At 72.2% G+C, this 57,671-nt stretch carries 52 protein-coding genes and 1 pseudogene (2 of these 53 cut by a window edge); 28 read left to right on the top strand and 25 right to left on the bottom strand.

All coding sequences use genetic code 11. The features are described 5' to 3' along the window. From HD593_RS63390 to HD593_RS15540, 5 genes are all read left to right on the top strand, one after another. Positions 1-351 carry the end of a serine/threonine-protein kinase gene (locus HD593_RS63390; protein WP_312903486.1) on the top strand. The gene continues 2,100 nt to the left of window position 1, outside the view, so only the last 351 of its 2,451 coding nucleotides appear in the window; the start codon falls outside the window, past its left edge; it ends in the stop codon at positions 349-351. 154 nt (positions 352-505) lie between these two features. Beyond that, the gene (locus tag HD593_RS15555) at positions 506-2,041 is read left to right on the top strand and encodes an acyl-CoA carboxylase subunit beta (RefSeq protein ID WP_185111875.1); all 1,536 of its coding nucleotides are present in this window, start codon (positions 506-508) and stop codon (positions 2,039-2,041) included. Beyond that, the gene (locus HD593_RS15550; protein WP_185102842.1) at positions 2,038-3,966 is read left to right on the top strand and encodes an ATP-binding protein; all 1,929 of its coding nucleotides are present in this window, start codon (positions 2,038-2,040) and stop codon (positions 3,964-3,966) included. Before HD593_RS15555 ends, HD593_RS15550 begins: the two co-directional genes overlap by 4 nt. After that, entirely contained in the window at positions 3,963-4,730 is a 768-nt protein-coding gene (locus HD593_RS15545; protein WP_185102841.1) for an enoyl-CoA hydratase-related protein, read from the top strand. Before HD593_RS15550 ends, HD593_RS15545 begins: the two co-directional genes overlap by 4 nt. Positions 4,731-4,732: 2 nt before the next feature. Continuing rightward, positions 4,733-6,586, top strand: coding sequence for an acyclic terpene utilization AtuA family protein (locus tag HD593_RS15540; protein WP_185102840.1), 1,854 nt, complete (start codon positions 4,733-4,735; stop codon positions 6,584-6,586). Here the strand turns inward: HD593_RS15540 and HD593_RS15535 are convergent. Next, on the bottom strand, positions 6,540-7,418 hold the full coding sequence (locus tag HD593_RS15535) for an ROK family protein (protein ID WP_185102839.1): 879 nt from the start codon (positions 7,416-7,418) through the stop codon (positions 6,540-6,542). The two genes, HD593_RS15540 and HD593_RS15535, sit on opposite strands and share 47 nt — an antisense overlap. Before the next feature lie 67 nt (positions 7,419-7,485). Here HD593_RS15535 and HD593_RS15530 point away from each other — a divergent pair, with 67 nt between their 5' ends. The 5 genes from HD593_RS15530 to HD593_RS15510 all read left to right on the top strand — a co-directional run bounded on the left by HD593_RS15530 (position 7,486) and on the right by HD593_RS15510 (position 10,979). After that, positions 7,486-8,292, top strand: coding sequence for a GNAT family N-acetyltransferase (locus HD593_RS15530; RefSeq protein ID WP_185102838.1), 807 nt, complete (start codon positions 7,486-7,488; stop codon positions 8,290-8,292). A 62-nt stretch (positions 8,293-8,354) separates the two neighbouring features. After that, the gene (locus HD593_RS15525; protein WP_185102837.1) at positions 8,355-9,368 is read left to right on the top strand and encodes a phosphotransferase family protein; all 1,014 of its coding nucleotides are present in this window, start codon (positions 8,355-8,357) and stop codon (positions 9,366-9,368) included. Positions 9,369-9,461: 93 nt separating this feature from the next. Next, entirely contained in the window at positions 9,462-9,734 is a 273-nt protein-coding gene (locus HD593_RS64325) for a hypothetical protein (protein WP_312903485.1), read from the top strand. Between the two features lie 57 nt (positions 9,735-9,791). Then, positions 9,792-10,643, top strand: coding sequence for a helix-turn-helix domain-containing protein (locus tag HD593_RS15515; RefSeq protein WP_185102835.1), 852 nt, complete (start codon positions 9,792-9,794; stop codon positions 10,641-10,643). 69 nt (positions 10,644-10,712) lie between these two features. Further along, positions 10,713-10,979, top strand: a complete 267-nt coding sequence (locus HD593_RS15510; RefSeq protein WP_185102834.1) for a hypothetical protein — start codon at positions 10,713-10,715, stop codon at positions 10,977-10,979. Here the strand turns inward: HD593_RS15510 and HD593_RS15505 are convergent. From HD593_RS15505 to HD593_RS15470, 8 genes and pseudogenes are all read right to left on the bottom strand, one after another. Next, positions 10,976-11,941, bottom strand: coding sequence for an ABC transporter substrate-binding protein (locus HD593_RS15505; protein ID WP_185102833.1), 966 nt, complete (start codon positions 11,939-11,941; stop codon positions 10,976-10,978). The genes HD593_RS15510 and HD593_RS15505 overlap by 4 nt on opposite strands. 12 nt (positions 11,942-11,953) lie before the next feature. Beyond that, positions 11,954-12,916, bottom strand: coding sequence for an ABC transporter permease (locus HD593_RS15500; RefSeq protein WP_185102832.1), 963 nt, complete (start codon positions 12,914-12,916; stop codon positions 11,954-11,956). Continuing rightward, positions 12,913-13,680, bottom strand: a complete 768-nt coding sequence (locus tag HD593_RS15495; protein ID WP_185102831.1) for an ATP-binding cassette domain-containing protein — start codon at positions 13,678-13,680, stop codon at positions 12,913-12,915. Before HD593_RS15495 ends, HD593_RS15500 begins: the two co-directional genes overlap by 4 nt. Before the next feature lie 76 nt (positions 13,681-13,756). Beyond that, complete coding sequence (locus tag HD593_RS15490) at positions 13,757-14,788, bottom strand: mannosyltransferase YkcB-related protein (protein WP_185112766.1); 1,032 nt, start codon at positions 14,786-14,788, stop codon at positions 13,757-13,759. A gap of 115 nt (positions 14,789-14,903) precedes the next feature. Beyond that, positions 14,904-15,299 (bottom strand): annotated as a pseudogene (locus tag HD593_RS15485) (glycosyltransferase); the annotation flags it as partial. A gap of 25 nt (positions 15,300-15,324) precedes the next feature. Continuing rightward, positions 15,325-16,725: a HAMP domain-containing sensor histidine kinase gene (locus HD593_RS15480; RefSeq protein ID WP_312903484.1), complete on the bottom strand. Its 1,401-nt coding sequence runs from the start codon at positions 16,723-16,725 to the stop codon at positions 15,325-15,327. Then, positions 16,722-17,420, bottom strand: coding sequence for a response regulator transcription factor (locus HD593_RS15475; RefSeq protein ID WP_185102830.1), 699 nt, complete (start codon positions 17,418-17,420; stop codon positions 16,722-16,724). Before HD593_RS15475 ends, HD593_RS15480 begins: the two co-directional genes overlap by 4 nt. Before the next feature lie 65 nt (positions 17,421-17,485). Next, positions 17,486-18,682 (bottom strand): cytochrome P450, encoded by a 1,197-nt coding sequence (locus HD593_RS15470; protein ID WP_185102829.1) that lies wholly within the window; start codon positions 18,680-18,682, stop codon positions 17,486-17,488. Positions 18,683-18,769: 87 nt separating this feature from the next. On the opposite strand from HD593_RS15470, the gene HD593_RS15465 reads away from it, so the two are divergent. After that, on the top strand, positions 18,770-19,324 hold the full coding sequence (locus HD593_RS15465) for a TetR/AcrR family transcriptional regulator (protein WP_185102828.1): 555 nt from the start codon (positions 18,770-18,772) through the stop codon (positions 19,322-19,324). A 13-nt stretch (positions 19,325-19,337) separates the two neighbouring features. Here the strand turns inward: HD593_RS15465 and HD593_RS15460 are convergent, their stop codons facing one another. Together HD593_RS15460 and HD593_RS15455 are read right to left on the bottom strand one after the other, a co-directional pair. Beyond that, positions 19,338-20,843 carry a phytoene desaturase family protein gene (locus tag HD593_RS15460; protein WP_185102827.1) on the bottom strand — a complete coding sequence of 502 codons (1,506 nt, stop codon included), beginning with the start codon at positions 20,841-20,843 and terminating at the stop codon, positions 19,338-19,340. Positions 20,844-20,974: 131 nt separating this feature from the next. Further along, a complete protein-coding gene (locus HD593_RS15455; protein WP_185102826.1) occupies positions 20,975-21,865 on the bottom strand; it encodes a LysR family transcriptional regulator in 891 nt (296 codons plus the stop codon). Between the two features lie 304 nt (positions 21,866-22,169). Between HD593_RS15455 and HD593_RS15450 the strand changes: the two genes are divergently transcribed. The 5 genes from HD593_RS15450 to HD593_RS63375 all read left to right on the top strand — a co-directional run bounded on the left by HD593_RS15450 (position 22,170) and on the right by HD593_RS63375 (position 27,993). Then, positions 22,170-23,246: a YeiH family protein gene (locus HD593_RS15450; protein WP_221524776.1), complete on the top strand. Its 1,077-nt coding sequence runs from the start codon at positions 22,170-22,172 to the stop codon at positions 23,244-23,246. 121 nt (positions 23,247-23,367) lie between these two features. Next, positions 23,368-24,294 (top strand): pseudouridine-5'-phosphate glycosidase, encoded by a 927-nt coding sequence (locus HD593_RS15445; protein ID WP_185102824.1) that lies wholly within the window; start codon positions 23,368-23,370, stop codon positions 24,292-24,294. Then, complete coding sequence (locus HD593_RS15440; RefSeq protein WP_185102823.1) at positions 24,291-25,220, top strand: carbohydrate kinase family protein; 930 nt, start codon at positions 24,291-24,293, stop codon at positions 25,218-25,220. The genes HD593_RS15445 and HD593_RS15440 overlap by 4 nt, the downstream gene beginning before the upstream one ends. Before the next feature lie 83 nt (positions 25,221-25,303). Then, complete coding sequence (locus HD593_RS63380; RefSeq protein ID WP_185102822.1) at positions 25,304-27,754, top strand: hypothetical protein; 2,451 nt, start codon at positions 25,304-25,306, stop codon at positions 27,752-27,754. A gap of 107 nt (positions 27,755-27,861) precedes the next feature. Beyond that, on the top strand, positions 27,862-27,993 hold the full coding sequence (locus HD593_RS63375; RefSeq protein ID WP_281402460.1) for a hypothetical protein: 132 nt from the start codon (positions 27,862-27,864) through the stop codon (positions 27,991-27,993). Between the two features lie 170 nt (positions 27,994-28,163). Here the strand turns inward: HD593_RS63375 and HD593_RS15425 are convergent, their stop codons facing one another. From HD593_RS15425 to HD593_RS15400, 6 genes are all read right to left on the bottom strand, one after another. Continuing rightward, a complete protein-coding gene (locus HD593_RS15425) occupies positions 28,164-31,280 on the bottom strand; it encodes a helix-turn-helix transcriptional regulator (RefSeq protein WP_312903483.1) in 3,117 nt (1,038 codons plus the stop codon). Between the two features lie 70 nt (positions 31,281-31,350). Next, a complete protein-coding gene (locus HD593_RS15420) occupies positions 31,351-31,785 on the bottom strand; it encodes a GNAT family N-acetyltransferase (RefSeq protein WP_185102821.1) in 435 nt (144 codons plus the stop codon). Positions 31,786-31,831: 46 nt separating this feature from the next. After that, positions 31,832-32,968, bottom strand: coding sequence for an acyl-CoA dehydrogenase family protein (locus HD593_RS15415; protein ID WP_185102820.1), 1,137 nt, complete (start codon positions 32,966-32,968; stop codon positions 31,832-31,834). A gap of 3 nt (positions 32,969-32,971) precedes the next feature. Continuing rightward, positions 32,972-33,877, bottom strand: a complete 906-nt coding sequence (locus HD593_RS15410; protein WP_185102819.1) for a hydroxymethylglutaryl-CoA lyase — start codon at positions 33,875-33,877, stop codon at positions 32,972-32,974. Then, positions 33,877-35,883, bottom strand: coding sequence for an acetyl/propionyl/methylcrotonyl-CoA carboxylase subunit alpha (locus HD593_RS15405; protein WP_185102818.1), 2,007 nt, complete (start codon positions 35,881-35,883; stop codon positions 33,877-33,879). The genes HD593_RS15410 and HD593_RS15405 overlap by 1 nt, the downstream gene beginning before the upstream one ends. A gap of 3 nt (positions 35,884-35,886) precedes the next feature. Continuing rightward, a complete protein-coding gene (locus tag HD593_RS15400) occupies positions 35,887-37,440 on the bottom strand; it encodes a carboxyl transferase domain-containing protein (RefSeq protein ID WP_379478865.1) in 1,554 nt (517 codons plus the stop codon). A gap of 66 nt (positions 37,441-37,506) precedes the next feature. Here HD593_RS15400 and HD593_RS15395 point away from each other — a divergent pair, with 66 nt between their 5' ends. The 5 genes from HD593_RS15395 (at position 37,507) to HD593_RS15375 (ending at position 41,252) form a co-directional block, all read left to right on the top strand. Then, positions 37,507-38,100, top strand: coding sequence for an SACE_7040 family transcriptional regulator (locus HD593_RS15395; RefSeq protein WP_185102816.1), 594 nt, complete (start codon positions 37,507-37,509; stop codon positions 38,098-38,100). A gap of 82 nt (positions 38,101-38,182) precedes the next feature. Continuing rightward, positions 38,183-38,755, top strand: coding sequence for a PadR family transcriptional regulator (locus HD593_RS15390; RefSeq protein ID WP_185102815.1), 573 nt, complete (start codon positions 38,183-38,185; stop codon positions 38,753-38,755). After that, a complete protein-coding gene (locus tag HD593_RS15385) occupies positions 38,756-39,733 on the top strand; it encodes an ATP-binding cassette domain-containing protein (protein WP_185102814.1) in 978 nt (325 codons plus the stop codon). It begins immediately after the preceding gene. A gap of 2 nt (positions 39,734-39,735) precedes the next feature. Continuing rightward, on the top strand, positions 39,736-40,590 hold the full coding sequence (locus HD593_RS15380) for an ABC transporter permease (protein WP_185102813.1): 855 nt from the start codon (positions 39,736-39,738) through the stop codon (positions 40,588-40,590). Positions 40,591-40,775: 185 nt separating this feature from the next. After that, positions 40,776-41,252: a hypothetical protein gene (locus tag HD593_RS15375; protein WP_185102812.1), complete on the top strand. Its 477-nt coding sequence runs from the start codon at positions 40,776-40,778 to the stop codon at positions 41,250-41,252. Positions 41,253-41,316: 64 nt separating this feature from the next. On the opposite strand, the gene HD593_RS15370 is transcribed toward HD593_RS15375, so the two are convergent. Next, positions 41,317-42,651 (bottom strand): hypothetical protein, encoded by a 1,335-nt coding sequence (locus HD593_RS15370; protein WP_185102811.1) that lies wholly within the window; start codon positions 42,649-42,651, stop codon positions 41,317-41,319. Between the two features lie 198 nt (positions 42,652-42,849). Here HD593_RS15370 and HD593_RS15365 point away from each other — a divergent pair, with 198 nt between their 5' ends. Further along, positions 42,850-45,069: a thiamine pyrophosphate-dependent enzyme gene (locus tag HD593_RS15365; protein WP_185102810.1), complete on the top strand. Its 2,220-nt coding sequence runs from the start codon at positions 42,850-42,852 to the stop codon at positions 45,067-45,069. Here the strand turns inward: HD593_RS15365 and HD593_RS15360 are convergent. Next, the gene (locus tag HD593_RS15360) at positions 45,058-46,689 is read right to left on the bottom strand and encodes a serine/threonine-protein kinase (RefSeq protein ID WP_185102809.1); all 1,632 of its coding nucleotides are present in this window, start codon (positions 46,687-46,689) and stop codon (positions 45,058-45,060) included. The two genes, HD593_RS15365 and HD593_RS15360, sit on opposite strands and share 12 nt — an antisense overlap. A 46-nt stretch (positions 46,690-46,735) precedes the next feature. Next, on the bottom strand, positions 46,736-47,434 hold the full coding sequence (locus HD593_RS15355) for a M50 family metallopeptidase (RefSeq protein WP_185102808.1): 699 nt from the start codon (positions 47,432-47,434) through the stop codon (positions 46,736-46,738). Between the two features lie 160 nt (positions 47,435-47,594). On the opposite strand from HD593_RS15355, the gene HD593_RS15350 reads away from it, so the two are divergent. From HD593_RS15350 to HD593_RS15325, 6 genes are all read left to right on the top strand, one after another. Then, entirely contained in the window at positions 47,595-48,476 is an 882-nt protein-coding gene (locus HD593_RS15350) for an amidohydrolase family protein (RefSeq protein ID WP_379478859.1), read from the top strand. Position 48,477: 1 nt separating this feature from the next. Beyond that, entirely contained in the window at positions 48,478-48,957 is a 480-nt protein-coding gene (locus HD593_RS15345) for a nuclear transport factor 2 family protein (RefSeq protein WP_185102807.1), read from the top strand. An 18-nt stretch (positions 48,958-48,975) separates the two neighbouring features. Continuing rightward, entirely contained in the window at positions 48,976-50,094 is a 1,119-nt protein-coding gene (gene corA / locus HD593_RS15340) for a magnesium/cobalt transporter CorA (RefSeq protein WP_185102806.1), read from the top strand. 154 nt (positions 50,095-50,248) lie between these two features. Beyond that, entirely contained in the window at positions 50,249-50,488 is a 240-nt protein-coding gene (locus HD593_RS15335) for a hypothetical protein (protein WP_185102805.1), read from the top strand. Continuing rightward, the gene (locus tag HD593_RS15330) at positions 50,485-52,551 is read left to right on the top strand and encodes a hypothetical protein (protein ID WP_185102804.1); all 2,067 of its coding nucleotides are present in this window, start codon (positions 50,485-50,487) and stop codon (positions 52,549-52,551) included. Before HD593_RS15335 ends, HD593_RS15330 begins: the two co-directional genes overlap by 4 nt. 83 nt (positions 52,552-52,634) lie before the next feature. Continuing rightward, positions 52,635-53,105 (top strand): hypothetical protein, encoded by a 471-nt coding sequence (locus tag HD593_RS15325; RefSeq protein ID WP_185102803.1) that lies wholly within the window; start codon positions 52,635-52,637, stop codon positions 53,103-53,105. A 10-nt stretch (positions 53,106-53,115) separates the two neighbouring features. Here the strand turns inward: HD593_RS15325 and HD593_RS15320 are convergent, their stop codons facing one another. The 5 genes from HD593_RS15320 to HD593_RS15300 all read right to left on the bottom strand — a co-directional run. Beyond that, on the bottom strand, positions 53,116-53,868 hold the full coding sequence (locus HD593_RS15320) for an IclR family transcriptional regulator (protein ID WP_221524774.1): 753 nt from the start codon (positions 53,866-53,868) through the stop codon (positions 53,116-53,118). Positions 53,869-53,959: 91 nt separating this feature from the next. Beyond that, entirely contained in the window at positions 53,960-55,444 is a 1,485-nt protein-coding gene (locus tag HD593_RS15315) for a heparinase II/III domain-containing protein (protein WP_312903481.1), read from the bottom strand. 57 nt (positions 55,445-55,501) lie between these two features. After that, positions 55,502-56,263, bottom strand: coding sequence for a CU044_5270 family protein (locus HD593_RS15310; protein WP_185102802.1), 762 nt, complete (start codon positions 56,261-56,263; stop codon positions 55,502-55,504). Beyond that, on the bottom strand, positions 56,256-56,867 hold the full coding sequence (locus HD593_RS15305) for an RNA polymerase sigma factor (RefSeq protein WP_185102801.1): 612 nt from the start codon (positions 56,865-56,867) through the stop codon (positions 56,256-56,258). Before HD593_RS15305 ends, HD593_RS15310 begins: the two co-directional genes overlap by 8 nt. A gap of 58 nt (positions 56,868-56,925) precedes the next feature. Continuing rightward, positions 56,926-57,671, bottom strand: the 3' portion of a protein-coding gene (locus tag HD593_RS15300) for a winged helix DNA-binding domain-containing protein (RefSeq protein WP_185102800.1). Its footprint extends 235 nt past the window's final position; the window shows 746 of its 981 coding nt (coding positions 236-981); the start codon falls outside the window, past its right edge — the gene reads right to left on this strand; the stop codon is at positions 56,926-56,928.

Raw genomic sequence — 57,671 nt, 5'->3', positions numbered from 1 at the left:
GACAAGCCGGGCACGTCGCTGAAGCCCAACCCGTACAAGGTGACGGCGGTGTGCGGCACGGGCTACAAGGTCGTCGACTCGCGCGCGCTGGGCTCCAACGCCACGGTCTACCTGCTGTACCACAGCGGCGCGGGCAAGAACTGCGTGGTCACGATGTCGCGCCTGGTGCACCCTGGCAAGATGCCGATGAGCGCGATCCTCCAGGTCAAGGGCGGTTCCAGCGGCAACAACACGGGCAAGTTCACCGCGTACGCCGGCCCGGTGCGCCTGCCCGCCGCCAAGAAGTGCGTGATCTGGGGCGGCTCGTGGAGCTCCTACAGCTGGAAGTCCGGCTGGAGCCACTGCAGCTAGCCAAAGACGACGAGCAGAGAGCCGCCACCCGCCCCAGGGGTGGCGGCTCGTTCCATGCCTGGGCTAGCGTGCTTGGCATGATCGTCGGGAGGACGTCGTGATCAGGAGCAGGCTCGACACCGGGAGCGACGACTACCGCGCCAGGCGCGAGGCGATGCTGGCCAAGCTGGCCGAGCTGGACGCCGAGCAGGCCAAGGCGGCGGCCGGCGGCGGCGAGAAGTACCTGGCGCGGCACCGCGCCCGCGGCAAGCTGCCGGCCAGGGAGCGGGTGGAGCTGCTCGTCGATCCCGACTCCCCCTTCCTGGAGCTGTCGCCGCTGGCGGCCTGGGGCAGCGACTTCCCCGTCGGGGCGAGCGTGGTGACGGGGATCGGGGTGATCGAGGGCGTCGAGTGCGTGATCACCGCGAACGATCCCACGGTCCGCGGCGGCGCCTCGAACCCGTGGACGCTCAAGAAGACCCTGCGCTCGGCGGAGATCGCGCTGCGCAACCGGCTCCCGTACGTGAACCTGGTCGAGAGCGGCGGCGCGGACCTGCCGACGCAGAAGGAGATCTTCATTCCTGGCGGGCAGATCTTCCGCGATCTGACCAGGCTGTCGGCGGCGGGGGTGCCGACGGTGGCGCTGGTGTTCGGCAACTCGACGGCGGGCGGCGCGTACGTGCCCGGGATGAGCGACCACGTCGTGATGGTGCGGGAGCGGGCCAAGGTGTTCCTGGGCGGGCCGCCGCTGGTCAAGATGGCGACCGGGGAGGAGTCCGACGACGAGTCGCTGGGCGGGGCCGAGATGCACGCCAGGGTCAGCGGGCTGGCCGACTACCTGGCCCAGGACGAGTACGACGCGCTGCGGATCGGGCGGCGCGTCGTCGCCTCGCTGGGCTGGCGGAAGCTGGGCCGCGCGCCCGATCCGGACGTGGTGGAGCCGGCGTATCCGGCCGAGGAGCTGCTCGGGATCGTGCCGGAGGACCTGAAGGTGCCGTTCGACCCGCGGGAGGTGATCGCGCGGGTGGTGGACGGCAGCGTGTTCGACGAGTTCAAGCCGCTGTACGGGGCCTCGCTGGTGACCGGGTGGGCCCGGATCCACGGGTACCCGGTGGGGGTGCTGGCCAACGCGCGCGGGGTGCTGTTCAGCGAGGAGTCGCAGAAGGCGACGCAGTTCATCCAGCTCGCGAACCAGTCGCGCACGCCGCTGCTGTTCCTGCAGAACACGACCGGTTACATGGTCGGCAGGGACTACGAGCAGGGCGGCATCATCAAGCACGGCGCCATGATGATCAACGCGGTGTCCAACTCCACCGTGCCGCACCTGACGGTCGTCATGGGCGCCTCGTACGGTGCGGGCAACTACGGGATGTGCGGGCGCGCGTACGAACCCCGCTTCCTGTTCAGCTGGCCGAGCGCCAAGTCGGCGGTGATGGGCCCGGCCCAGCTCGCGGGCGTGCTGTCCATCGTGGGGCGGGCGTCGGCGCTGGCGAAGGGGCAGGTGTACGACGAGGAGGCCGACGCGGCGATGCGGGCGATGGTGGAGGCGCAGATCGAGGCCGAGTCGCTGGCCTTCTTCCTGTCGGGGCGGCTGTACGACGACGGGGTGATCGATCCGCGCGACACCCGTACCGTGCTGGGCCTGTGCCTGTCGGCGATCAACAGCGCGCCGGTGCCCGGGGCGGCGGGGTTCGGGGTGTTTCGGCCGTGATCACCCGTCTGCTCGTCGCGAACCGGGGCGAGATCGCCCGCCGCGTCTTCCGTACCTGCCGGGCGCTCGGCATCTCGACGGTGGCGGTGTTCTCCGACGCCGACGCGGACGCGCCGCACGTGGCCGAGGCCGACCTGGCGGTACGCCTGCCGGGCACGCGCCCGGCCGACACGTACCTGGACGCGGGGCGGCTGCTGGCGGCCTGCCGGGCCTCGGGTGCGGACGCGGTGCATCCGGGTTACGGGTTCCTGTCGGAGAGCGCGGAGTTCGCGCGGGAGGTGCTGGCGGCCGGGCTGGTCTGGGTCGGCCCGCCGCCCGAGGCGATCGCGGCCATGGGGGTCAAGATCGGGGCGAAGCGGCTGATGGCGGAGGCCGGGGTGCCGGTGCTGCCGTCGCTCGACCTGGCCGCGCCGGAGGAGTTCCCGCTGCTGGTGAAGGCGTCCGCGGGTGGTGGCGGGCGCGGGATGCGGGTGGTGCGCGGGCCGGGTGAGCTGGCGGAGGCGGTGGAGTCGGCGCGGCGGGAGGCCGCCGCGGCGTTCGGCGACGGCACCGTGTTCGCCGAGCCTCTGCTGGAGCGGGCCAGGCACGTGGAGGTCCAGGTGCTGGCCGACCGGCACGGCACCGTGTGGGCGCTGGGCGAGCGCGAGTGCAGCGTGCAGCGGCGGCACCAGAAGGTGATCGAGGAGTGCCCCTCGCCGGGGATCTCCGAGGCGACGCGGTCGCTGCTGTACGAGGCCGCGGTCCGGGCCGCGCGCACGATCGGGTACGTCGGGGCCGGGACGGTGGAGTTCCTGGTCAAGGGGGACCGGGTGGCGTTCCTGGAGATGAACACCCGGCTCCAGGTCGAGCATCCGGTGACCGAGCTGGTGCACGGGGTGGACCTCGTACGGCTGCAGCTCGACGTGGCGGAGGGGGCCGCGCTGCCCGCCGCGCCGCCGCCGCCCGCCGGATGGGCGGTCGAGGCGCGGTTGTACGCCGAGGACGGCGAGCACGTGCCGCAGGCCGGGGTGTTGCGGCGGTTCGAGATCCCGGGCGACGTGCGGGTGGACGCCGGGGTGGAGTCGGGGTCGGTCGTGTCGCCGCACTACGACGCGCTGCTGGCCAAGGTGGTGGCGCATGGGGCGACGCGGGCGGAGGCGGTGCGCAAGCTGGTGTCGGCGCTGCGCCGGGCCCGGCTGCACGGCCTGACCACCAATCGCGATTTACTCGTAAATATCCTGACAAATCGGGAGTTTGTGGCCGGTGACACGCACACCGGCTTCCTCGACCCGGACGGCCCTGTCCGCGCCTCGACTGCGGCCACGGGAACGCCCGCCGAGGCGGGATCGGCGGCCGAGCCGGCGGCCGGGCACGCGGGGTCGGCGGCCGGGCAGGCGGGGCTGGCGGCCGCGCTGGCCGTGGCGGCGCTCAACCGCAGCCGCGCCCGCGTGCTCCCCGGCCTCCCCGCCGGCTGGCGGAACGTACGCTCCCAGCCCCGAACCCTCCGCTTCGAGGAGACCGGCGAGGTGACCTACGACCCGCTCCCCGAGGGCGTCACCGTCGCCGCCGCGGAGCCGTACCGGGTGGTCCTGGAGCACGACGGACTGCGCCGCACGTACGAGATCGCCCACTACCCCGGCAGCGTGTGCGTCGACCACGCGGACGGCCACGCCGAGCTGACCCCGGTCCCCCGGCTCCCCGAGCCGGCCGAGCACGTCGTGCCCGGATCACTCCTGGCCCCCATGCCGGGTAACGTGCTGCGGGTCGAGGTGGAGCCCGGCGATCGGGTGGTGAAGGGCCAGGCGGTCCTGGTCCTGGAGGCGATGAAGATGGAGCACCGGATCACCGCCCCGGCGGACGGCGTGGTGGCCGCCGTACAGGTGGAGAAGGGCCGGCAGGTCGACGCGGGAGCGGTGCTGGTGATCATCCAGGAGGGGGACTCATGACGGAGCTGGTGCACAAGGAGCTGGCGGGGGGCGTCGCGACGATCACGCTGGACTCGCCGCCCAACCGCAACGCGCTGTCCAGCCGCCTGCTCGCCGAGCTGGCCGACCGCCTGCGCTGGGCGCAGGCCGAGCCGCAGGTCAGGGTGATCGTGCTGACCGCCACGGGGCACGTGTTCTGCTCGGGAGCCGACCTCAAGGAGCAGCGCGCCTCCGGGGCGCCGGTCACGGCCTCGTTCCCCGAGGTCATGGAGCTGATCTGGGAGAGCGGGAAGCCGGTGATCTGCCGGCTCAACGGCACTGCGCGGGCGGGCGGCCTGGGGCTGGTGGCGGCGTGCGACTTCGCGATCGCGCCGCTGACGGCGTCGTTCGCGTTCACCGAGGTACGCCTCGGCGTGGCGCCCGCCATGATCGCCGTGCCGGTGCTGCGCAGGCTGAGCGCCCGCGCGGCGGCCGAGTACTTCCTGACCGGCGAGGTCTTCGACGCGGCGCGGGCGGTGGAGATCGGCCTGCTGTCGGCGGCCGTCCCGCCCGAGGGCCTGGACGCGACCGTGGCCCGCTACGCCGAGATGTTGCTGAAGGGCGGCCCGGAAGCGCTGGCGATCACCAAGCGGCTCGTCAGGGAGGTGCCGGCGATGTCGTTCAAGGGTGGCCTGCAGCGGATGACCGAGCTGTCGTCCGAGCGGTTCACCTCGGCGGAGGGCCAGGAGGGCATCGCGGCGTTCATGGCCAAGCGCCCGCCCGCGTGGGTGCCCCAGGAGGGCTGATCATGGTGCTGCGCGTCGCGAACTGCAGCGGCTTCTACGGCGACCGGCTCTCCGCCGCCAAGGAGATGGTCGAGGGCGGCCCGATCGACGTGCTCACCGGCGACTGGCTGGCCGAGCTGACCATGCTCATCCTGGCCGGCAACCGGCTCAAGGGCCGCCCCGGGTACGCGCCGACGTTCCTGCGCCAGCTGGAGGACGTCCTGGGGCCCTGCCTCGACCGGGGTATCAAGATCGTGACGAACGCGGGCGGGCTCGACCCGGCCGGCTGCGCGGACGCCGTCCACGACCTCGCCGCCCGCCTCGGGCTGTCCCCGTCCGTCGCGTACGTCACCGGCGACGGCCTCACCGGCCACCCGTTCCCGCTCGTCAACGCCGACACCGGCGAGCACCTCACCGCGACCCCGCTGACCGCCAACGCCTACCTCGGCGGCCGCCCCATCGCCGCCGCCCTGTCGGCGGGCGCGGACGTGGTGGTCACCGGCCGCGTCACGGACGCCGCCCTGGTGACGGGCCCCGGCATCTGGCGGTACGGGTGGGGGCCCGACGACCTCGACCCGCTGGCGGGCTCGGTGGTGGCCGGGCACATCATCGAGTGCGGCTGCCAGGCCACGGGCGGCAACTACGCGTTCTTCCAGGACGTACCGGACCTGGCCCACTGCGGCTTCCCCCTCGCCGAGCTGCGCGCGGACGGCTCGTCCGTCATCACCAAGCACCCGGGCACCGGCGGCCTGGTCTCGATCGGCACCGTCACGGCGCAGCTCGTCTACGAGCTGGGCGGCCCCCGCTACCTCGGGCCGGACGTGGTGGCCCGCTTCGACACGATCACCCTGTCGGACGACGGCCCCGACCGCGTCCTGGTCTCCGGCGTCCGCGGCGAACCGCCACCGGACACGCTGAAGGTCGCCGTCAACTACCTGGGCGGTTACCGCAACACGATGACGCTGGTGCTGACGGGCCTGGATCTGCCGGCCAAGGCGCGGGTGGCCGAGGAGGCGCTCTGGGCCCGCATCCCGCGCGAGACGTTCGACGAGGTGGACGTCACGCTCACGGACGCCGGCCTGCTGCGCGTCACGGTCATGTCCACGGACGAGCGCAAGGCGGGCCGCGCCTTCTCCTCCGCCGTCGTGGAGACGGGCCTGGCCAGCTACCCGGGCTTCTACGGCCTCACCCCACCGGGCAACGCCTCCCCGTACGGGGTGTACTGGCCGGTCCTGATCCCGGCCGCACAGGTACACCCGAGGGTGTTCGTGAACGGCCAGCAACTCCCCGCAGACGCAGGGGCCGGCGCCGCAGGCGCGCGGGCGGACACGGCAGGCGCTGGGACGGGCGCTGCAGGCGCGGAGGCGGCTCCCGCAGGCGCGGCGGGCGCCGGAGCGGCAGGCGTGCAGCCGGCGGGCCCCGCCGCAGCGCCCGCGCCCCTCGCAGCGCCGGGTCGGCGGGAGGACGTGCGGCGGAGCCCGGCGCCCGTGGTCGGCGCCGGGCCGGCCCCGGACGCGAGCACCACCATCCCCCTGGGCCGCATCGCGGGCGCCCGTTCGGGAGACAAGGGCGGGAACGCCAACCTGGGTGTCTGGACCGACACCCAGGCCCGCTACGACTGGCTGGCCGCCCACCTGACCCCCGACACCCTCAAGCAGCTTCTCCCCGCCCTCGCCCCCTACCGCGTGGACCGCCACGACCTGCCCAACCTCAAGGCGCTCAACTTCGTCATCCACGGCCTCCTGGGCAGGGGCGTGGCCGCCAGCCCTCGAATGGACCCCCAGGCCAAGGCCCTGGGCGAGGAGCTGCGAGCACGCCCGGTGGACGTCCCTACGCCCCTGGCACCGCCCGCCACCCCAGCAGCCCCGCCCCCATGAGCCCCGCCCCGGCCCCGAGCGACGACGCCCGCACCTCCGGCGCCTCCCGGAACCCCAGCCGCCCGCTCAGCCGCGCACGCAGCGGGCCGAGCAGGGTCTCCCCCGCCCGCGAGACCCCGCCGCCGATCACGATGGCCGCGGGATCGAGCACCAGCGTGTACGTGGCCAGCGCCAGCGCGAGCGCCTCCACGGCCTCGCCCCACACCTCCACGGCCCGCGTGTCCCCCGCCAGAACCGCCTGTACGACCTCCTCGGCCCCCGGAAGCCCGCACCGGGCCGCCACGGCGCCCCCGGACGCGTAGGCCGCCAGGCACCCCTGCTGGCCGCACCCGCAGGCCGCCCCGCCGGGCCGCACGGGGATGTGCCCGATCTGCCCGGCCCACCCGCCCGCGCCACCGTACAGCGCTCCTGACAGCACCACGGCTCCCGCGATGCCGGTGCCGATGGGCAGGTACAGCACGTCCCGCCCGCCTTCCCCGTACGCGAGCTCCGCCTCCCCCGCCGACCGCACGTCGTGCCCGAGCGCCACCGGCACGTCCACGTCCGGGGCGAACGCGTGCGCGGGCACGTCGCGCCAGCCGAACGCGGCCGAGAAGACGGCGTGGGTGGGCGTGACGAGCCCGGGCACGGCGAGCCCGACCGCGAGCGGCCGCACGCCGTCACGGGGGCGGGCGAGGTCGGCGACGAAGGCCGAGATGGCGGCGATGACCTGGGCGGGGCCACCGGAGCGGGGCGTGGGGCGGCGCTCGAAGCGGTGGATCGTCCCGTCCCTGGTGACGAGCCCGCCCTTCATGGTGGTGCCACCGACGTCGATCGCCGCCACGTGCGTCATCCAGCCCTCCGGAGGGTGCCCATTAATCGCTTTGAGCCATCCATCCTGCATGCAGAAGAATGCCGCCATGGATGTTCGCCGCCTCACCCAGGACGACCTCGACGACTGCACCCTGCTGGCCAAGGACCGGGGGTGGCTGCCCGAGCGGCACAAGTGGGGCCTGCTGTTCGAGGTCGGCGAGGTGTACGGGATCGACGCCCCCGACGGCGACGGCCTGGCCGCCACGAATGTCCTGACCCGCTACGGCGACGACCACGCGGTGATCAGCATGGTGCTGACGGCCGCCAGGTTCGAGCGGCGGGGGCTGGGCGGCAGGCTCATGGAGCACGCGCTGGAGCAGGCGGGCGGGCGCACGGTCTCGCTGTACGCCACCGAGATGGGCCGTCCCCTGTACGAGCGGCTCGGCTTCCGCGTCGCCGGCCGGGCCGCCAAGCACACGGGCGTCTTCCGCGGCGAGCCGTCGGGCCGTACCCGCCCGGCCACGCAGGCGGATCTCGACGGCATCCTGCGGCTCGACGCGGAGCTGTTCGGCACGGACCGGTCGGCGTTGTTGCGGCGGATGTCCGGGTTCGGCGAGCAGGTGCTGGTCGCCGAGGGCGGTTTCGGCCACTGCTGGCGCAACGACGACAACACGGTGATCGGCCCGGTCGTGGCCAGGGACGAGGAGACGGCCAGGGCGCTGATCGGCGATCTGGCGCTGCACGCGGGCGGCGAGGTGCGGATGGACTTCGACCTGTCCAGGCAGGCGCTCATCGCGTGGGCGGGCGAGCACGGCATCGGCAGCCCGTGGCAGGTCTCGATGATGGTGCGCGGCGGGGAGCTGCCGGGTGACCGGTCGTGCCAGTACCTGCCGTTCATGCAGGCACTGGGTTGACCGTGCGTGCGGCGCTCTCATAGGGTCGAGCACCAGAATATCGTTCTGTAGAGGGGCGGTACATGACCTCCACCCACATCGACGTCGGCGCGATCGACTTCGACGAGCTCGGCGCGTGGATGGACGCCGAGGGGCTGCCGGGCGGCCCGATCACGGACCCGGCACCGGTCCTGGGCGGCACGCAGAACGTCATGGTGCGCTTCGAGCGCGGCGGCCAGCCGTACGTGCTGCGCCGCCCTCCCCTGCACACCCGGCGCAAGAGCAACGAGGTGCTGCGCCGCGAGGCGCGGGTGCTGGCGGCGCTGCGCGACACGCCGGTGCCCGCACCCCGGCTGGTGGCCGCGCAGACGGCGCGGGAGCCGGTGTTCTACCTGATGGAGCCGGTGGACGGGTTCAACCCCTCGACGGGGCTGCCTGAGCCGCACGCGTCCGACCCGGCGATCAGGCACCGGATGGGGCTGGAGGCCGCCGCCGCGCTGGCCGAGCTGGGGCGCGTCGATCCGGCGGTGCTGCCGGGGTTCGGACGGCCCGAGGGCTTCCTGGAGCGGCAGGTGCCGCGCTGGCTCAAGGAGCTCGACTCCTACGGCGAGCTCGACGGCTACCCCGGGCCGGACATCCCCGGCCTGCGCGAGACGGCCGACTGGCTCACCCGCCATCTGCCCCGCACGTTCACGCCGGGCGTCATGCACGGCGACTACCACTTCGCGAACCTCATGTTCGCCCCCGACAGCCCCCGCGTGGCCGCGATCGTCGACTGGGAGATGTGCACGGTCGGCGATCCGCTGGTGGATCTCGGCTGGCTGCTGGCCATGTGGCCGTCGGGCAACGATCACGTGCCGGGGCTGCCGCCGCCGCGCGAGCTGGTCGCGTACTACGCGGCGCTGTCGGAGCGCGACATGTCGGCCATCGACTGGTACGCGGTGATGGCCTGCTTCAAGCTCGGCATCGTGCTCGAAGGCACCCATGCCAGGGCGTTCGCCGGAAAGGCGCCCAAGGACATCGGCGATCTGCTGCACGCGACGACGCTGGCGCTGTTCGAACGGGCCGAGGAGTTCATGAACGGCGCCCTCGGCTAATCACGATTTCCGGAAAAGACGATCACAAGGCGAACCCCCCGGCGTACAATTGCGCGCAATTGCTCAGTTAATCGGGGAAGGATCGTCATGCGAATGCGGTTTCTCGGCTCCACCTCGGAGGCAGGCGCCTGCCCCACCCTGTACGAGACCGACCGCGGCACCATCGTCGTGCAGGGTCTCCGGGTCACCGACGCGGAGGCGCTCGCGGACCTGCGCGACGTCCTCGACGGCGAGGCCGCCGTGGAGGTTCCCCGCGAGCTCATCACCGAGATCGCCCGCCGCGTCCTGCCGGACGCCGGACAAACCCGTGACCGACAGGCAAACGCTTTCCCGACCAGTGGAGGAACACCGTCGGCAACCAGTTGATCACAATTGCGACGGGCCCTGGCATGATCGGCACCGGCGGGGCTAGCCTCTTGCGCCGTGACGTCCTTTCAGCAGGCGCGCATCGACCTCGGCAGCCAGTTGCGTCAGCTGCGCGAGGCGGCCCATCTGTCGGGCAAGGAGCTGGCCGGACGGCTGCGCTGGCAGCCGTCCAAGGTCTCCAGGCTGGAGAACGCCCGGCAGACGGCGACCGAGGATGACGTGGTCGTGTGGGCGCAGGCCGTCAACGCCTCGCCCGACACGACGGACGAGCTGATCAGGCAGTCCATCGCGCTGCTGGAGCGGCACGACGACTGGAAGCAGCGCCACCGCAGCGGCCTGGCCGCGATCCAGGAGGACGTCCGCGACCTGGAGGCGCGCACGAAGGTCTTCCGCGTCTTCGAGCCGGGCATCATCGTGGGCCTGCTGCAGACCTCCGAGTACGCCAGGCACGTCTTCCGCAAGGTCAAGCGGCTCTACAGCGCGGCCGACCAGATCGACGCGGCGGTGCGGGTGCGCATGCAGCGCCAGGAGATCCTCTACGACCGGACGCGCACGTTCAGGTTCGTGGTCACCGAGGCCGCGCTGCGCACGATGCTGGCGCCGCCCGAGGTGATGCGCGGCCAGCTCGACCGCCTGCTCGCCGTCAGCACGCTGCCGAACGTGGAGTTCGGCGTCATCCCGTTCGGCACCGAGCTGCCGGCCAACCCGGTCAACGGCTTCTGGATCTACAACGAGGCCATGGTCGCGGTCGCCACGATGACCAAGGACCTGATCCTGCGCGATCCCGATGACATCGCCTTCTATGTGCGGGCGTTCGACGATTACGCGAAGGCGGCGGAGTTCGGGGAACCGGGGCGGGAGGTCATCATCGCGATTCTTCACGATTACCGGAAACAAACTCCACATTAACCGCAGCAATTGCTTGCCTCCCACCACAAGATCGTGCAATTCTGGCGCGAGACGTTGCGGAGGTGACGCATGATGCTTGATACCGCGCTCTGCCTCGAGCGGTTCGCCTGGCACGCGGGCCGTCATGCCGACCTGGCCGTGCAGAGCCTGGCGCTGTCCAGCGACCCGGCGTACGTATCGGTCCGCAACCGCTTCTCGGCCACCCTCGCCGAGACCGTGACCTGCTCCGACGAGGGCGCCTTCATCACCTCGTGGGGTTACCGCCTGGGCACCACGGAGGACGTCGAGTCCGCCGCCGCCCGCCTCGCCTTCCTCCTGGCGGCCCTGCCCGCCTAGCAACCGGCCTTGTAGAGCACCTTCTGCACCTCGGGCCGGTCCACGTTCGCGGCCGTGACGATGGTGGCGTCCGTGGGGATCGACGGGGTGACCTGCTGGCCCCTGACCGCCGCGACGGCCTGCTCCACGCCCTTCGCCCCGATGTCCCCGGGCAATTGCGCGATCAGCGCCTGCACGACGCCCGCCCTGAGCTGCTCGACCTGGGCGGGGCCGGCGTCGAAGCCGACCATCTTGACCTTGCCGAGCTTGCCGGCCTGCTGGAGTGCGGTGCCGGCGCCGGTGGCCGAGTTCAGGTTCGTGGCGAACACCCCGGCCAGGTCGGCGTCCTTGGCCAGCGCGGCGTTCATGATGCGGGAGGCCTCGCCGACGTCGTTGTGCGAGTACTGCACGCCGAGGGAGGTCAGGCCCGGGTGGTTCGCCCCGAGCTCCTCCTCGAAGCCCTTGATCCGCGCGTCCACGGTGCTGACGCCCGGGTCGGTGGAGATCACCAGCACCTTGCCCTTGCCTCCGACCTGCTCCGACAGCGCCTTGGCCGCCGCCGCGCCGCCCTTGAGGTTGTCGGTGCTGATCCTGGACAGGCCGATGCTCTGGTCCTCGACCACCGTGTCCACCAGGATGATCTTGATGTTCTGCTGCTTGGCCTGGGTCAGCGGCGCGATCATGGCCTTGACGTCGGTCGGGGCGATCAGCATGGCGTCCGGCCCGCCCGCGACGACGGAGTTGACGATCGGCGTCTGCAGCGTCGGGTCGAACTTCTGCGGCCCCTGCACGTCCAGCGCCACGCCCAGCTCCTGGGCCTTGGCCCGCGCCCCGCACGCCATGGTCTCGTAGAACTCCTCCCCCGCCAGGCCCTGCACGAGCGTCACCCTGATCCGGTCGTCACCACCGCCCGCACCACCGCCCGCGCCTCCGCAGGCGGTGAGCAGCAACATCGCTCCGAGAGCGGCCATGGCCTTGCGCATGGTGGTGCCTCCTTACTGGTCGCGGGCCCGGCGCCTCCACTGGTCCACGTAGACGGCGGCGACGAGCACGGCGCCCACCACCACCTGCTGCCAGAACGGCCGTACGCCGAGGATCTGGAAGCCGTTCTGCAGCACGACGGGGATGAACACGCCGATGACCGTGCCCGCCACCGTCCCCGCCCCGCCGAACAGGGAGGTGCCGCCGATCACCACGGCCGCGATGGCCTGGAGGTTGTCGGTGGAGTGCGCGGAGACGCCGGTGATGCCGTACTTGGCCAGCGACAGGTGCCCCGCCAGGCCGGCGAGGAGGCCGGCCAGGCCGTACACCTTGATCAGGTGCCTGCGCACGGCCACGCCGCCGCGCCGGGCGGCCTCGGCGTTGGAGCCGATCGCGTACGTGTGCCGGCCGAAGCGGGTGAAGGCCAGCGCGAGGGCCAGGACCGCGGTGATGGCGGCGCAGATCCACACGATCAGCGGCACGCCGAGCCAGCGCGCCAGCCCGAGCCCCAGGTTGAGGCCGGCGGGCGCGCGCAGGTCGACGCCTCCGGTGAGCAGGAGCGCGCCGCCGAGGGACATGCCCAGCGTGCCCAGCGTCACGATCAGCGCCGGGATCCGGCCCAGCGCGACCAGCACGCCGTTCAGCAGGCCCCAGGCCAGGCCGGTGGCGAGCGCGCCCGCCGCGCCGAGCAGCGGCGAGCCGGTGCCCTCGATGACCCTGGCCGCCACCACGGCCGAGAACACCAGCACGCCGCCGACCGACAGGTCGATCCCCGCCGTGATGATCACGAACGTCATGCCGGTGGCCAGCAGGAGGAGGATGGCGGCGTCGCTGACCAGGTTCAGCAGGTTGAACGAGGTGGGGAAGGAGCGCGGGGCCAGCACGGAGAACGCGACCAGCAGCCCGGCCAGCACCAGCCCGATCCACACGACCTGGAGCCCGCCCAGCCGCGCCGGCCTGGTCCCTGGGCCGCTCATTCCTGGGCCTCCCGCTGTTCGAGCACGCCCGTCATGGCGCCGACCAGCTCCTCCATCGACACCCGTGCCGTGTCGAACCTGGCCACCCGCCGCCCCAGCCGCAACACCTCGACCCGGTCGGAGACCGCCATGACGTCCTGCATGTTGTGGCTGATGAGCACGACGGACACGCCGGAGTCCCGTACGGTCCTGATGAGGTCGAGCACCCGCCGCGTCTGCAGCACGCCCAGCGCCGCCGTCGGCTCATCCATGAACACCGCCCGCCGCGCCCACGTGACGGCCCTGGCCACCGCGACGCCCTGCCGCTGCCCGCCGGACAGGGCCGACACGGGCGCGCTCTGGGACGCCAGCCGCACGCCGAGCCGCTCGCAGGCCCGCTGGGTCTCCCGCCGCATGGCCGCGTTGTCCAGCACGCCGAGCAGGCCGAGCAGGCCGGGCCTGAGGCGTTCCCTGCCGAGGAAGAAGTTGGCGGCGGGGGTGAGGTCGGCGCAGAGCGCGAGGTCCTGGTAGACGGTCTCGATCCCGGCGCCCCTGGCCTCCTCCACGGACCCGAACGCGACCGGCTCGCCGTCGGCCTCGATCGTCCCGCCGTCCGGGCGCTCGACGCCCGAGAGGATCTTGGCCAGCGTGGACTTGCCCGCCCCGTTGTCGCCGATCAGCGCGACCACCTCGCCGGCCCCCAAGCTGAAGTCCGCGCCGCGCAGCGCCTCGACCTGGCCGTAGCTCTTCACGATCCCGCGGGCGGCGATCAGCGGTGCGGCCATAAGACCATCAAGAAGCGGCCTGACATCGTTGTCAAGACCCAGTGGGGCGCCGCCGCAGGAGCGCCGCCCTCGCCTGTCACTTGCAGTCGTAGAGCCCGTCCTGGCCGTCCACGGCCGTGCAGTTCTGCTGGACCCAGCTCGTCACCTCCGCGTTGCCCCGGCCGGGACGGCCGCCGCTGCCCGGCAGGACGTACCTGAGCTGTCCCGAGGAGACCAGCGAACGGAGACGGTCCACGGTCATGGCGGGGTCGCTGCCGGTGAAGCCGCCCATGGCGATCACCGGCTTGCCGGTGGAGAGGATCAGGCCGGACGCCTGCTGGGCGCTGCTCACCGCGGCCAGCCACATGGCGCCGCCCTGGTTGGCCACCAGGTACCCGGCCAGCTCGTCGCTGACGCCGCCGCCTGGGCCGCCGCGTCCCATGAATCCGGTCCGGCCACTGCCGCGCTCGCCGGTCGCCGCCGTCCGCCCCTCCTGCGGGTTCCCGCCCGGCTGGGCCGCGCCGCCCGGGAACCGGCCACCGTCCGGCATGCGTCCCGGCGTGCCTCCGGGCCCGCCGAAGCCCATCCGTCCGGACGAGGGCCCGGCGGTCGGGTTCGTCCCGTTGATCTGGGACCGCAGCGGCGTCACCGCGTACGCGGCGGGCCCGGCCAGCCCGGCCACCAGCGCGGCCACCAGCGCGGCCACCAGCGCGACGGCCGCGACCCGCACCTGCACCCTGCCCAGGACTCTGGCCAGCACGAGCACCACCACGGCCACCAGGGTCGCCCCGAGCACAACCCAGGCCAGCCACGGCAGCCAGTCAGGCGTGCGCCGCAGCACCACGAACGACCAGCCCCCGGTCAGCGCCACCGCCAGCGGCAGCACCCAGGCCCACGCCCGCGACCGCCGGTACGCCCGCCACATCACCACACCCCCCATCCCGGTCAGCGCGGCCACCGCCGGAGCCATGGCCGTCGTGTAGTACGGGTGGAAGGTGCCGCTGGAGAAGCTGAACACCACGGAGTGCACGACCAGCCACCCGCCCCACACCAGCCAGGCCGCCGCCGTAGGCCCGCCGCCGGCGAACCGCCGCCGCACCCGCGGCAGGACCGCGAACCCCAGCGCCACCACGCAGAACGGCAGCAGCCACGAGATCTGCCCCGCCAGGATGTCGTTGAACAGCCGCCCGGCCCCGGCCTCCCCGCCGAAGCCACCACCCCCGCCGCCACGCCCCTGGCCGAAGACGCGGCCGAGGCCGTTGTAGGGCCACGTCGCTGTGGCCGGACAGCAGCGGCGCCACCAGCGGCAGGAACGCGTCGAGGTCGGTGGACAGGTCCACGTCCATGTAGCTCACCACGTCGGCCTCGCTCTGCGACCACACCCTGCGCAGCGCCCGCCCGCGGCCCTTCTCGTCCAGGTGCACGGCGCGTACGTCCGGCAGCTCCCGGGCCAGCTCGGTGGCGATTTGCCAGGTGTTGTCCGTGCTGGCGTTGTCGGCGATCGTGATGCGGAAGCCGTAGGGGAAGTTCCTGGCGAGGTAGGCCTGCAGCCGGGTGATGCCGGCCCGCAACGCCCGCTGCTCGTTGTGGACCGGGACGACCACCTCGACCAGGCGGGTCCGCACTGCTGTTGTCTTCATGCAGCAAAGGACACGTTTTGGGTCTTTAAGCCGACTTATCCGATTCTGAGTTGCGGATGAGAGTTCCCGGCAGGGTCATGGTGGCGATGGCTCCGCCGTCCGGGGCGTTCTCCAGGCTCACGCTGCCGCCGGCCTCCGTGACGGCCTGCGCCACGATCGCCAGCCCCAGCCCGGAGCCGGGCAGGCCACGGGCCGACGGGGAGCGCCAGAACCGCTCGAAGACGTGCGGCAGCTCCTCCTCGGGCAGGCCGGGGCCGTGGTCGCGCACGGTCAGGCGGCCGTCGCGCAGCCTCACCTCGACCTGGGCGCCGGGCGGGCTGAACTTGGCGGCGTTGTCGATGAGGTTCAGCACGGCCCGTTCGAGTGACGTGGCGCTGCCCACGACGTACCAGGGGCTGAGGTCGGTGACGACCTCGGCGCCGCGCAGCCTGGCGCGCTCCACGGCGGCCGTGACCACCTCGTGGAGGCCCAGCTCGACGTGCGGCTCGTGGTCGGTGTCGCCCCTGGCGAGCTGGAGCAGGTCGGCCACCAGCGTGGACAGCTCGGCGAACTGCGCCTTCACGTTGACCAGCAGGCGCTCCTTGGCGCCCGGGTCGAGGCTGCGGCCGGTCTGCTCGCTGCGCAGCAGCAGGTCGATGTTGGTGCGCAGGGTGGTGAGCGGGGTGCGCAGCTCGTGGCCGGCGTCGGCGACGAGCTGTTTCTGGCGCTCCCTGGAGCCGGCCAGGGCGGCGGTCATGGCGTTGAACGAGGAGGACAGGCGGGCGATCTCGTCGTCGCCGTGGACGGGGATGCGGGTGTCGAGGTCCTCGGTCTGCGCGATGTGCTCGACCGCCCTGGTCAGCTCGCCGACCGGCCGCAGGGCGGAGCGGGAGATCGCGAGCCCGGCCAGGGCCGCGCCGAGCACCCCGAGCACGGAGATGCCGGCGAGACTGACCCCGGCGAGCCGCAACGTGCGCTGGATGTAGCCGACGGGCCTGGACTCCATGACCGCCACGCCGGGCTTGAAGTTGACCGTCACCACGCGGACGGGCTTGCCGTCGCGCGTCGTGCCGTAACGGTAGACGGGCTCGCACGGCTCGAAGGCCGCCGAGTCCCGCTCGTAGTCCGGCACGATGGGCGACTGGCCGATCGAGCAGGTGGTGCCGTTGGCGAACAGTAACGTCGCCGAGCCGTCGGCGAACGGGCCCCGCGTGCCGTCCGGCGTGCAGTTGTGCTCCAGGAACCCCCTGTCACCGCCCCTCACGGACTCCAGGATGCTCTGGTCGAAGTTGCCGATGAGCCGGGTTTGCAGGACGTAGTAGGACAGGCCCGCGCACATCGCGATGGCCAGCGCCACGGCCACCGTGACCAGCAGCGTCAGCCGCGTGCGCAGGCTGCCGCGCCTGGACAGCGCGACCAGCCGCGCCCGCAGCTCACCGCCGTTCACTGCGTCGCCCTGAGCACGTAACCCACCCCGCGCACGGTGTGGATCACGCGCGGCTCGCCCCCGGCCTCGGTCTTGCGCCGCAGGTACATCACGTACACGTCGAGCGAGTTGGACGTCGGCTCGAAGTCGAAGCCCCACACCTCGCTGAGGATCTGATCCCTGGTCAGCACCTGGCGCGGGTGCGCCAGGAACAGCTCCATCAGCAGGTACTCGGTCCTGGTCAGGTCGAGCCGGCGCTCGCCGCGCGTGACCTCCCTGGTCGCCGGGTCCATGTGCAGGTCGCCGTACGAGAGCGTGTCGCCCTCGGGGGTGCCCGAGCTGAGCGCGCCGCGCCGCAGCAGGGCCCGCACCCTGGCCAGCAGCTCGTCCAGCTCGAACGGCTTGACGAGGTAGTCGTCGGCGCCCGCGTCGAGCCCGGAGACCCGGTCGCCGACCGCGTCGCGGGCCGTGAGCATGAGCACCGGCACGTGGTTGCCCGACCCGCGCAGCCTGCGGCACGCGGTCAGCCCGTCGAGCCGGGGCATCATGACGTCGAGCAGCACCGCGTCGTACGGCTCCGCCGCCAGGGCGTCGAGCGCCTGCTGCCCGTCGTTGGCGGTGACGACCTTGTAGCCCTCGAACTCCAGGCTCGACTGCAGAGCCTCGCGCAACGCGGGCTCGTCGTCCACTACCAGCAACCGTGCGGGCTCACTCATGCTTACAAACGCTAGGGGCTCATCATGAAAACGTGATGAACGGCCTCACGGAGAATTTATGAGGATCACCACGCGACGGGCATCGACGTGAGCCCGAAGATGGGTCCATCGTACTTGGCGGACAGCTCCTCGTCGGCCACCGTGACCCGCAGGCCGGGCAGGCGCTCGAACAGCGTGCGCAGCGCGATCTCCAGCTCGGCGCGCGCCAGGTTCTGGCCCAGGCACTGGTGCACGCCGTACCCGAAGGCCACGTGGTGGCGGGCGCCGCGCTCGACGTCGAACTCGTCCGGCCGCTCGAACGCCCGCGCGTCCCGGTTGGCGGAGGCGCCGAGCACGAAGATGCCCTCGCCCTTCCTGACGAGCTGCCCGCCGATCTCCTGGTCCTCGACGGCGACCCGGTCGAAGGCCACCCAGTCCACGATCGAGTGGAAGCGCAGCAGCTCGTCGACCGCCATCGGCCAGCGATCAGGGTTCTCGCGCAGCGCGGCGAGCTGGTCCGGGTGGCGCAGGAGGGTGAGCGTGGCCAGCGGGATCATGTTGGCGGTGGTCTCGTGGCCGGCGACGAGCAGCAGGAACATCACCCCCACCAGCTCGTCGTGCGTGAGCTGCCCGCCGGTGATCAGCCGCCCGAGCAGGTCGTCCCTCGGAGCCTTCTCGGCGCCGGTGACGAGCCCGTCGAGGTAGTCCCTGATCGCGAACGCCGGCGTGTGGAAGTCCCCGTCGGAGCTGAGCATCTCGCGGGTGCGCGCCTGGAAGAACTCCCGGTCGGCGTACGGGACGCCGAGGAGCTGGCAGATCACCAGCGAGGGCAGGGCGAGCCCGAACGACTCGACCAGCTCGGCCTCGGAGCCCCGCGCGACCAGGTCGTCGATGAGCCCGTCGACCAGCGCCTGGATGCCCGGCCGCAGGTCCCTGATCCGCCTGACGGTGAACTCGGGGATGAGCAGCCGCCTGAACCTGGTGTGCTCGGGCGGGTCCAGGTCGATGAAGTGGCCGGCCAGGAACCTCTCCATGGCCGCCGCCTCCTCGGGCGACGGCGGCGGCGAGGGGCGGAGCGCGGCGTTGGGGTGGCCGGGCGTGGCCGGGCTGGTGCTGATGCCGCCGCCGCCGAGCACCTGCTTGGCCTCGGCGTGCCGGGTGACGAGCCAGACGTCGCCGCCGGGGAGCGAGGTCCGTACGAGCGGGGCCTCCTCGCGCATCCGCTCGTACTCGGGCGGCGGCGCGAACGGGCAGGTACGCGGAACTGGGAAGGAATGCGCCATAGTGTTGCCCCCAAAGAAGCCGATCGCATTGCTTACTTACGTGAAAGTAAGCAATGAGGCGATGGGCCGTCAAGTGATGGGAGCGGGATGGCGGGCCGGCGGACGGACACACGTGAGCGGATCCAGCAGGTGGCGCTGGAGTTGTTCGCCGAGCGCGGATACGACAAGACCTCGCTGCAGGAGGTGGCCGAGCGGCTGGAGATCACCAGACCGGCGCTCTACTACCACTTCCGCACGAAGGAGGACATCCTCGCCAGCGTGGTGGACCGGCTGTGCGACTCGATCGACGAGCTGATGGCCTGGGCCGCGGAGCAGCCGAGGACGGCCGAGTCCCGGCGGGAGATCCTGCGGCGCATGGCGGGGCTGATGGAGGACCAGTGGCGGCCGATGTTCAGGTTCGCGCAGGTGAACCAGGGCGTCATGCAGCACAACGTGGCCGGGGAGCGCATGCGGAGCCGGATCGTCGGCATGTTGTCGGTGCTCGCCGTACCGGGGGCTGACGCGGTCAAGCAGTTCGAGGCCAGGCTGGCGGTGTTCGCGGTGATCCTCGGGAGCGCACCGTTCCTGTTCGACATGGACCTGGACGAGGCCGAGCGGGCGGACGTCGCCCTGGAGGTGGCCGCCAAGCTCGTCGCCGACTGAGCCCCGGGCCGGGCTAGCCGCGCAGGAGTGCCATGGCGGCGTTGTGGCCACCGATCCCGCTGACGCCGCCGCCCCTGCGGGCGCCCGCGCCGCACATCAGGATGCGCTCGTGCTCGGTCTCCACGCCCCACCCGCCGTCCTCGGCGTACGGCCAGCTCAGGTCGGTGTGGAAGATGTGGCCGCCGGGCAGCCCGGCGTCCCGTTCGAGGTCCACGGGTGTCTTGACCTCGACGCACGGGGTGCCGTCGGGGGCGGTGAGCAGGCAGTCCTCGATGGGCTCGGCGAGGACCGCGTTCATGGAGGCGAAGGTGGCGTCCAGGGCCAGCTTCCTCGCCTTGTCCGGATTTTTCCTGAAGAGGCGGGCGGGCAGGTGCAGGCCGAACAGCGTCATCGTCTCGGCCCTGCCCCGCAGCCCGGGCCCGAGGATGGAGGCGTCGGTCAGCGAGTGGCAGTAGACCTCGGCGGGCGGCAGCTCGGGGATCTCACCGCGCGCCGCCTGCTCGTACGCCGCCGCGAGCTGATCACGTCCCTCGTTGATGTGGAACGTCCCGCTGAAGGCCGCCCGCGGATCCACCGCGGCGTCCTTGAGCCGGGGCAGCCGCGTGAGCACCATGTTGACCTTGAGCTGCGCCCCCTCGGGCACCGTCTCCGGCCGGCCCATCACCCGGTCGAGCACGGCCGGAGGCAGGTTCACCAGCACGTGCCCGCCGCTCACGGTGTGCTCGCCGTCGTCCGTCACGAACGTCACCTCGCCCGACGGCGAGATGCCGACGATCTCCGCCCCCGTCCTGATCTCGGCGCCCGCCCGCCTGGCCGCCGCCTCCAGCGCCCCGGACACCGCGCCCATCCCGCCGACCGGGACGTTCCAGTCGCCGGTGCCGTCGCCGATCACGTGGTAGAGGAAGCACCGGTTGGCCAGCAGGTCGGTGGCCGGGTCGGCGAACGTGCCGATCAGCGCGTCGGTCAGCACGACGCCGCGCACGGTGTCGTCGCGGAACCGCTCGTCCACCGTCTCCCCGATCGGCCGCGCGAACAGGTCACGCCACGCCTCCTGCCCCACCAGGCGCTCGATCTCGGCCTGGGGGCGCAGCGGCTGGAGCAGCGTCGGGGCGAGGGCCCGGGCCACCTCCGCGGTCATGCCGTAGAAGCGCCGCCACGCCTCGTGGTCGGCCTCTCCGCCCGTGACGCTCCTGAACGAGGCCGCCGTACGCAGGTCGTCCTCGTTGTCGACGAGCAGGCCCGTGTCGCCCTTGGGGGTGTAGGAGGCGTACCGGCGGCGGCGCAGCTCCAGGTCGAGCCCCAGGTCGCGGACGATCTGGGTGGGCAGCAGGCTCACCAGGTAGGAGTACCGGGACAGCCGCACGTCCACGCCGGGGAACGCCCGCGCGGAGACGGCCAGGCCGCCCACGTGCGCGTACCGCTCCAGCACCAGCACCCGCCGCCCGGCACCGGCGAGGTACGCCGCCGCGACCAGCCCGTTGTGCCCGCCGCCTGCCACGACCACGTCATACGAACCCACCTTCGCACCCTACGACCCGCCCCGCCCCACCCGTCAACGCCCCACCCCATCGACAGCCGGTCAGCGCGCGATGGTGGCAGGAGCCGTTCGGGGGTGGGCAGCGCTGGGCAGGAGCGGCGCGGCTGCGCAGGTCAAGGGCGGGTCGCGATGGACAGGAGAGTGGCGGCGGGGCCGGTCAGGGGGCGGCCGCGGCGCCACACCGCGCGCAGGCTGCGGACCAGGTTGACGCCCGTGAGCGGCACCTCCACCAGCCGCCCCGTCGCCACGTCGGACTCCACCGCGTACCCGCTCAGCACCGCCGGCGCCACCCCCGCCTGCGCCGCTCCCTTCACCGCCGAGTTCGACCCCAGCTCCAGCCGCGGGCTGGCCCGATGCATCGCGGCGAACGCCACGTCGAGCGTCTCCCGCGTACCGGAGCCGGTCTCCCGCACGACGAGCGGCGTGGCGGCCAGCTCCGGCCCCCTGAGCACGGTGCGGCGGCGCGCCCACGGATGCGCGGGCGCCACCACGACCACGAGCCGATCGGTCCCCACGACCCGCACGTCCAGCCCGTCCGGCACGCTCGGCCCTTCGACGAACCCCAGCTCCACCTCCCCGGCCAGCACCCTGGCCGCGACGTCGGCCGAATTGACGACGTCCAGCCCCACCTGGACCTCGGGCTCCCGGTGCTGCAGCTCGCCGAGCCAGCGCGGCACCAGGTACTCGGCCACCGTCATGCTCGACGCCACCCGCAGGTGAGCGGCCTCGCTGAGACGTACGGCCTGGACGGCGCGCATCAGCTCCTGGGCGGCGGCGAGCACCTGCGTGGCCCAGCCGGCCACCATCTTGCCCTCGGCGGTGAGCACGGAGCCGCGCGGGGTGCGTTCGAGCAGGGGGAGGCCGAGGCGGCGTTCGAGCAGGGCGATCCGCTTGCTGGCGGACGGCTGCGCGATCCCGGCCGCCCTGGCCGCCCGCCCGAGGCTGCCCAGCTCGCCTACGTCGACGAGGAGCTTGAGCGAGTCGAGATCCGGCAGCGCACTCATAGCCTCAGGCTATGACCTCCCAGGCAAGGCATGGCTACCGGGCGTTCCTCCCGCTCCGAAGACTGGGATCATGCTCACCAGCCCGCACGACCCCGCCGCCCGCGACCACCCCCAGCGGCCCCGGCCACGCACGGTATGGAACCACCAGCCACACCCTGGCCGGCCCACCCTGCAATCACACCCCGAAGGCCTTTCGACTCCCCGCTCCTGGTGGGCACACATCGCGGGGCCCCGCTCCAGAGGGGCACACCTGGCCGGACCTGGCCGTCGATGGAGCGGCCTCGATGAGGCAGGCGGGTGGTGGGTGCGGCGGGCACGGGCGCGGGTCGGGCTGCTCTGGCCGGGGGTGGCCGCGGCGAGCGTGGCGGTGGTGTTGGCGGCGCTCCTCAACCGGCTCGTCCCGGCCCTCTCCCCCGCCGTCGTGGCCGTCGCGGCGGGAGCGGCCGTGGCGAGCGTGGTGGGTGTCGGCGAGCGGCTGCGGCCGGGGCTCGCGTTCGTGTCCAGGCGGGTGCTGCGGGTGGCGATCGCCCTGCTGGGCCTGCAGATCGCCGTGCCTCAGGTGCTGGCGCTCGGCTGGCAGAGCCTGGCCGTCGTGGCGGTGGCGACCGGGGTGACGTTCGCCGTGACGCCGGCGATCGGGCGCAGGCTGGGCCTGAGCCGCGGCACGTCGCTGCTCATCGCCACGGGCGTGTCCATCTGCGGCGCCGCCGCCATCGCCGCGATGCGCGAGAGCACGGACCTGCCCGACGAGGACGAGGCCGCCGCGAGCGCGCTCGGCGTCGTGGTGCTGTACGGGACCGCGGCCATCGCCCTGATCCCCCTGCTGGCGGGCCTCATGGACCTGTCGCCGGCCCAGCTCGGCGTGTGGACGGGCGCGGCCGTGCACGAGGTGGCGCAGGTGGCCGCGATCGGCGCCACCGCGGGCGTGCTGGCCACGGCCGTGACGGTCAAGCTCGGCCGCGTCATCCTCCTCGCCCCGATCGTGGCACTGACCGCCTACCGGCAACGTCGGCTCCCCGCCGCGGTGCGGACACCGGACGCGAGAGGGACAGCGGACGCGGAGCCGACGCCGGACGCCGGGACGCCACCGGACGCACGACCGACGGCGGACGCGGGGCGGCGGAGGCCACCGGTGGTGCCGTTGTTCGTGGTGGCGTTCCTGGCGATGGTGGCCGTCCGGAGCACCGGGCTGGTGCCCGCGGCGGTGACCCGCGCGCTCCCCGGCGTGACGAACGTGCTCATGGCCGCCGCCCTGTTCGGCCTCGGCACCGGCATCGACGTACGCCGGCTCCTGCGGGGCGGCCGGGCGGCGCGGCTCGGCGGCATCGCCACGGCGATCATCGCGGTCACGTCCCTGGCGGGGGTCGCGCTTCTCGTGTGATCCTCAGGAGTGGACGGCCAGGCCAGGGGCCCCGTATCCTGCTCCGTTTGGAACAAATGCCGCAAAATCGGCCGTTCCAGGAACGCAGGTCCAGCACCACTCAAGGAGCACGAAACTCACCATGCACAGCACCGCCGACTCCCTCCTGCAGCCGTCCGACGAGGTCGCCGAGGCCCTGGCGGCGGGCGCGCCGGTCGTGGCGCTGGAGTCCACGATCATCTCCCACGGGCTGCCGCAGCCGCGCAACCTGGAGGTGGCGCGTGAGCTGGAGGGAGTCGTACGGGCGGCGGGCGCCGTGCCGGCCACCATCGCCGTCCTGGACGGCGCGCCCCGCATCGGCCTGGACGAGGCGGAGCTGGAGCGCATCGCGTCCGAGCCCGGGCTGCGCAAGCTGGGCCAGCGCGACCTGCCCCTGGCCGCGGCGCTGAAGGCCAGCGGCGCGACCACGGTGTCGGCCACGTCGTTCCTGGCCGCGCGCGCCGGGATCCGGGTGTTCGCCACCGGCGGCCTCGGCGGCGTGCACCGCGACTGGACCGAGGACCAGGACGAGTCCGCCGACCTGGACACGCTCGCCCGCACGCGGATCACCGTCGTCTGCGCGGGCGTGAAATCGATCCTGGACGTGCCGGCGACGCTGCAGCGGCTGGAGACGCGGGGCGTGAGCGTGGTGGGGTTCGGCACGGACACGTTCCCCGGCTTCTATCTGCACTCCTCCGGCCAGCCGATCGACTGGCGGATCGAGTCGCCCGACGAGGCCGCGGCGATCATGCGCGGCCAGGACGCCCTGGGCGGCCCCGAGACCGCGCTGATCGTGGCGAACCCGGTCCCCGAGGACCAGCAGCTCGACCCGGAGCTGCACGACCGCGTGCTGGCCGAGGCGCTGGCCGCCGCCGAGCGCGAGGGCGTCAAGGGGCAGGCGATCACCCCGTTCCTGCTCGGTTACCTGGTGAACGGCACCGCCGGCGCCTCCCTGGAGGCCAACCTGGCCGCCGTGCGCGGCAACACCGCCCTGGCGGCCCGGATCGCCGTCTCCTGGGCCCGATCGTGACCGACAGCGGCCTCCTGATCATCGGGGACGTCGTCACCGACGTGGTGGCGTTGCACGGCTCCCCTGTGAGGTCCGGCACCGACACGGCCGCCGACATCATGCTGCGCCCCGGCGGCTCCGGCGCGAACACCGCCGCCTGGGCCGCCTGCCTGGGCGCCGAGGTGCACCTGCTGGCCAGGCTCGGCTACGACAGCAGCGAATGGCACACCACCGAGCTGGTCAAGACGGGCGTGCACCCGCACATGGTCGTGGACCCCGACCGCCCCACGGCCGTCGTGATCGCGATGGTGGACCGCAGCGGTGAACGTTCGATGCTCACCAACCGCGGCGCCGGCGGCCTGATCTCGGCGGCCGACTGGGACCCGGCCCTGCTCGGCGGCGTGGCGCGGCTGCACCTGTCGGGTTACGTCCTGTTCGCGGAGGCCGGGCTGGGCCTGGCCAGGCGGGCCATGGCGGACGCCGCGGCGGCGGGCGTCGCGATCAGCATCGACCCGGCCTCCACGGGCCCGCTGCAGGAGTTCGGCCTCGAACGTTTCATCCGCGAGACCGCGCCCGCCGGCCTGATCATCCCGAACCTCGACGAGGCCCTGCTCCTCAGTGAGGCCCGGACGGCGGAGCAGGCGGCCGTACACTTGAGTGAGAGATATGGCACAGCCGTGGTGAAGCTGGGTGCGCGGGGCGCGCTGGCCGCCGTGGACGGCGAGGTGGTGGCCACCGCTGAGGGGGTGTCCGCCGAGGTCGTCGACTCCACGGGGGCGGGTGACGCGTTCGCCGCCGGGTACCTCGCCGCGAAACTGCTCGGCGCCGGCGAACAGGCCGCCTTGCAGGCGGGTTGCCGTGCTGGTGCCGAATGTGTGGCCCAGGTGGGCGGCCGTCCACGGTACGGTTTGGATCTGAACCGTCTTTACCCTATTCACACTGATTGATAGCTTGCCGCGTAGGCTGCACCATTAGCCACATGCGTTACGGGCAGCACCACGCGGCTCACTGGGGAGGATAAGGTCCGCCGATGGAAGTCGAGTCATCGATCTGCCTGAGCGACCTAGTCCCTGCGCTGCGTTGGAGCCGCCCGCAGCAGGTGGCCGAGGCGCTGGGTGATCCGCGCCTGCCCGCGGGGTGGTGGTCCTCTCTCGCGCTGTCCAAGGCGCTCGGCACGGCGGGGCTCGACTGGATCTGCGACCGGCTGGCCCGGCTGGCCTCCTCCCGATGGGACCACCTGCCGCTGGCCGACCTGCTGCCCGCGCTGACGGTTCACCACATCGATCCCGCGCTGCCCGGCTGGCCCGAGGCCACCCGTACGGCGATCACCGGCCTCGGCGGCTGGCAGCGGCTGCGCCGCCTGTCGCCCAGCGACCTGACGACCCCGTCGGCCACGCCCGAGGCCGTGATCGGGTCGGTCTTCCGCGAGATCCTCGGCCGGATCCCGGCCCAGCGCGAGGCTCCCGTCGCCGCCGCCCAGGCCGGGCATCCGGAGGTCACGCGGCCGCTCCAGCGCGGCCAGTCGCCCGCCTCCTCCCCCGGTACGGGCTCGTTCCCCGCGCAGCCCTCGTCGGCGGGCGGGGCGCGCCAGACCGGCTCCTTCCCGCAGCCCGCAGCCGCCGACAGCGGCCCGGGGGCACGCCAGACGGGCTCCTTCCCGGCGGTGCCCGGTGAACGGCAGACCGGCTCGTTCCCCGCCGTACCGGGTGAGCGCCAGACGGGGTCCTTTCCCGGCGAGCGTCAGACCGGCTCGTTCCCGGCCGTGCCCGGTGAACGGCAGACCGGCTCGTTCCCCGCCGTACCAGGTGAGCGCCAGACGGGCTCGTTCCCCGGCGAGCGTCAGACCGGCTCGTTCCCGGCCGTGCCCGGCGAGCGCCAGACCGGCTCCTTTCCGGCCGTTCCTGCCGCCGACGGCGGACCGGAGGCGCGCCAGACAGGCTCCTTCCCCGCCGTACCCGGCGAGCGCCAGAGCGGCCCGTTCCCCGCGGCCGACGGCACGCCGGGGTCGCGTGAGACGGGCTCGTTCCCCGCGCAGCCCCAGGGCGGGCCGCGCCAGGGATTCGCCGGCGAGGGCGGCGGACTGCCGCAACGCCCGGCACCCGGCCAGCAGGAACGCCTCCCGCAGCGCCCCACGGGCCCGCAGCCCGGGCGCCAGGACCCGAACGCCCTCCCGTCCCGTCCCGGCACCCCCGGTTCCGCCCCGGGCGCACCCGGCTCCCCCGGCTCTGCCTCAGGCCTCCCCGGCGTCCCCGGCTCCGGAGCCCCCGGCTCGAACGCCGCCCCTGGCGCCCCCGGCTCCCGTCCCGGCGGATCCGCGCTGCCCGGCGCGCCCGGATCCACCCCGCCCGGCTCGATCCCGCCCCTCCCCAGCGGCACCGACCCCGCCGCCAAGGGCTACTCCACCCCCGTCCCCTCGGACACCGACCACGCGATGGTCCGGGTCGTGGACAACCTCTTCCGCAGCCTGGACAAGCTGGAGCTGGCCGTAGCCGTGCACCGGCTGTTCGCCGAGGACCCGGTCAGCCTGCGTACGCTCGCCCACAAGATGCTGGTCGAGCGGGAGGCGCTCTCCCAGGCCCAGCGCACCGCCGAGGAACGTGTCCTGCAGTGGCTGCGTTCCTCCGAGTCCGCGCCGGTCACCGGCCACATGTTCCGCCTGACCGAGTGGCTGGGCGCGGCGGCCACCGAGGACCAGCTCATCGGCGCGGACCCGGCCCACCCGGTGATGGTCCCGTCGCTGCGCACGCCGCTGTGGCGGGTGCTGGTGACGCTGATGCCGGACCGCCGCCTCCAGGACGGCTGGCTCGTCGTGGGCGACATCCACGGCCTGCAGGCCCGTACGAGGCAGCTCCTGGCCTCCAGCTCGCCCGACGCCGACATGGTTGAGCTCATGGGCGAGCTGGGCATCCGCGCCCACTCGGCCAAGGCGTGGCTCGACGCGCTGCCTCCCGAGACAGGTCCCGACCCGGTGGCCGCGGCCCCGTCGCCGGCCCAGCCCCTCCCCCGCCGCACGCCCGGCGCCAACGGCCACCACCACCGCGGCGGCCAGCCCATCCCGGCGGCCACGGCCGGATCCATCGACCCCTCGGCCGCGCTGGCCACGCTGTCGGCGCTGTCGGGCGGGCGCTCGTCGATGCTGCCCGCCGGCGGCCTGGCGGGCGCCCCGTCCACGCCTCCGCCGCCGCTGCCGAGCCCGTCCTCCGACCCGCGCCGCTGGCAGCGCATCGAGGTCACGCCCGAGCACCTCAGGGGCGGCCCGGTGGCGGTCCCCGAGGGTTACGCGGCGCAGCTCGGCATGCGCCCCGGCACCCTGCTGTCGGTGACGGGGCCGGGCGACAACGCGATCGTCCTGGTCTGGCAGGGCCATCAGCCGGTCTTCGACTCGCTGCAGCCCGTCCTCATGCGCCTGAACGCCCGCCCGGGCGACCAGGTGTACGTCACCGTGGACGGCTACCGCCTGGAAGCCCAGCTCACGGCCTGACGCCGCCCTCCCCGGGCTCCTCCGCCGGGAAGAAGATCGCACTCAGCACGTACGGCACCCGCCCCGCCACCGTCCAGCGCGCCGGCTTCGGCTCGTTCCACGCCCCCGTGAGCCCGCTGGACGCCTACGACCTCGTCGTGTACCTGCCCCACGTCACGGGCGCCGAGCCCGCCGAGACCGCACTCGCCTGCTCACCCCAGGAGGTCCGGAAGGTGTTCTCCCCCTACAAGCCACAGTGACCCACTCCAGGACCCACTCCAGCGGTGCCACCGCCCGCGGCCGATGGGCCGTAGCGGGCATCAGCCGCAGTCGGGACATCACAACAACCAACCGCTCGCCCAACGGGCGCGGACGTGGCGTCTTTGCGCGCATCAGCGGAACAGGTGGGGGCGGCGGGCAGGGGCGGGCGTCAGTCGAACAGGCGCAGGCGGTGGGCCGTGGCCGCGGCCTCGCCGCGCGTGGCGGCTCCCAGCTTGGCCAGGATGTTCGACACGTGCACGCTCACCGTCTTCACCGAGATCACCAGCTCCTCGGCGATCTCCCGGTTGCTCCGCCCGTTCGTCACCTCCCGCAGCACCTCCAGCTCCCGAGCCGTCAGCCCGAGCGGCTGCCCACCGGCGGCCTCCTCCGAGCCGCCGCCGATCCTGGCCCGCCGCGCGAACGTGTCGAGCTGCTCGAGCAGCGGCGTGGCGCCGAGCTCGCGGGCCAGCTCGCGGGAGCGGGTGATCCGCGCCGCCGCCCCCTGCCGGTCGCCGGACGCGAGCGCCGCCTGTGCCGCGGCCGACAGGCTGAGCGCCTCGGCGTACGGCTCCCGCAGCGCCTCCCACGCCCCCACCGCCAGGTCCCAGGCCTTGAGCCGCCAGGCGACCGCCTCAGCGGCGTGCTCCAGCGGCGCCTCGGGCCCGGTCAGCGCGCCGAACGTGAGCCGGTGCGCCTGCTGCTGGTCGCCCTCGGCCATCAGCTCCCCGCCGAGCACCCGCAGCCGCGGCAGCAGCGACAGCGCGAGCCGCGCAACCGCCCCGAGCTCCGCAAGCTCCAAGGGCTGCACGACCCCCGCAGACGGCACAGCCCCCGCAGACCCCGCAGACCCCGTGGACGGCGCGGACGGCGCGGCCCCGCCGGACCGCGCGGACGGCGCGGACGGCGCGGACGGCGCGGCGTCCCTCGGTGCGACCGCGCCGAGGCCCGCCGTGGCGTCCAGGAGCCGCGACGACGGCACCACATCCCAGACGAGCCGCGCGATGGCCACCAGCACCGGCCAGGCGTACCGCGGGTTGCTCACCAGGTCGCGCTCCTCCAGGGCCCGCGCCGCCGTCTCGACGGCCTGGTCGAGCTGCCCCCGCGCCTGCAGCAGCCGGATCTCCCTGCACAGGTGGGGCAGCGTCGTCTGGTCGCGGTAGCTGCCGCGTGACAACACGCTCCGCGACGCGTCCAGCAGCTTCGCCGCCCGGTCGAGCTGCCCGCGCGCCAGCGCGATGTCGGTGGCGAACCCCTGCAGGCTGGCCCGGTACGGGGCGGGCGGCGCCAGCTCCAGCGCGTGCTCGACGACCTGGAGCGCCTCGTCCCAGCGCCCGAGCGACACCAGCGGCTCGGCCAGGTTGATCGACAGGAACGTGCCCGACGTGCGGGCCAGGCCGTACTGGCGGGCCTCCTCGACGCCCTCGCGGGCGACCTGTGCGGCCCGCTCGTGCATGCCGGCGCCTTCCAGCGCGTCGGACTCGGAGATCGCGCAGCGCATCAGCGCGTTGTACGCTTCGTCCCGGTAGGCGATGCGGCGTGCCTCGGCGAACGCGGCGAGCTGGGAATCCATCTCGGCGTAGCAGGAGTGGCCCCAGGTGAGACTGATCATCGCGTGCGCCTCGACGTTGGCGTCGCCGACCTCGTGGCCGATCTCCATGGCGCGCCGGGCCGTGGCCTGGCGCTCCGGCCGGTCCTCCGGCCGGTGGAGCATGCGCGACAGGCTCTCCAGCACCTGGCCGCGGAGCTTGAGCTGGTCGGCGGGCACGAGGCCGGCGGCGGTGCGCAGGTCTTCCAGGTGGCCGGTGCGGCCCAGGTCGTAGCGGGTCAGGCCGCGCTGGCGCAGCAGCATGGCCGCCCTGATCGGGTCGACGCAGTGGTCGAGCTCGTCGAGGGCGGCGGTCGCCAGGGCGATGCTGCGCTCGTACTCGCCGGACAGGTGCGCGACCGTGGCCGTCTGCCTGAGCACGTCGATGCGGTCGGCGCCGATGCGCTCGGCGGCGTCGGGCACCTGGTCCCACAGCTCCAGCACCCGGGAGAGCATGCGGAGCTGCTCGTCGTAGGCGGTGGACTTGCGGGCCGCGGCGGCGGCGTGCCAGGCGCTGGTCAGCGCCCAGGTGGAGTCGTGGGCGGAGTGCCAGTGGTGGGCCAGCTCGATCGCGCCGCGCGGGGCGGGCAGGATCGACAGGTCGCGCTCCAGCGCCTCGGCGTAGCGGGTGTGCAGGCGGATGTGCTCGCCGGGCAGCAGGTCGTCGTGGAGCGCCTCGCGGATGAGCGCGTGGCGGAAGCTGTAGCCCTCGCCGTCGACCACCAGCACGTTGCCCGCCACCGCGGGGCGCAGCGCGCGTGACAGCGCGCTCTCGTCGAGCCCGGCGACGGCGCTGAGCAGGGCGTGCTCGATGCGCTGGCCGCCGGCGCTGGCCACGCGCAGCAGCTCCTGAGTCTCCTCGGGCTGCCGCTCGACGCTGGCCAGCAGCAGGTCGCGCAGCGACTCGGGCAGCGCCTCCCCGCCGCCGCACTCGTTGAGCAGCGCCTCGACGAACAGCGGGTTGCCCTCGCTGCGCGCGTAGATGAGGTCCATGTCGGCGGGGGACGGCTCGCGCTCCAGGATCCCGGCGGCCAGCGCGACGGCCTCCCTGCGGGTCAGCCTGCGCAGCTCGGCCCTGGTCACCCACTCGACCCGGCCCAGCTCGGCGAGCAGCGGCCGCAGCGGGTGGTTGCGGTGCAGCTCGTCGGTGCGGTAGGTGACCACGAGGAGCAGCCGGGCCGCCGTACGCTGGTAGCGCACGAGGAACGTCAGCAGGTCGCGGGTGGAGCGGTCGGCCCAGTGGGCGTCCTCCACGATCAGCACCACGGGCCGCTCCTCGGCCAGCCGCTCCAGCAGCCCGAGCACCTGCTCGAACAGCCGGGCCCTGGCCTCGGGCCCGTCCTTGCCCGGCTCGCCGAACTCGGGCAGCAGCCGCGCCAGGGCGCGCGCGTTGCCGCCGGGCACGAGCGCGGCCACCGCGTCGCGGCCCAGCTCCCGCACCAGCCCGCGCAGCACGGCGGTGAACGGTGCGAACGGCAGGCCCTCCGTGCCCAGCTCCAGGCAGCCGCCGACGAGCACCAGGGCGTCGCCCGCCCGGTGGTCGACGAACTCCTTGACCAGCCGCGTCTTGCCGACTCCTGCCTCGCCACCGACCAGCACGGTGGACGACGCCCCGGCATGCGATCTGGCCAGGGCGTCGCCGAGAGCGGCGAGCTCGCGGGCACGCCCGACGAACAGGGGGCTCACGGCGTGGATACTCACGCCCCAAGGATGCCATCCGCCTGTGACAGAAAGGTGCGCCAGGCCCCGTTCTACGCGCTCAGCGGAGAGGTCAGCGCAGGACCTTGCGGAAGAACGTGGCAGACGCCTCGTACCCCAGCGCATGGTAGAACTCGGGCGCCCGCCGCGTGGCCATCGCGACGTACCCGGCCTCGCGCGACCGGGCCCACCGCTCGAACTCCTCCAGCAGCGCCCGCCCGATCCCCTGCCGGCGCGAGCCCGACCCGACCATGGCCTCCTCGACCCAGGCGACCGGGCCGTTCGCGAAGAGCGTCAGATGCACGAATCCGAGCAGGTAGCCGTGCACCCGCCCGCCCACGACGGCGGTGAGCAGCAGGGCGTCATCGTTGGCGAGCAGCGCGGGCAGCGCGGCGTCGAAGGCGTCGCGCTCCGGCCTGAACGTCAGGCCGAACTCGCGGGCCAGCGCGAACACCTCGTCCGCGTCCGACTTCTCCGCCCTCCTGATGAGAAGATCGTCAGCCGTCATGACCAACGACCCTAGATCGTCGTGAGCGCATCACGCAAACACCTGTTCACAGGTCGCCCAGCCCGAGTTGCCGCGCGATGAGCATCCGCTGCACCTCGCTGGTGCCCTCGCCGATCTCCAGGATCTTGGCGTCGCGGTAGAAACGCCCGACGGGGAACTCGTTCATGAACCCGTACCCGCCGAAGATCTGCGTCGCCTCCCGGGAGTTGTCCATCGCCGCGTTCGAGGAGACCAGCTTGGCGATCGCCGCCTCCTTCTTGAACGGCACCCCGGCCAGCATCTTCTCGGCCGCGTGGTAGTAGGCCAGCCGGGCGGTGTGCGTGCGGGCCTCCATGTCGGCGATCTTGAACTGGATGGCCTGGTAGTGGCCGATCGGATGGCCGAAGGCCCGGCGGTCCCTGACGTACCTCAGGCACTCGTCCACGCAGCCCTGCGCCAGCCCCACGCCGATCGCCGCGATCGCGACGCGGCCCTCGTCGAGGGTCTGCAGGAACTGCGCGTAGCCGCGGCCGCGCTCGCCCAGCAGGTTGCCGGCGGGGACGCGGCAGTCGGTGAACGACAGCTCCCGCGTGTCGGAGGCGTTCCAGCCGACCTTGGAGTACTTCTTCGACACCGCGAACCCGGGCGTGCCGCTCGGCACCAGGATCGTGGAGATCTCCCGCTCGCCGGTCAGCGCGGCCACGCCGACGACGCCGGTGATGTCGGTGCCCGAGTTCGTGATGAACGCCTTCGTCCCGTTGATCACCCATTCGTGGCCGTCGAGCGCGGCCGTGGTCCGCATGCCGCCCGGCACGTCGGAGCCGCCGCCCGGCTCGGTGAGCCCGAACGCGCCCAGCGTCCCTCCGGTGGCCAGCCTGGGCAGCCACTCCGCGCGCTGTTCGGCGGTGCCGAACCGGAAGATCGGCATCGCGCCGAGCGACACCGCCGCCTCCAGGGTGATGGCCACGCTGGAGTCGACCCTGGCCAGCTCCTCCAGGGCCAGGCAGAGGGCGAAGTAGTCGCCGCCCATCCCGCCGTACTCCTCGGGGATCGGCAGGCCGAACAGCCCCATCGCGCCCATCTGCCGCACGACGTCGTACGGGAACTCCTCCCGCTCGTAGAAGTCGCCGATCACCGGCGCGACCACGTCGCGGGCGAACGCCTCCACCGTCTTGCGCAGCTCTTGGTACTCGTCGTTGAGCATGTCTCAGCCTTTCGAAAGCGCCTGTACGACGCGGGACGGGCTGGGCCTGCCGAGCAGCTCCGCCAGCCAGGTGCTGGTGGACACGAGCTTGCCCAGGTCGAGGCCGGTCTCGATACCGAGGCCGCGCAGCATCCAGACCAGGTCCTCGGTGGCCAGGTTGCCGGTGGCGGACTCGGCGTACGGGCAGCCGCCGATGCCGCCCGTGGAGGCGTCGATGGTGGTGATGCCCGATCTCAGCGCTGCCAGGGTGTTGGACAGCGCCTGTCCGTAGGTGTCGTGGAAGTGCACGGCCAGCCGCTCCGGCGTACGGAAGGCCCCGATCAGCGCCGTGACGTGGCCGGGCGTGCCGACGCCGATCGTGTCGCCCAGCGACAGCTCGTAGCAGCCCAGCCCGAGCAGCCGCTCGCCGACCGTGACGACCTGCGCGATCGGCGTGGGTCCCTCCCAGGGGTCGCCGAAGCACATCGACACGTACGCGCGCACCCTGATCCCGTTGTCCAGCGCCCTGGCCACGACCGGCTCGAACATCTCGAACTGGCTCTCCAGGCTGCGGTTCAGGTTCTTGGCGGCGAACGTCTCGGTGGCGCTGGCGAAGATGGCGATCTCGTCCACGCCCAGGTCGAGGGCGCGGTCGAGGCCGCGCGGGTTCGGCACGAGCACGGGGTAGCGCACGCCCGGCCTCCTGTGCAGCCCGGCCAGGAGCCGGTCGGCGTCGGCGAGCTGGGGCACCCACTTCGGGTGCACGAGGCTGGTCGCCTCGATCACCTTGTGCCCGGCGTCCGCGAGCCGGTCGATGAACTCGGCCTTCACCTCGACGGGGATGACCGCCGACTCGTTCTGCAGGCCGTCGCGCGGGCCGACCTCGTAGATCGTGACTTGGTGCGGAAGACCTTCGACGGGGTACGGCATCACGCCTCCTCGCTGGTGACCACGGCCAGGACGGCGTCCATGTCGACCGGCTGGCCCGCCCGCACGGACAGCTCGGAGACGACGCCGTCGCGCGGGGCCGTGACGGTGTGCTCCATCTTCATGGCCTCGACGATGAGCAGCGGCTGGCCCTCGCTCACCCGGTCGCCCTGCTGGGCCTTGACCACCAGGACGGTGCCGGGCATGGGGCTCCTGACCACGCCGTCCGCCGCCGCGGCGGCGCCCGCGCGGTCGCCGGGGTCGCCGATGAGGTGCCGGGTGAGCGGCCAGGACGCGCCGTCCCGGCCGAGCCAGAGGGTGTCGCCGTCGCGTACGCAGAGGTAGCGCGTGGTGCGCCCGCCGATCGTCACGGCCAGGTCGGCGCCGGGCCGGATGCGCGCCGGCACCGCTTCGCCATCTATCAGGACTTCGGCGGACTCTTCGGGCAGCCCGCGAACCTGGACCGCGTGCACGCCGTCCCTGGACTCCAGCCGCCACGTCGTCCAGGCCCGCTCGCCGATCCGCCACCCGTCGGTGACCTCCCACGGGTCGTCGCCCTGCGGCCTGGCGTGGAAGACGAGCGCCGCCGCGGCCAGGACCTCGCCGGGCGGCGCCTCGTCCGGCACCAGGTCGGGCAGGACGCGCTCGACCAGGCCTGTGTCCAGCTCGCCCGCCGCGACGGCCGGATGCGCGGCCAGGGCCCGCAGGAACGGGATGTTGGTCACCACGCCGAGGACGGCCGTGCCCGCCAGCGCCCGGTCCAGCGTCCTGAGCGCCGTCGCCCGGTCGGGCGCCCAGGCGACGACCTTCGACAGCATGGGGTCGAACTCGCTGCCGACGACGCCGCCCTCGGCCAGCCCGGAGTCCACCCGGACGACCGGCTGCCCGCCGGGCGGAGGTCCGCCCGCCGCCGGGCCCGCGCCGCCGGGCGCAGGACCGCTCGCCGCCGGGCCCGCGCCGCCTGGTTCCCGTAGCGCCAGCACCCGGCCGCCCGTCGGGAGGAAGCCGCGCGCCGGATCCTCGGCGTACACCCTGGCCTCCACCGCGTGCCCGTCGAGCCGCACGTCCTCCTGCGCGAACGGCAGCCGCTCCCCCGCCGCCACCCGCAGTTGCAGCTCCACCAGGTCCAGCCCGGTCACCAGCTCGGTGACCGGGTGCTCCACCTGGAGCCGGGTGTTCATCTCCATGAAGTGGTAGGCGCCGGTGGTGCCGTCGACGATGAACTCGACCGTGCCGGCGCCCACGTACCCGACCGAGCGGGCGGCCTCGACCGCCGCCGCGCCCATCCGGGCGCGCATCTCGGAGGAGACGAACGGCGACGGCGCCTCCTCGATGATCTTCTGGTGCCTGCGCTGGAGGCTGCACTCGCGCTCGCCCAGGTGCACGACGTTGCCGTGGGTGTCGGCCAGGATCTGGATCTCGATGTGGCGGGGGTTCTCGACGTACCGCTCGATCAGCAGTGTGCCGTCGCCGAACGCGGCCAGCGCCGTACGCCGTGCCGACTCCAGGGCGTCGGGCAGCGCGGCGGCCGACCGTACGAGCACCATGCCCTTGCCCCCGCCGCCGGCGGACGGCTTGATCAGGGCGGGGAAGTCGCGCCACTCCTCCAGCCCCGGCTCGGTGGCGCCGGGCACCACGGGCACCCCGGCGGCGGACACGGTGGCCTTGGCGCGGATCTTGTCGCCCATCGCGTCGATGGCGGCGGCGGGCGGCCCGGCGAACACCAGCCCCGCCTCGGCGCAGCGCCGCGCGAACGCGGCGTTCTCGGCCAGGAACCCGTAACCGGGATGCACGGCCTGCGCCCCGGAGGCCAGCGCCGCACCGATGATGGCCTCGAGGTCCAGATAGCTCGGCACCTCAAGCGCCAGGTCGGCCTCGCGGACGTGCCTGGCCCCCGCGTCGGACGGCGTGTGCACGGCCACGGACGCGATGCCGAGCCCGCGCAGCGTGCGCGCGATCCGTACGGCGATCTCGCCCCTGTTGGCGATCAGAACACGGTCGAACAGCATGCGTCACATCCGGAAGACGCCGTAACCGGCGGGCTCGAGCGGCGCGTTGGCCGCCGCGGACAGCGCCAGGCCCAGGACCGTGCGGGTGTCGAGCGGGTCGATCACGCCGTCGTCCCAGAGCCTGGCCGTGGAGTAGTAGGGGTTGCCCTGGTGCTCGTACTGGGCCCTGATCGCGTCGGGGTCGGCGTCGCCGACCGTGGTGAGCACGTTCGCGGCCTGCTCGCCGCCCATGACCGAGATGCGGGCGTTCGGCCACATCCACAGGAACCTGGGCGAGTACGCCCGCCCCGCCATCGCGTAGTTGCCCGCCCCGAACGACCCGCCGATCACCACCGTGAACTTGGGCACCCGGGCGCAGGCCACCGCCGTCACCATCTTGGCGCCGTGCTTGGCGATGCCGCCCGCCTCGTACGCCTTGCCGACCATGAAGCCGCTGATGTTCTGCAGGAACAGCAGGGGGATGCGGCGCTGGTCGCACAGCTCGATGAAGTGCGCGCCCTTCATCGCCGACTCGCTGAACAGGATGCCGTTGTTGGCCAGGATGCCCACCGGGTGGCCGTGGACGTGGGCGAAGCCGGTGACGAGCGTCGAGCCGTACTCGGCCTTGAACTCCAGGAAGCGCGACCCGTCGGCGATCCTGGCGATCACCTCGCGCACGTCGTACGGCTGGCGGGTGTCGGCGGGGATCAGCCCGTACAGGTCGCGGGGGTCGTGGCGGGGCGGCTCCGGCGCGATCGTCTCCCAGGGCCGCCCGGCGCGCGGGGCCAGAGTGGAGACGATGTCGCGGACGATGGCCAGGGCGTGCGCGTCGTCCTCGGCCAGGTGGTCGGTGACGCCGCTGACGCGCGCGTGCAGGTCGCCGCCGCCCAGCTCCTCGGCCGTGACCTCCTCGCCGGTCGCCGCCTTCACCAGGGGCGGGCCGCCCAGGAAGATCGTGCCCTGGCCGCGCACGATGACCGCCTCGTCGCTCATGGCGGGCACGTACGCGCCGCCGGCCGTACACGAGCCGAGCACGGCGGCGATCTGCGGGATGCCGCGCGCGGACATGGTGGCCTGGTTGTAGAAGATGCGGCCGAAGTGCTCGCGGTCGGGGAACACCTCGTCCTGCCTGGGCAGGAACGCTCCACCGGAGTCCACGAGGTAGACGCAGGGCAGGTGGTTGTGCAGCGCCACCTCCTGCGCGCGCAGGTGCTTCTTGACCGTGACCGGGTAGTACGTGCCGCCCTTGACGGTGGCGTCGTTGGCGACGATCACGCATTCGCGGCCGGAGACGCGGCCGACGCCGGTGATGATGCCCGCGGCCGGGGCCTGGTCGTCGTACAGGCCGTTCGCGGCCAGCGGCGACAGCTCCAGGAACCGGGAGCCCGGGTCGAGCAGGCCGTCGACGCGCTCGCGCGGCAGCAGCTTGCCGCGCTCGACGTGCCGCCGCCGCGACCGCTCCGGGCCGCCGAGCGCGGCGGCCGCGAGACGGTCGAGCAGCTCCGCGGCGAGCCGCTCGTTGAGCTCGGCGTTGCGCTTGTACGCCTCGCTCGCGGGCTCCACAGCCGTCTTCAGCACCGGCCAGTCGCTCCTCATGGCTCCAGATGTTAGTCATCATTAACGTCATCGTCTAGCATGTGAGACGTGACCACGGCCTCTGACACCCCTACCCGCAGCCGGCGTAACAGGCGTGCGGAGATCCTGGAGGCGGCCGCCCGACTGTTCGCGGCCCGCGGCTTCCACGGCGTGTCGATCGAGGACATCGGTGCCGCGGTCGGCGTCTCGGGGCCGGCGCTCTACCGCCACTTCGACGGCAAGGACGCGCTGCTGTCGGAGATGCTGCTCGACGTCAGCTCGCGGCTGCGCGAGTCGGCCGTCACGGTCGTGACCGGCTCGGCCGGCCCGGAGGAGACGCTGGACGCGCTGCTGGACGTGCAGATCGCCTTCGCCACGGACCATCCGGCGCTGATCACCGTGCACGACAGGGAGCTGGGCAACGTGCCCGAGCCGGCGCGCCGGCAGATCAGGCGGCTGCAGCGGCTCTACGTCGAGGAGTGGGTGACGGTGCTGGCCGAGCTGCACCCCGACTGCCCCGCGGCGCGGCTGCGCGCGGCCACCCACGCGGTGTTCGGCCTGCTCAACTCGACCCCGCACAGCGCGGGCGAGCTGCCGGCCCAGGACATGCGCCCGATGCTGCACGCGATGGCCCGCGCGGCGATCGCCGCGAGCGTTCGTTAAGGCTCGTTAACATCCTGCCATCGCCTTGTCGGCTCAACTATCTAGATATATCGTCACCATATCTCGATAGTTGGAGGCGATCATGCGCGACCACCACGAGTTCTGGGACGCTCCCCCACCGCCGCCACCGGGGATGCCGATGCCGGCGCCGATGCCCTTCCCGCCGGGCCCGCCACCGCCGCCCCACCACGTCGTCCACTGGGAGCAGGCCGCACCCCGCATCCGGCGCGGCGACGTCAGGGCGGCCCTGCTGGCACTCCTCCACGAGGGGCCGCAGAACGGCTACCAGATGATCCAGGGCATCGAGGAGCGCAGCCGCGGCGTGTGGCGGCCCAGCCCGGGATCGGTCTACCCGGCGCTGCAGCAGCTGGAGGACGAGGGCCTGGTGGCCGGGGACGAGTCGGGCGGGAGCCGTACGTACCGGCTGACCGAGCAGGGCCGCGCCCAGGCGGCCAGGCACGCCGAGGAGGCGCCCTGGGAGGAGGTGGCCCGCACGGTCCCCGACGACCACCACGAGCTGCGCCTGCTGTGGGCCCAGCTCAACGAGGCCTTCGGCCACCTGGTCCGCACGGGCGGCGACCGCCAGCTCGCCGAGGCCAAGAAGCTCATCAAGCAGACGCGCCGGTCCATCTTCCAGATCCTCGCGGAGGACTAGATGCCCGCGGACGCGGCGGTGTCCGTACGCGGATTACAGAAGGCGTACGGGAAGGTCGAGGCCGTCAAGGGCGTCGACTTCGAGGTGCGTCCCGGCGAGGTGTTCGGCTTCCTCGGCCCGAACGGCGCCGGCAAGACCACCACCATCAGCATGCTCTGCACCCTGGTGAACCCCACAGGCGGCGGCGCCACGGTCGCCGGGCACGACGTGGTCAGGGAACGCGACCAGGTCCGCAGGAACATCGGCCTGGTCTTCCAGGACCCCACCCTCGACGGCTACCTCAGCGCCGAGCAGAACCTGCGCTTCCACGCCGAGCTGTACGGCGTGCCGAAGGCCGCGGTGGACGACCGGATCCGCAAGGTGATGGAGATGGTCGCGCTGTGGGACCGCAAGGACGCCAAGGTCATGACGTTCTCCGGCGGCATGAAACGGCGGCTGGAGATCGCGCGCGGGCTGCTGCACTCGCCCCGCGTGCTGTTCCTCGACGAGCCCACCGTCGGCCTCGACCCGCAGACCCGCTCGGCCATCTGGGGATACATCAACCAGCTGCGGCTCGTCGAGGACATCACCATCTTCATGACCACGCACTACATGGACGAGGCCGAGTACTGCGACCGGATCGCGATCATCGACCACGGCCGGATCGTGGTCATCGACTCGCCCGAGGCGCTCAAGGCCAGCGTCGGCAAGGACCGCGTGCAGATCCAGACCGCCGACGACCCCGCGGCGATCGAGGCGCTGCGGGAGCGGTTCGGGCTGGAGGCGGCCGTGCACGAGGGCGCGGTGACGTTCGCGGTGGCGTCCGGCGAGGAGTTCGTGCCGCGGCTGTTCGCCGAGCTCGGCATGCCGATCAGGTCGGTGAGCGTGTCGCGGCCGTCGCTCGACGACGTGTTCATGTCCTACACCGGCTCCACGATCCGCGACGCCGAGGCGGGCAACGACAACCTGGCGTGGATGAGAGCGATGGCGAGGCGATAGTCATGGCATCAGAGGCCATCAGCGTCCGGGTCCCGGCCCGCAGTGCCGGGCACGACCTCCGGGCGGTCAAGGTCGTGCTGCATCGCGAGATGCTGCGCTTCGTCAACGACCGCACCCGCATGCTCTCGATGCTCGTGCAGCCCGTGTTGTGGCTGTTCGTCATGGGGACGGGGCTGGGGTCGCTGGTCCAGGGCTCGATCCCCGGGGTCGACTACCGGACCTTCATGTACCCCGGCATGATCTCCATGACCGTGATCATGACGGCCATGTTCTCGGCCGGGTCCATCGTGTGGGACCGCGAGTTCGGCTTCCTGCGGGAGATGCTGGTCGCGCCCGTGTCGCGGGGGGCGATCGTGATCGGCAAATGTCTCGGCGGGGCCGTCGTGGCCGTCGGGCAGGGGATCATCATCGTGGCGATGGCGGGGCTGGTGGGGGTGCCGTACGCGCCCGGTCTGATCGTCACGCTGCTGCTGGAGATGTTCCTGGCGGCGTTCACCATCACGGCCTTCGGGGTGACGCTGGCCGCCCGGATGAAGAACATGCAGACCTTCTTCGGGCTGATGCAGATGGCGATCATGCCGATGATGTTCCTGTCGGGCGCCATGTTCCCGCTGGCCAACCTGCCGTCGTGGCTGCACGTGCTGACGGTGGTCAACCCGATGACGTACGCGGTGGATCCGATGCGGCAGGCCGTGTTCGCCCACCTGGACGTACCGGCGGCGGCCGAGGCGATGCTCAACCCGGGGGTGCGGTGGTTCGACTTCCAGGTGCCGGTGGGGTTGGAGCTGGGGATCGTGGCGGGGCTGGGGGTGGTGCTGCTCGGGGTGGCGGTGCTGGAGTTCCGGAAGGCCGAGTAGATACGACTGTTCCTTGTATCTCTCTGCGGTCGATCATGGACGGAGGGTAGCTTTCCGGAAGTGCCGCGCGGCGCTTCCCTACCCTCCACGCGCAAAGGAGCGCATTCGACATGTTCGACCTCCGGAACACGTGCCGCGACCTGCAGGTCAGGGTCGCGAGGCTGGAGAAAGCTACGGTGAGCGGCATGCCCGACGCCAGCATCGCAGAACGGTTCGACGAGCTTCACCGCCGAGTGGGCACAGTCGGACAGAACATCCTCGACAGGATGGACAAGGGCTTCGCAAGGGTCGACAAGGAATTCGGGGATGTCAAGGGCCGACTCGGCGGAGTCGAGACCGAACTCGGCAACGTGAAGACGGACCTCGCCGACTTCAAGACGTCGGTGGACCGCCGCTTCACCGACGTCGAGCGCGAGATCAGCGACGTCAAGCTGACGATGAACGAGCACTTCACCGAGGTCGATGACCGCTTCACTCATGTCGACACGCGGCTCAACCTGCTCCAGACGGACATGACCAAGGTGACGCAACTCGTGCAGACCATCCACAACGACAACGGCCTGCGCGACCTGCGGATCGACAAGGTCGAGAAGCGGCTCGACACGATCGAGACCCTCCTCGTCCGCATCGACGCCAAGCTCCCCGAAGAGCAGCCCAACTAGAGACCTCCGCGAAGAACGAGGCCCGGGGAGGTGCCCCCCGGGCCTCGTTACGGTGTTCGGGTGATCAGCGCTTCACGCGGACGTAGTCCGTACGGCTGTGATCGCCGTAGGTGTCCCCGTCACCGCTGAACACGAACTTCCAGTGTCCCGATTTCCAGGCCTTGACCTTCGTGTAGAGCCGCCCGCTGTCACCCGACCCGGTCGTCTTCACGAACTGCCACTTCTTCGAGCCCAGCGGCTTGAAGAACAGCGCCACCTTGCCCGAGTACCCCTCCCACGAGCCTTCGTCGTCGACCTGCAGCACGCCCCTGAACCTCAGGTACTTGCCGCGCTTGACCGGCTCCGGGTAGGCGTTGAACTTGATCAGCCGCGTGTCCGCCTTCTCGACCGGCGGCGGGGCGGGCTGGTTGACCGTCACCCAGTCGGGCCGGCTGACCGAGCCGTTGACGCCGCGCGTGCCGCGGTACTCGGCGCGCCACCAGCCCGAGGTGACGGCTTCGGCGGAAGCGCCGAAGCGGCCGTGACGGCCGGTCACGTCGCTGGTGACGTACTCCCAGCGGCGGGAGCCCTCCGCCTTGAAGAAGATCGACACGCGCTGGCCGGCCAGGCCGCCACGGCTCTCGACGCGCAGGGCGCCGGAGAACCAGAGCCTGTCGCCCTTGTCCACGGGCTCGGGGCGGGCGTCGAAGCCGTCGATGCGGCTGCCGAGGTTGGCGCGCCTGACGTCCACCCTGTCGGCGTCGCTGACGGAGGCCCTGGCAGTGGCGGTGGCCGCGAACTCGGCGCGCCACCAGCCGGTGGCGTTGGCCTGCACGCGGGCGCCGAACCAGCCGCCGCGCCCGGTCGTCACCTTGGCGACCTCACGGTAGCTGTCGGAGCCGCGCTCGCGGAAGGTGATGGACACGCTCTGGCCGTCGTAGCCCTTGCCGTCGGCGAGGAGGCGGCCGGTGACCCGGATGGTGTCGCCCCTGTCGACGAGGTCGGGGCTGGCGTCGAAGTCGCCGAACGTGGTGGTGAGCGCCCTGACGACGTCGAACGAGCCGGACTGGGTGACCGAGCCGCCGTCGCCGGTGGCGGTGGCGGCGTAGTTCCACTTGCCGGCGGCGCCGGGGCCGAAGGACTTGGTGCCCGTCCACTTCAGCCCGCCCGTGACGGCCGTGGACGTGACGTTCACGGTGTCACCGTTGAGCTTGAGTGCGGCCGTGGTCGCGTTCGTCGTGGTGAACGTGAACGTGACGCTGACATCGCTGTCGAAGACCACGACGGGCGCGGCCGGGCTGAGCTCGACCTTGGTGATGGTGGGGGTGGGGGCCGCCGACGCCGCGGGCGTGGCCAGGGCGATCGTCCCTGAGACGCCCAGTACGAGGGCGAGGGCGGCGACACGGATGCGTTGTAACATGCGGGTTCCTTTCTGGAGACCCCAGTGGTTCAACGCGGCATTGAGGGTGCCACGTGTGCTCTACCAGTAGACGTGCATGCCGCCGGTGAAGTTGTGATTTCTGACAAACAGTTATCCTCCAGGGTCAAACGGACCGCTCCACAAGCTGTCGCCGGAGTCCGGCAGACGTCAGGGCCGATCAGGGACATAATCGATGCTGTGGCGCGCGACACAGTTGAGACTCATTTCACCGAGACGGTTTCGACGCTCGAGGCGGGCCCGCCGCGAGATCCGGGGCTGCCGGTCCGCGAGGGCACGTCCCTGACCGGGGAGCAGTGCGCGTCGTTGTTCAGGCGCCAGCTCGACAGCAGGCTGCTCGACATCGCGGCCCGCTGGCTGCGCGAGCGCGGCGAGGGTCACTACACGATCGGCTCGGCCGGTCACGAGGGCAACGCGGCCGTCGCCGCCGCCCTGCGGCCCACCGACCCCGCACTGCTGCACTACCGCTCGGGCGCGTTCTACCTGACCAGGTCGGAGCAGGCCGGGCGGGTGCCCGAGCAGGGCATCCGCGACGTGCTCAAGGGCCTGACCGCCGCCGCGGACGAGCCCATCGCGGGCGGCCGGCACAAGGTGTTCGGCCATCCCGACCTGGCCGTCATCCCTCAGACCTCCACCATCGCCAGCCACCTGCCCAGGGCCGTCGGCGTGGCGTTCGCGATCGAGCGCGCCCGCGCGCTCGATGTGCCCGGCGCGTGGCCGGAGGACGCGATCGCGGTGTGCAGCTTCGGCGACGCCTCCATCAACCACGCCAGCGCCCTGTCCGGCCTCAACACCGCCGCCTACGCCACCTTCCAGGGGCAGGCGCTGCCGCTGCTGTTCGTGTGCGAGGACAACGGCATCGGCATCAGCGTGCGCACCCCCAAGGGCTGGGTGGAGGCTGCCGCGCGGCGGCCCGGCATCGAGTACCTCGCCGCCGACGGCTGCGACCTGCCCGCCGCGTACGACGCCGCCGCCGAGGCCGTCCGACTCGTACGCGAGCGGCGCTCGCCGGTCTTCCTGCACCTGTCGACCGTGCGGCTCATGGGCCACGCCGGGTCCGACGTCGAGTCGGCGTACCGTACGCAGCGGGAGATCAGGGCCGACCTGGAGCGCGACCCGCTGGTCCGTACCGCGGCGCTGCTGGTGGAGGCGGGGCTGACGACGCCGGACGAGCTGCTCACGGCGTACGAGATGGCGCGCGAGCACGTCCTGAAGATCGCCGAGGAGACGGCGCGCAGCCCGCGGCTCAGCTCGGCCAAGGAGGTCATGGAGCCGATCGCGCCGCGCAAGCCGGACCTGATCGCCAAGATCAGCCCGATGGCGGCCGCCGGGGCGGTCAGGGAGAAGGCGTTCGCCGGGTCGCTGCCGGAGAACGACAAGCCGATGACGCTCTCCCAGGCCATCAACCGCACGCTCGCCGACGCGCTGGCCGTCTATCCGGAGATGACGGTGTTCGGCGAGGACGTCGCCAAGAAGGGCGGCGTGTACGGCGTGACGCGCGGGCTGCAGAAGCGGTTCGGGGCGGGGCGGGTGTTCGACACGCTGCTCGACGAGCAGGCCGTGCTGGGGCTCGCGCTCGGGTCGGGCGTGTCGAAGCTGCTGCCGGTGCCCGAGATCCAGTATCTCGCCTACCTGCACAACGCGCTCGACCAGATCCGCGGGGAGGCGGCCACGCTGTCGTTCTTCTCGCGCGGCGCCTACACCAACCCGATGGTGGTGCGGGTGGCCTCGTACGCGTACCAGAAGGGGTTCGGCGGGCACTTCCACAACGACAACGCGGTGGGCGCGCTGCGGGACATCCCCGGGCTGGTCATCGCCTCGCCGGCGCGGCCCGACGACGCCTCGGCCATGCTGCGCACGTGCCTGGCGGCGGCGCGTACCTCGGGGTCCGTCTGCGTGTTCCTGGAGCCGATCGCGCTCTACCACACGCGGGACCTGTTCGACGAGGGCGACGGGGGGTGGCTGGCGCCGTACGCGCCGCCCGCGCGCTGGGCGGAGACGCACGTGCCGATCGGGCGGGCGCGCTCCTACGGCGACGGGCGCGACCTGACGATCGTGACGTTCGGCAACGGGGTGCGGATGAGCCTGCGGGCGGCGGTGCGGCTGACCCAGGAGGGGTACGGGTGCCGCGTGCTCGACCTGCGCTGGCTGGCGCCGCTACCGCTCGACGACCTGCTGCGGGCGGCCGAGCTGACCGGGAACGTGCTGATCGCCGACGAGACCCGGCACAGCGGCGGAGTCTCGGAAGGCATCGTGGCCGAGCTGCTCGACGCCGGGTTCACCGGGGCGGTCGGGCGGGTGACCTCGTCCGACAGCTTCATCCCGCTGGGGAAGGCGGCCGACCACGTGCTGCTGTCGGAGGAGGAGATCGAGCAGGCGGCGCGCAAGCTACTGGGTTGAGCGCGCCACCGCGCCCCTGATGCAGGCCGGTTTCGACCAGGCGACCGTGGAGCTCTCCGCGATGCGCAGGGGGACGCCTACCAGGAAGCAGTAGCCGGTGTCCGGGTCCAGGCCGGCGACCCGGGTCGAGGTGGCGCCCTGGGACAGGGGGGTGATGGCCTGCTCGCCCTTCTTGATCGGGGAGCGCTGGACGACCACCGGGTAGTCGCGGGCGCCCGCGGGCAGCGACCAGCGCAGCTCGACCAGCGCGCCCTGGTCGGCGGTGACCTTGATCTGGCGGGGGGCCAGGGCGGCCACCTGCTCCTTGCCGATGGGCTCCTGGTCGGTGGTGCCGGTCCTGGGCTGGCCGGTGGTGGGCGTCGTGGTGGTGGTCGTGGCGGGTGGCTGCATCGAGAGGTGGACGGCCAGGGCGGTGCCGGCGACGACCACGGCCGCGACCACGCCGCCGATCAGGACCATCCTGCCGGTGCGGGAGCCGCCGCCGGCCGGAGGGATCGTGGGAGTGGGCGGCGCCGGGTAGCCCGTGCTCTGCGGCGCCGGGGCGGCGTGGTGGGACGGGCCCGCCTGGGGCGGTGCGAAGGGACTGCTGACCTGGCCGGGGGCGGCGTGCGCGCCGGGCTGGGCGGCGGGGAGGTGCCGGCCTGTGGCCGGGAAGTGGCCGGTGCCGTGCGGCGCGCCGGGATCCGGGCGTGGGGCGGGTGGCATCGCCGGAGCGGGGTCCTGGCGGGGAGCCGGGGCGGGGTCCTGGCGGACGGCCGGGGCGGGGTCCTGGCCGACCAGGTCCGTGACCGGGAGGCCGAGCTCCGCCTGCAGCGCCTGGAGGTGGCGGGCGAGCTCGCGCGCCGACCCGTGCCGCGCCTCCTGCTGCTTGGACATCGCCCGCACGATCGTCTCGAACACCGCCGCCGGCACGTCCGGCCGGTTGATCGGCGGCGGGTCGAGGCTGAGCACCCGGTACATCAGCGGCGCGATCGACGGGTCGGCCGGGTTGTGGAAGGCGGGCTGGCCGGCCAGCAGGTGGTAGAGGGTCGAGCCGAGCGAGTACAGGTCGGTGGAGGCCGAGTGCGGCTGGCCGGTGAGCACCTCGGGGGCGGCGTGCAGCGGGGTGAACGCCTGCGAGGTGAGCGAGACCTCCGCGGAGTCCACGACCCTGGCCACGCCGAAGTCGGCGATCGCGAGCTCGCCGTACCGGGAGATGAGGATGTTCTGCGGCTTGATGTCGCCGTGCAGGACCCCGGCCTCGTGGACGGCGGCCAGCGCGCCGGCCAGCTTGACGCCCGCCCTGAGCACGTCGGGCAGCGGGAGCGGCCCCTCCTTGCGGATCTTGTCGCGCAGGGAGCCGTTCTCGAAGAAGTCCATCGCGATGTACGGCTTGCCGGAGCGCGTGACGCCGGTGTCGAAGACGGTGACGACGTTCGGATGGCCGGTGAGGCGGCCGGTGAGCTGCAGCTCGCGCTGGAACCTGCGCATCGTGCGCTGGTCCACCCGGTCCACGGACAGCACCTTCAGCGCCACGACCCGGTCGAGGCGCTCCTGGTAGGCGCGGTACACGACGGCGAATCCGCCCTGGCCCGCCTGATCGAGTACCCGGTAGCCGGGTGCGTCCTCGACTGGCAGCACTGCACTCTCCCCCTGTTGCTGAGGAGTTTAGTGCGAAATATCGGGACTAGAGCGGGTTCATGAGGTACGCGCCGAACACCACGGACGCCACCGACACGAGCAGGAAGAAGAACACGTAGAACCCGCCGGGCAGGAACGTCAGCCTGGCGAGCTGGTCGGCATCGGAGTCCCTGGCCTGCCTGCGCCGCCGCTTGTGCTGCAGCTCGATGATCGGCCTGATCCCGCCGAACAGCAGGAACCACACCGCCACCAGGGCCACGACCTGCTGGATGTCCGCGGGCGCGTACATGATCAGGGCGAACACCGCGCCGCCCGTCACCAGGAGGATCAGGGCCCCGTACAGGTTGCGGATCAGCAGCAGCATGCAGACCAGGAGCAGCAGCACGCCCCAGATCAGCACCGTGATGCGGCCCTGCTCGGTCAGCCAGGCCGCGCCGAGCCCGAGCAGCGGGGGCGCCAGGTAGCCCGCGAGCGCGGTCAGCACCATGCCGGGCCCGGTGGGCCTGCCCCTGGTCAGCGTCACGCCGGAGGTGTCGGAGTGCAGGCGGATGCCTTCGAGCTTGCGCCGCGTGAGCAGCGCCATCAGCGCGTGGCCGCCTTCGTGGGCGATCGTGATCAGCCCCCTGGAGAGCTGCCAGGGCATGCGGAAACCGACGATCACCAGCGCGACGAGAGCCGAGACCACCACGACCCAGGGGTCGGGGTCAGGCTGAACCTTGATCAGGTGGGCCCAGAACTTGTCCATCGAGGAGAAACCCTAGCCGGTCAACGGTTCGTCCGGGTTGCGGAAAATCAGGGTTGTGCCGGTGAGGCGACGCCGTCACCATGCCGGCCGCGCCAACTCACCTGGCCGGCGAGGGCCGGGAAGAAGCCCCCTGCGCCCGGCGTGGTGAGGTTTGCGTAGAGTGGCCGGCGTGCTAGCTGACTCGGAGGTGCCGGCCTGGTGGCGGGGGCTCGGGCTGCCCGGGCTGATCGACCTGCACGTGCACTTCCTGCCCGAGCGGATGGAACGGCGCGTGTGGCACCACTTCCGCCACGGCGGGCCGCTGATGGGCGGCGGATGGCCGATCACCTACGACTGGCCCGTGGAGCGGCGGGTCGACCGGCTGCGGGAGCTGGGCGTGCGGACGTTCCCCGCCCTGGCCTACGCGCACAAGCCGGACATGGCCGCCGATCTCAACGCCTGGACGCTGGACTTCGCCGGCCGTACGCCGGGGTGCCTGCCCTCCGCCACCTTCTACCCGGAGCCGGGGGTCGCGGCGTACGTGCGGCGGGCGCTGGACGGCGGGGCCAGGATCTTCAAGGTGCACCTCCAGGTGGGCGGGTTCGACCCGCGCGCGGCGGAGCTGGAGGAGGTGTGGGGGCTGCTGGCGGAGGCCGGGGTGCCGGTCGTGGTGCACGCCAGCTCGGTGCCCGTGCCGGGCGGGTTCGTCGGGGCGGAGCCGGTCGGGGCGGTGCTGCGGCGGCACCCGTCGCTGCGGGTGGTGATCGCGCATCTGGGGATGCCGGAGTACGACCCGTTCTTCGAGCTGGCCGCCCGCTACGAGCGGGTGGCCCTGGACACCACGATGGCCTTCACGGACTTCTCCGAGAAGGGCATGCCGTTCCCGTCGCGGCTGCGGCCCGCGCTGCTCGACCTGGGCCTGGCGGGCAAGGTGGTGCTGGGGTCGGACTTCCCCACCATCCCGTACGCGTACGCCCACCAGCTCGACGCGCTGGCCCGGCTCGACCTCGGCGACGCCTGGTTGCGGGCCGTGTGCTGGGACAACGGTGCGGCCATGGTCTGATATGAGGGTGAACGATCGGCACGCGGCGCTCATCAGCGCCTTCTACGACGCTCTCGGCCGGGCGGATTTCGCGGCCATGGAGCGCTGTTACCACCCCGAGGTCAGTTTCGGCGATCCCATCTTCCAGGAGGTCGAGGGGCGCGACAGGGTGATGAGAATGTGGCGGCTCCAGCTCGGCGTACGTGACGGGTTGAAGTCGGAGTACCGCGACGTGACGGCCGACGACTTCACGGCGACCGCCCACTGGACCGCCCGCTACACCTTCCACAGCACGGGGCGCGAGGTCGTCAACGAGATCGACTCGCTGTTCAGGTTCGAGGACGACCTGATTGTTCGCCATCACGACGAGTTCGATTTCCGTCGATGGTCGAAGATGGCACTTGGCAGGCCTCATGGGCTTTTGTTCGGATGGACACCGTTGTGGCGCAAGACCATCAGGGACCGCGCGACGCAGCGGCTCGACGAGATGAGCCCGTCGTAACGCGATGAAGGAGGGACGATGGCCAGGGTCAAGGGGTTCAGGCGCAGCGGGGACTCACGCGAGGAGGCGCCCGAGCACTCGATGGACCCGCGTGCCGCCGAGGAACGCCCCTACCGCCCCACGGTCATCGACAACGCCATTTACCAGAACGGCGAGCGGGTCGACAACCCCGGCTCGCTCGCCGACGCCTTCGAACGCCTCAAGCAGATGCCGGACGCCATGGCCTGGATCGGGCTGTACCGTCCGAAGGAGTGGGAGCTGGTCAAGCTCGGCGAGGAGTTCGAGCTGCACGAGCTGGCGCTGGAGGACGCCATCGTCGGCTCCCAGCGCCCCAAGGCCGACCGCTACGGCGACACGCTGTTCGTGGTGCTGCGCGCCGCGCGCTACCTCGACGACGTGGAGGAGGTCGCGTTCGGCGAGGTGCACGTCTTCGTCGGCCCCAACTTCGTCATCACCGTACGCCACGCCGAGGCCCCCGACCTGCAGGCCGTCCGCAAGCGCATGGAGTCCGACCCCGAACTGCTGCGGCAGGGCCCGCAGGCCGTTCTGTACGCCATCCTCGACGCCGTGGTCGACGGGTACGCGCCGGTGGTGGCCGGGCTGCAGAAGGACATCGAGGAGATCGAGGTCCAGGTCTTCGGCGGCGACCCGTCGGTGTCGCGGCGCGTGTACGACCTGTCGGGCGAGGTGATCGAGTTCCAGCGGGCCACGGCGCCGCTGGTCGGGATGATCCACGGGTTCATCGCGGGGGCGCGCAAGTACGGGGTGACCGACGAGCTGCAGAGCTACCTGCGCGACGCGGCCGACCACGCGATCACCGTGACCGAGCGGATCTCCTCCTTCCGCCAGATGTTGCAGAACATCCTGGTCGTCAACTCGACCCTGGTCACACAGGCGCAGAACGCGGAGATGGCGCGGATGACGGAGGCCAGCATCCAGCAGGGCGAGGAGGTCAAGAAGATCTCCGCCTGGGCGGCCATCCTCTTCGCCCCCACCCTGGTCGGCACCGTGTACGGGATGAACTTCGACTTCATGCCGGAGACGCACTGGGCGTTCGGATATCCGTTCGCCATCGTGCTGATGGCGGCGGTGTGCGTGGCCCTCTACACGGTCTTCAAACGCCGCAACTGGCTGTAGCAGTTTTCTGGAGAATTCTCATATTCGGCGGCTATTTGTGCCATTGCCGGTTCGCTGAATGACACCATTCCGCTGCGCATTCCCGCCGGCCTCCGGTTACCATGCCATCGGCTCGGCGGTGCCCGTTCCGTGCGACGAACGAGATCAGGCGAGGATGGCGACGCGGGAACAGATCGACGCCGCCCGGCGGCGTATCGAGGAATTGCGTGATCGTCACGCTCATGACGTGATCGCGCTTGTCCGATTGGTGGACGACGGCGCGCTCAAGGGCGCGTCCGGAGACCGGCTCGCCGCCGACCTGCGCGCCTGGGACCGGGGCTTCAAGGAGCGCTTCACGCGCGCCCTGTCTCTGCTGGACTCGCTGCAGCCGACCGAGGGGGCACCCTCTCCGTGAGCTCCATGGTGGGAATCGATCCCGAGCTGATGACGAGACTGATCAACGGCATGAGACGGGTCAGCGGCATGATGTCGGATGTCGACCTCCAGGTGGAGCAGGCGCTGACGTCGCTGGGCCTCCCCTTGTGGGGACCATCGGCGCTGCGCGGAATCTGCCAGGAGATGAGCGACCGGATCCCTTCACTCCAGGGCCGCCTCGACCTGATCCTCGCCGAACCTGACCGCGAATCCGGCAGGGGCGGCGTGCTCTGGGCCAACGAATCGGATTGGCTGTCGAAATCCCCTGCCGAGGGAGCGGCCTCCGCCAAGGCCGTGGCCACGAAGCTACGGGAACGGCTCAAGAGTCATGCGCTCGATCCCATGCTGGTGGCGGAGCTGGAACGGCACAGGAACGATCCGTACTTCGCCCTGGCGCTCGCTCAGGAGATCCTGCCGCACGAGCTCAAGGCGATGATCAACCGAGCGTACGGGGCCGGCCTGCCGCCGTCGGCCCGCCCGTCGCAGCGGGACGTCGCCGTCCAGGAGAGGTTCGTCACCATGCTCAGCGAGCTCCTGGGCACGGCCTCGCGCGGCGTGGGCGCGCTGAGGCTGCCCGGCGGCTACGCCGACCAGCTGGTCGACGGCATCGAGAGCCCTCAGGACGCATTCGCGGTGAAGGGCCTGCTCGGGGACGGCACGTTCGATCACGCCTTCCTGCTGACGGTGGTCCGGAAGCTGCACGACAAGGATGTGGCCCACCCGCCGGACCCGAGCCTCCCGCGAGACACCTGGACGATGCCCGGCGCCACGGACGCCTCCCTCGGTGATCTCAGCCCCATGGGCACGGCCCTGGTCGCCCTGGCCCACCATCCCGCCGTCGCCCAGGACTTCTTCACGGACCCGCAACGCAAGCCGCTCGACTACCTCATGCGGCGGCACCCCTGGGGCGGGGACGCCGATGGGGACCTCGGCTGGGCAATCGAGGTGGCCAGTACGGAGTTTCGGGATCATGACTTGCCGGTGGGTGGGTCGCGGGGGTACAAGTCGGCGTTGATCGCTTCCTGGGCGGTCCGATTCTGGAGCGACCCCAAGGTCCAGGCCAATCTCCCGGGCACCCGCGCCCACGTCGGGAAGGTCTTGGCGCATTACATCGGCGACGTGCACCGCGCCGCACGGGCCTTCAGCGAGGAGGTGTCGGGCGTGATGGCGGATCGGGACCCGGACAAGAATCTGCGGGGCGAGGAGCCCTATGGGGCCTTGTTGGACGCGAGCGGTGTCAAGGCTGCCATGACCTGGGCGTTCGCTGACGAGGGTGCGTTCCAGCACGTGGTGGCCACGCACGGCATGTATGCGACCAAGATGCTGGATGAAGTCGCCGGCAAGATCGAAGCGGAGGTGAGGGCAGACTTCGAGGAATGGCGGAAATCGCATCCGCAGGCGACGGCGCGGCAACTCGATGCCGCACGGCAGGACATTCTCGAAGAGCGTATGAGCCGCAGCGGGGGTGCCGAATTCGCCCAGGCAGCACAGAGCTTGAGCAGGACAACCTGGCTGATCAGCGATGCAGCGAACATATCCGGCATCGAAGAAGCAAAAGAGAAGGATGCACGGTTCGCCATCTTCAGGCAAATGGTGGAAAGTGTCGTCGGGCTGGCGCCGGGACCACAGGGGGCTTTCGTCGGTTTCATGGTTGACGGAGCCAAGGAGACGATCTTCGGTCAAACCAGATCCGACAACGAAGACCGAGCCCGAAGGGATGCGGATACCGCCTTGGGGCTCGCCAAGCACATGTTCGCCGATCTGACCGCAGCGGTGATGATGCGCCACGGCCTCTTCGGAGACGGGTCATCGCCCTCGGCAACGCATCCGCACCGTCACGAGGACTTCTCCCCAGGCTCGGCGGGCTATTTCATGGCCAACGGGGAAATCGTGCCGTGGCATGACATGACCGCCGCTCAGCGCAGAGCCTATGAGGACTGGCTGACGCTCAACCCGACCGGCCGCGTCTTCAAAGAAACGAATCAGTCGACCGCGCTCGGCTTCAAGGAGTCCGAAGCCAACTACGCCAGGCAAGGCTCATGAACGGTAAGTCATCGGCGATTCTTGTCCTCGCCTCGGTAGTCGCGTGCTCGGCTCCTCCCCGGCCTCAGCCAGAGGCGTTGCCGTTGGGCGACATCACCGCGGCACCACGAGAATGCGAACTGATCTCCTCGAACGCCATCGAACTGGCCACCGGTTTCAAGAACTACACGGCCGTGGCCGGGAAAACGGATCGAGGCCGTTTCGCATCGTGCTCCGTCGCCGAGGATACGAGCCCAGAAGGGGAACTGGGGCTCACGATCGAAGTCTTCGAACCATCCCCCATCAGCCCCGATGGCCTGGAGAACACCAAGGTGTCCACTCAGGGAATTGATCTGCCTACCGACTTGGCTCCAGGCTTCGCGGCACGACGGAAGAGTCCGAAGGACCAGAGCGTCGCCTTCGTCTACGGATGGACACCTGACTACAAACGGCTGCTCACCATCAACATCTACCAGGGCGCTCCCGGCAGGGACTCGCTGGCGGACGCGACCGAATTCTTCCGCCAGCTCAAGCCCATCTTGCTCGACACGAGAAAAACGAACCACCCGGAATAAAAACGGCAGTTCAGCCGGGAAACCCGGCCAGTGAATGCTCGGCCTCCGCGACGGCGCGCCGGAGCTCCTCCGCGTACGCCGCCACCCGCTCAGGCCCGAACCTGGCCGACGGCACCGAGATCGACAACGCCCCCACGGCGGAGCCGCGCCCGTTGCGCAGGGCGGCGCCGATGGCGGAGACGCCCTGCTCCGTGCCCTCGATGTTGAGCGCATGGCCACGGGCGCGGACCTCGGCCAGCTCCTGGGTCAGGATCGCGCGGTCCCTGGCGGGGAGGTCCGCGTAGAGGTCCCGGACGTGGTCGGGGGGCAGGGCCGCGAGGAGGGCCTTGCCGCCGGAGGCGAGGTGGGCGGGCAGGATGGTGCCGCGCCGGTCGCCCACGTGCGGGACCTGCGGGGATTCCGCGCTGTCCAGGAAGCGGACCTCCGTGCCCACCCTGACCACCAGGTTCACCGTCTCCTGGGTGCGGGCGCGGAGCGCCTCCATGGCGGGACGGGTGCGGGCGCGCAGCTCGCGCAGGGCGGGGCCGCCGGGGACGGACGGGGTGGCGGCGAGGAACGGCCCAGGCAGGTACGTGTGCTGCTCGTCCTGTACGGCGAAGTCGCGGTAGACCAGCATCGCCAGCAGCCGGTGCGCGGTCGAGCGGGCGATGCCCAGCTCGCCGGCCACGTCCGTGACCGTGAGCCGGCCCCGGTCGCGCAGCATGTGCAGGACGAGCAGCGCGTTGTCCACCGAGCCCAGCGCGTAGAGGGGCTTGTTCTTCACGGGTCCACCGAGCCCAGCGCAAAGAGGGGCTTGTTCTTCATAGGTCCACCGAGCCCAGCGCGTACAGGGGCTTGTATTTCACAGCGGAATGCTAGTCCCCCGGGGACGGGTTCACCGTGATCACGGTCAGCACGCTCGGCGCTTCGGGGGACACGACGGTGACGCCCTCGGCGGTCCGCAGGTAGCCGGTCGAGAGCAGCGAGGGCCGCACCGCCTGGCCCTGCCCGGGGAGGTGGAGCAGCGAGACCGTGAAGCCGTCGCCGTCCCCCAGCACCACCGTCCCGCCGCGCCGTGACAGCACCCTGAGCGCCGGGTCGAAGTGCCACAGGCTGCGCAGGGCGCCCGTGGGGACGCTGTCGTGCACGGCCATCATGTCCGGGGCGTGGCCGACCAGCACGCGCCGCGTCCGCGTCATCCCGTAGGCGTCGTCGGCCAGCTCGTACGACTGGCTCGACGGGCCGATGGACGAGTGCAGGAGGCGCGTGGGCGTGCCGGGGCGGAACGTGCCGGAGGTGGGGACGGGCACGTTGTGGGCTTCGTGGGAGCGGGTCCAGTCCGCGTAGCCGGTCCGTTCGTAGGAGTGGAAGCCGGCCTCCACGAGGATGCGGCGGCCCTGCGCGAAGTAGGTCACGCCCAGGTGGTCCTCGTGGCCGTGCAGCCGCCTGCCCGGGCCGAACCTGATCGAGTAGTACGCGGCCATGGGGTCGTCCCAGGCGCTCCTGCCGAACACGTATCCCCCGTCGAAGACCCGCACCACCGGCCCCTCGTGCGGGAACCCGTCCGCGCGCGCGTCGGCCGGGCTGTCGCCGATGGGGACGAGGTGGCCGTCCGGCTGGGTGGCGTGGGCCACGTACGACTCCAGCGCCCGCCGCCTGGCCAGCAGCCGCTCGGGGACCTCCGCCCCGCTCTCGCGGATCGCGCGCAGGGCGACGCCGAGGCGGCGGTGCACGTACAGGCCGTAGCGCGGGGCCTGCTCGTGCAGGACGCCCTGGGCGTCGACGGCCTGCTCGGCCGAGGCCGTCATCCTGCGTACGGCCAGGTCCCGCCAGCGCGCCCGGCCCAGGCGGCAGCCGACGACGAGCAGCGCGATGTCCTGGTCGAGGCCGTGGTTGTGGCCCTCGCGGTACAAGGACTGGTCGGCCAGGACCTCGCCGTGCTCGGCCAGGCTGTCCCACAGCTCCCTGGTGTGCACGTGCTCGCTCAGGCACACCAGTGCGGGGGCGCGCAGCGCGACCGCGTGCTCGGCCCACGCCCAGGGGCTGGTGCCGGGGCCGCCTCTGGGGTTCGCGCCGATCCAGTCGCCGGTGATGGCGCGGGCGCGGTCGAGCAACGCCGTGTCGCCCGACCGTTCGTAGGCGGCGACCAGGCGGCCCATCCAGCGCAGCGTGTGCAGGTGCAGCGCCCAGGAGCGGTTGCCGTGCGGGTTCGCGGTCCAGTCGATCGGCGTGCCGAGCCGCACGGGCGGCAGTTTCACGAACGTCACCAGGCCCTCCATCACCTCCTCCACCTTGATCGCTGGGAACTGGTCACTCAGGCAGATGGCCCTGCCTGAGGTCGTCCGGGCACGCCAGAACACGTCGTGACTCCTGTTTCAGGGCGCGCGGCACCCACGCGCGGCACCATCAAGGCTTGGTTAGCGGGGGCCCTCGTCGGTCCAGCCGGCGACGAGGACGAGCTCGGAGCGCGTGCCGTCCTCGCTGGACAGCACCTGCGAGGTGGCCGGGTCGATGATCAGCGTGCGGCGGACGCCGGAGGGCAGGCCGAAGGAGAACGCCTCACCCGCGCGGCCCCGAGCGTCCGTGTCCGTGCCCAGGTAGCGGACCTCGGGCAGGTCGGCGAGCGCGCGGTAGGCGGCGGCGCGCACGCCTGGCGGGGACGGCTTGGTCCACAGCAGGCCGCCGAGCGCGTCGGCGAGCAACGACTCCGACCCTGCCGGCAACATCGCGGCGACCCGCTCGCGCAGCGCGGCGGCGTCGGCAGGCAGGGCCTGGATCTCCGCGAAGGTCAGGTCGCGCCCGGCCATGCTGAACGGTGAGCGGCCGGTGACCCGGGTGACGCGGCCCTGCTCGGCGGTCCACGCCCGGCCCTGCCTGGTGACCCAGAGCTCGGTCTCCCTGACGCCGTCGTGCAGCTTCCTGACGTGCCAGTACGTGCCCTGCGAGGTGGAGGACGCGGCGGAGGTGGCGGCCGTCAGGAGGATCTGCCTGCCCGCTTCCATGGGCTGTTCGCGGGGGACCAGCAGGAACAGCGCGAGGGCCGCGGCGGTGGCGGCGATCGCCGCCGGCCAGGCCAGCCGGCGTCGCCGGCGGCGGGCCGTGATCCGCCGCCACACCCTGGTCCGGGCGTGCGGGCCCGGCTGTGGCTTGCCGTACAGGTCGCGGAGCAGCTCATCCATCGTCGCGCACCTCCCCGAGCCGGCCGCGCAGCCTCTTCCTGGCGCGGCTCAGGCGGGAGCCGACGGTGCCGTACGGGATGCCGAGCGCGGTCGCGATCTCGTCGTGGCTGAGCCCGGCCAGGGCGACCAGGAGCAGCACGTCGCGGTCGCGCCGGTCCAGCTCGGCCAGGGCGGCGGCCAGCTCGGGGCGCAGGCTCTGGGCGCTGACGCGTACGGCCACGGACTCGTCGTGGCCCGGCGCGTCGGTGTCGGGGCCGAAGCGGCCGAGAGCGCGCAGCGTGCGGGCCTCCAGGCGGCGGTGCTTGCCGATGAGGTTCGTGGCGATGCCGTACAGCCAGGCCCGCACCCCCGCGCGGGACGGATCGTAGCGGTCGCGCTTGCGGAACGCGGTGAGGAACGTCTCGGCCACGATGTCGTCGGCGTGGTCGGGGCCGAGCCGCTGGGCGACGTAGGTGTGGATCTCGCCGAAGTACGCGTCGAACACCGCGGCGAACGCGTCGGCGTCGTCCAGGGTCTCGTGCTGGGTCTTGTGCTGGGTCTCGTGCTGGGCCCCCGGCGCGCGGGCCGTCCAGGGCACCGTGGCCGCGATGGTCTCCCCCGTCATGAGCAACCTTCCGATGTATCAGTACTCGTCTGTTATCACCCGATACACCGGATCGCTTTCACGGCCGTCCGAGGAAGCGCCGGACGTCGGCGAGCTCGTCGTCCAGGGAGGGCAGCTCGCCGAACGCCTGCACGCTCACCTCGGCGCCCTTCCTCCCCCACACGCCTCTGACCACGCCGTCCACCAGCACGACCGGGCGCAGGACGCCGCCTCCCGGGAACACCTTCCTGGCGTGTTCCGGGTCCAGGATCGGGTCCCTGTCGCGCCAGCCGAGCAGGTACTCGTCGAAGGCGGGGGCGAGGCGTACCAGCGGGGCGTCCTCGGGCGGCGGCGGGGATGCCGGGCTCAGCCGCCAGGCCGTGCGGGCCTCGCCGAGCGGCAGGCCCGACCAGGCGGCCAGGTCGTCGGGGGTGGCGGGGTGGTGGGCGCGGCGGTAGCGGGTGGCCAGCTCCTTCAGCGCGCGTTCGCGGTCGGGCTCGGGGACGACGGGAGCGCCGAGCCAGTCGGCGGCGTGCACGTACGTGGGTTTCCCGGCGCGCGGCGGGCCGAGGACGGCCAGGCCGTGGTGGGCGGCCAGCGCCACCAGGTGCACGACGCCCTGGCCTCGGGCCCGGCCCTTGAGGCGTTCCTCCAGGTCGGCCTTGGTGAGGGGGCCCTGGCCTGCGAGGGCGCCGGTGATGAGCGGCAGGAGGTCGTCGCCGGTGACGCCCTCCTCGGCGAGGCGGCGCAGGGTGCCGGTGGGGCGGCCGGTGGGGCGGCCGGTGGGGCGGCCGGTGGGGCGGCGGGTCAGGGCGTGGATCCAGG

It is taken from the genome of Nonomuraea rubra, from assembly GCF_014207985.1.
Lineage (GTDB): Bacteria > Actinomycetota > Actinomycetes > Streptosporangiales > Streptosporangiaceae > Nonomuraea > Nonomuraea rubra.
This window is presented reverse-complemented; position numbering and strand designations above follow the sequence as displayed.

Coding starts and splice junctions, on each gene's coding strand:
- HD593_RS15540 (WP_185102840.1), top strand. CDS start 4,733: ATGGTGCTGCGCGTCGCGAACTGCAGCGGCTTCTACGGCGACCGGCTC.
- HD593_RS15510 (WP_185102834.1), top strand. CDS start 10,713: ATGATGCTTGATACCGCGCTCTGCCTCGAGCGGTTCGCCTGGCACGCG.
- HD593_RS15420 (WP_185102821.1), bottom strand. CDS start 31,785: ATGACGGCTGACGATCTTCTCATCAGGAGGGCGGAGAAGTCGGACGCG.
- HD593_RS15530 (WP_185102838.1), top strand. CDS start 7,486: ATGGATGTTCGCCGCCTCACCCAGGACGACCTCGACGACTGCACCCTG.
- HD593_RS15370 (WP_185102811.1), bottom strand. CDS start 42,651: ATGTTACAACGCATCCGTGTCGCCGCCCTCGCCCTCGTACTGGGCGTC.
- HD593_RS15445 (WP_185102824.1), top strand. CDS start 23,368: ATGCACAGCACCGCCGACTCCCTCCTGCAGCCGTCCGACGAGGTCGCC.
- HD593_RS15410 (WP_185102819.1), bottom strand. CDS start 33,877: ATGCCGTACCCCGTCGAAGGTCTTCCGCACCAAGTCACGATCTACGAG.
- HD593_RS64325 (WP_312903485.1), top strand. CDS start 9,462: ATGCGGTTTCTCGGCTCCACCTCGGAGGCAGGCGCCTGCCCCACCCTG.
- HD593_RS15470 (WP_185102829.1), bottom strand. CDS start 18,682: ATGGCGCATTCCTTCCCAGTTCCGCGTACCTGCCCGTTCGCGCCGCCG.
- HD593_RS15380 (WP_185102813.1), top strand. CDS start 39,736: ATGGCATCAGAGGCCATCAGCGTCCGGGTCCCGGCCCGCAGTGCCGGG.
- HD593_RS15455 (WP_185102826.1), bottom strand. CDS start 21,865: ATGAGTGCGCTGCCGGATCTCGACTCGCTCAAGCTCCTCGTCGACGTA.
- HD593_RS15525 (WP_185102837.1), top strand. CDS start 8,355: ATGACCTCCACCCACATCGACGTCGGCGCGATCGACTTCGACGAGCTC.
- HD593_RS15465 (WP_185102828.1), top strand. CDS start 18,770: ATGGCGGGCCGGCGGACGGACACACGTGAGCGGATCCAGCAGGTGGCG.
- HD593_RS15415 (WP_185102820.1), bottom strand. CDS start 32,968: ATGCTCAACGACGAGTACCAAGAGCTGCGCAAGACGGTGGAGGCGTTC.
- HD593_RS15305 (WP_185102801.1), bottom strand. CDS start 56,867: ATGACGGGGGAGACCATCGCGGCCACGGTGCCCTGGACGGCCCGCGCG.
- HD593_RS15545 (WP_185102841.1), top strand. CDS start 3,963: ATGACGGAGCTGGTGCACAAGGAGCTGGCGGGGGGCGTCGCGACGATC.
- HD593_RS15495 (WP_185102831.1), bottom strand. CDS start 13,680: ATGGCCGCACCGCTGATCGCCGCCCGCGGGATCGTGAAGAGCTACGGC.
- HD593_RS15405 (WP_185102818.1), bottom strand. CDS start 35,883: ATGCTGTTCGACCGTGTTCTGATCGCCAACAGGGGCGAGATCGCCGTA.
- HD593_RS15555 (WP_185111875.1), top strand. CDS start 506: ATGCTGGCCAAGCTGGCCGAGCTGGACGCCGAGCAGGCCAAGGCGGCG.
- HD593_RS15345 (WP_185102807.1), top strand. CDS start 48,478: ATGAGGGTGAACGATCGGCACGCGGCGCTCATCAGCGCCTTCTACGAC.
- HD593_RS15335 (WP_185102805.1), top strand. CDS start 50,249: ATGGCGACGCGGGAACAGATCGACGCCGCCCGGCGGCGTATCGAGGAA.
- HD593_RS15375 (WP_185102812.1), top strand. CDS start 40,776: ATGCCCGACGCCAGCATCGCAGAACGGTTCGACGAGCTTCACCGCCGA.
- HD593_RS15500 (WP_185102832.1), bottom strand. CDS start 12,916: ATGAGCGGCCCAGGGACCAGGCCGGCGCGGCTGGGCGGGCTCCAGGTC.
- HD593_RS15505 (WP_185102833.1), bottom strand. CDS start 11,941: ATGCGCAAGGCCATGGCCGCTCTCGGAGCGATGTTGCTGCTCACCGCC.
- HD593_RS15535 (WP_185102839.1), bottom strand. CDS start 7,418: ATGACGCACGTGGCGGCGATCGACGTCGGTGGCACCACCATGAAGGGC.
- HD593_RS63380 (WP_185102822.1), top strand. CDS start 25,304: ATGGAAGTCGAGTCATCGATCTGCCTGAGCGACCTAGTCCCTGCGCTG.
- corA (WP_185102806.1), top strand. CDS start 48,976: ATGGCCAGGGTCAAGGGGTTCAGGCGCAGCGGGGACTCACGCGAGGAG.
- HD593_RS15475 (WP_185102830.1), bottom strand. CDS start 17,420: ATGAGTGAGCCCGCACGGTTGCTGGTAGTGGACGACGAGCCCGCGTTG.
- HD593_RS15390 (WP_185102815.1), top strand. CDS start 38,183: ATGCGCGACCACCACGAGTTCTGGGACGCTCCCCCACCGCCGCCACCG.
- HD593_RS15355 (WP_185102808.1), bottom strand. CDS start 47,434: ATGGACAAGTTCTGGGCCCACCTGATCAAGGTTCAGCCTGACCCCGAC.
- HD593_RS15310 (WP_185102802.1), bottom strand. CDS start 56,263: ATGGATGAGCTGCTCCGCGACCTGTACGGCAAGCCACAGCCGGGCCCG.
- HD593_RS15385 (WP_185102814.1), top strand. CDS start 38,756: ATGCCCGCGGACGCGGCGGTGTCCGTACGCGGATTACAGAAGGCGTAC.